Source organism: Mycobacterium persicum, assembly GCF_002086915.1.
Classification (GTDB): domain Bacteria; phylum Actinomycetota; class Actinomycetes; order Mycobacteriales; family Mycobacteriaceae; genus Mycobacterium; species Mycobacterium persicum.
Genome location: NZ_MWQA01000001.1, coordinates 3508003 through 3565673, shown reverse-complemented (window position 1 = coordinate 3565673; position 57671 = coordinate 3508003). Strand labels below are relative to the sequence as shown.

At 67.6% G+C, this 57671-nt stretch carries 45 protein-coding genes and 3 pseudogenes (2 of these 48 only partly in view); 20 read left to right on the top strand and 28 right to left on the bottom strand.

Translation table 11 applies throughout. From position 1 onward, the window contains the following. Window positions 1–972, bottom strand: partial view of a glycoside hydrolase family 3 N-terminal domain-containing protein gene (locus B4U45_RS16280; protein ID WP_099223678.1) — the 5' portion only. Its footprint begins 204 nt before the window's first position; 972 of the gene's 1176 nt are visible here — the first part of the coding sequence; its start codon is at window positions 970–972; its stop codon lies off the left edge, out of view. 210 nt (window positions 973–1182) lie between these two features. Between B4U45_RS16280 and B4U45_RS16275 the strand changes: the two genes are divergently transcribed. The 5 genes from B4U45_RS16275 (at window position 1183) to B4U45_RS16255 (ending at window position 8619) form a co-directional block, all read left to right on the top strand. Then, on the top strand, window positions 1183–1356 hold the full coding sequence (locus tag B4U45_RS16275; protein ID WP_023369784.1) for a DUF2613 domain-containing protein: 174 nt from the start codon (window positions 1183–1185) through the stop codon (window positions 1354–1356). A gap of 55 nt (window positions 1357–1411) precedes the next feature. Next, complete coding sequence (locus B4U45_RS16270) at window positions 1412–5623, top strand: alpha-(1->3)-arabinofuranosyltransferase (protein WP_219859453.1); 4212 nt, start codon at window positions 1412–1414, stop codon at window positions 5621–5623. Window position 5624: 1 nt separating this feature from the next. After that, window positions 5625–6386, top strand: coding sequence for a glycerophosphodiester phosphodiesterase family protein (locus B4U45_RS16265; protein WP_183154952.1), 762 nt, complete (start codon window positions 5625–5627; stop codon window positions 6384–6386). A 75-nt stretch (window positions 6387–6461) separates the two neighbouring features. Beyond that, window positions 6462–7907 carry a lipase maturation factor family protein gene (locus B4U45_RS16260; protein WP_075546667.1) on the top strand — a complete coding sequence of 482 codons (1446 nt, stop codon included), beginning with the start codon at window positions 6462–6464 and terminating at the stop codon, window positions 7905–7907. A gap of 379 nt (window positions 7908–8286) precedes the next feature. Next, window positions 8287–8619: a GNAT family N-acetyltransferase gene (locus B4U45_RS16255; protein WP_075546665.1), complete on the top strand. Its 333-nt coding sequence runs from the start codon at window positions 8287–8289 to the stop codon at window positions 8617–8619. Between the two features lie 27 nt (window positions 8620–8646). Here B4U45_RS16255 and B4U45_RS16250 read toward each other — a convergent pair whose 3' ends face one another. The 3 genes from B4U45_RS16250 to B4U45_RS16240 all read right to left on the bottom strand — a co-directional run bounded on the left by B4U45_RS16250 (window position 8647) and on the right by B4U45_RS16240 (window position 14767). Beyond that, entirely contained in the window at window positions 8647–11982 is a 3336-nt protein-coding gene (locus tag B4U45_RS16250) for a serine/threonine-protein kinase (RefSeq protein WP_075546664.1), read from the bottom strand. A 332-nt stretch (window positions 11983–12314) separates the two neighbouring features. Further along, window positions 12315–12878 (bottom strand): OsmC family protein, encoded by a 564-nt coding sequence (locus B4U45_RS16245; RefSeq protein ID WP_075546663.1) that lies wholly within the window; start codon window positions 12876–12878, stop codon window positions 12315–12317. A gap of 227 nt (window positions 12879–13105) precedes the next feature. Further along, window positions 13106–14767: an acetolactate synthase large subunit gene (locus tag B4U45_RS16240; protein ID WP_259641719.1), complete on the bottom strand. Its 1662-nt coding sequence runs from the start codon at window positions 14765–14767 to the stop codon at window positions 13106–13108. Between the two features lie 54 nt (window positions 14768–14821). Between B4U45_RS16240 and B4U45_RS16235 the strand changes: the two genes are divergently transcribed. Continuing rightward, on the top strand, window positions 14822–16195 hold the full coding sequence (locus B4U45_RS16235; protein WP_075546662.1) for an NADP-dependent succinic semialdehyde dehydrogenase: 1374 nt from the start codon (window positions 14822–14824) through the stop codon (window positions 16193–16195). Window positions 16196–16304: 109 nt separating this feature from the next. Here B4U45_RS16235 and B4U45_RS16230 read toward each other — a convergent pair. The 3 genes and pseudogenes from B4U45_RS16230 to B4U45_RS16220 form a co-directional block, all read right to left on the bottom strand. Next, window positions 16305–17249 (bottom strand): annotated as a pseudogene (locus tag B4U45_RS16230) (R2-like ligand-binding oxidase). Continuing rightward, window positions 17246–17929, bottom strand: a complete 684-nt coding sequence (locus tag B4U45_RS16225; protein WP_075546661.1) for a TetR/AcrR family transcriptional regulator — start codon at window positions 17927–17929, stop codon at window positions 17246–17248. Before B4U45_RS16225 ends, B4U45_RS16230 begins: the two are co-directional and overlap by 4 nt. A 139-nt stretch (window positions 17930–18068) precedes the next feature. Next, the gene (locus B4U45_RS16220; protein ID WP_075546660.1) at window positions 18069–19778 is read right to left on the bottom strand and encodes an acyl-CoA dehydrogenase family protein; all 1710 of its coding nucleotides are present in this window, start codon (window positions 19776–19778) and stop codon (window positions 18069–18071) included. Window positions 19779–19915: 137 nt separating this feature from the next. On the opposite strand from B4U45_RS16220, the gene B4U45_RS16215 reads away from it, so the two are divergent. Beyond that, the gene (locus B4U45_RS16215) at window positions 19916–20896 is read left to right on the top strand and encodes a phosphotriesterase family protein (RefSeq protein ID WP_075546659.1); all 981 of its coding nucleotides are present in this window, start codon (window positions 19916–19918) and stop codon (window positions 20894–20896) included. 26 nt (window positions 20897–20922) lie between these two features. On the opposite strand, the gene B4U45_RS16210 is transcribed toward B4U45_RS16215, so the two are convergent. Next, window positions 20923–22092, bottom strand: coding sequence for an acyltransferase family protein (locus B4U45_RS16210; protein WP_075546697.1), 1170 nt, complete (start codon window positions 22090–22092; stop codon window positions 20923–20925). A 184-nt stretch (window positions 22093–22276) separates the two neighbouring features. On the opposite strand from B4U45_RS16210, the gene pgfA reads away from it, so the two are divergent. Continuing rightward, window positions 22277–23569 carry a cell envelope lipid trafficking protein PgfA gene (pgfA, locus tag B4U45_RS16205; protein WP_176357824.1) on the top strand — a complete coding sequence of 431 codons (1293 nt, stop codon included), beginning with the start codon at window positions 22277–22279 and terminating at the stop codon, window positions 23567–23569. A 10-nt stretch (window positions 23570–23579) separates the two neighbouring features. After that, window positions 23580–25268 (top strand): MmpA family trehalose lipid delivery protein, encoded by a 1689-nt coding sequence (locus tag B4U45_RS16200; protein WP_083154340.1) that lies wholly within the window; start codon window positions 23580–23582, stop codon window positions 25266–25268. A gap of 48 nt (window positions 25269–25316) precedes the next feature. Here B4U45_RS16200 and B4U45_RS16195 read toward each other — a convergent pair whose 3' ends face one another. Continuing rightward, window positions 25317–26480 carry a glycosyltransferase family 4 protein gene (locus B4U45_RS16195; RefSeq protein ID WP_075546656.1) on the bottom strand — a complete coding sequence of 388 codons (1164 nt, stop codon included), beginning with the start codon at window positions 26478–26480 and terminating at the stop codon, window positions 25317–25319. A gap of 189 nt (window positions 26481–26669) precedes the next feature. On the opposite strand from B4U45_RS16195, the gene B4U45_RS16190 reads away from it, so the two are divergent. Both B4U45_RS16190 and B4U45_RS16185 read left to right on the top strand, forming a co-directional pair. Then, a complete protein-coding gene (locus tag B4U45_RS16190) occupies window positions 26670–27467 on the top strand; it encodes a class I SAM-dependent methyltransferase (protein WP_075546655.1) in 798 nt (265 codons plus the stop codon). 44 nt (window positions 27468–27511) lie between these two features. Continuing rightward, window positions 27512–28981, top strand: a complete 1470-nt coding sequence (locus tag B4U45_RS16185) for an aldehyde dehydrogenase (protein WP_075546654.1) — start codon at window positions 27512–27514, stop codon at window positions 28979–28981. A 46-nt stretch (window positions 28982–29027) separates the two neighbouring features. On the opposite strand, the gene B4U45_RS16180 is transcribed toward B4U45_RS16185, so the two are convergent. After that, window positions 29028–29849 (bottom strand): crotonase/enoyl-CoA hydratase family protein, encoded by an 822-nt coding sequence (locus tag B4U45_RS16180; RefSeq protein WP_075546696.1) that lies wholly within the window; start codon window positions 29847–29849, stop codon window positions 29028–29030. Window positions 29850–30151: 302 nt separating this feature from the next. On the opposite strand from B4U45_RS16180, the gene B4U45_RS16175 reads away from it, so the two are divergent. Next, window positions 30152–30790 (top strand): TetR/AcrR family transcriptional regulator, encoded by a 639-nt coding sequence (locus B4U45_RS16175; RefSeq protein WP_075546653.1) that lies wholly within the window; start codon window positions 30152–30154, stop codon window positions 30788–30790. Between the two features lie 27 nt (window positions 30791–30817). On the opposite strand, the gene B4U45_RS16170 is transcribed toward B4U45_RS16175, so the two are convergent. The 3 genes from B4U45_RS16170 to B4U45_RS16160 form a co-directional block, all read right to left on the bottom strand. After that, window positions 30818–31114, bottom strand: a complete 297-nt coding sequence (locus B4U45_RS16170) for a hypothetical protein (RefSeq protein ID WP_075546652.1) — start codon at window positions 31112–31114, stop codon at window positions 30818–30820. Continuing rightward, a complete protein-coding gene (locus B4U45_RS16165) occupies window positions 31111–32598 on the bottom strand; it encodes a class I adenylate-forming enzyme family protein (RefSeq protein WP_219859451.1) in 1488 nt (495 codons plus the stop codon). The genes B4U45_RS16170 and B4U45_RS16165 overlap by 4 nt, the downstream gene beginning before the upstream one ends. A gap of 121 nt (window positions 32599–32719) precedes the next feature. Next, window positions 32720–33247, bottom strand: a complete 528-nt coding sequence (locus tag B4U45_RS16160; RefSeq protein WP_075546650.1) for a methyltransferase family protein — start codon at window positions 33245–33247, stop codon at window positions 32720–32722. Between the two features lie 79 nt (window positions 33248–33326). Between B4U45_RS16160 and B4U45_RS16155 the strand changes: the two genes are divergently transcribed. Further along, complete coding sequence (locus B4U45_RS16155; protein ID WP_075546649.1) at window positions 33327–33926, top strand: TetR/AcrR family transcriptional regulator; 600 nt, start codon at window positions 33327–33329, stop codon at window positions 33924–33926. Window positions 33927–33996: 70 nt separating this feature from the next. Here B4U45_RS16155 and B4U45_RS16150 read toward each other — a convergent pair whose 3' ends face one another. From B4U45_RS16150 to B4U45_RS16125, 6 genes are read right to left on the bottom strand one after another with little or no spacing between them, the layout of a single operon-like run. Continuing rightward, window positions 33997–34779 (bottom strand): crotonase/enoyl-CoA hydratase family protein, encoded by a 783-nt coding sequence (locus B4U45_RS16150; protein WP_075546695.1) that lies wholly within the window; start codon window positions 34777–34779, stop codon window positions 33997–33999. Window positions 34780–34822: 43 nt separating this feature from the next. Beyond that, window positions 34823–36232, bottom strand: coding sequence for a WS/DGAT/MGAT family O-acyltransferase (locus B4U45_RS16145; protein ID WP_075546648.1), 1410 nt, complete (start codon window positions 36230–36232; stop codon window positions 34823–34825). 52 nt (window positions 36233–36284) lie between these two features. After that, window positions 36285–37487 (bottom strand): alpha/beta hydrolase, encoded by a 1203-nt coding sequence (locus tag B4U45_RS16140; RefSeq protein ID WP_075546647.1) that lies wholly within the window; start codon window positions 37485–37487, stop codon window positions 36285–36287. A gap of 38 nt (window positions 37488–37525) precedes the next feature. Further along, entirely contained in the window at window positions 37526–38065 is a 540-nt protein-coding gene (locus B4U45_RS16135; RefSeq protein ID WP_075546646.1) for a hypothetical protein, read from the bottom strand. Window position 38066: 1 nt separating this feature from the next. Then, window positions 38067–39329 carry a molybdopterin-dependent oxidoreductase gene (locus tag B4U45_RS16130; RefSeq protein ID WP_075546693.1) on the bottom strand — a complete coding sequence of 421 codons (1263 nt, stop codon included), beginning with the start codon at window positions 39327–39329 and terminating at the stop codon, window positions 38067–38069. 26 nt (window positions 39330–39355) lie between these two features. Then, window positions 39356–40003 carry a class I SAM-dependent methyltransferase gene (locus B4U45_RS16125; protein WP_075546694.1) on the bottom strand — a complete coding sequence of 216 codons (648 nt, stop codon included), beginning with the start codon at window positions 40001–40003 and terminating at the stop codon, window positions 39356–39358. A gap of 230 nt (window positions 40004–40233) precedes the next feature. Here B4U45_RS16125 and B4U45_RS16120 point away from each other — a divergent pair. Then, a pseudogene (locus B4U45_RS16120) lies at window positions 40234–40820 on the top strand (alpha/beta hydrolase); the annotation flags it as partial. Between the two features lie 20 nt (window positions 40821–40840). Here the strand turns inward: B4U45_RS16120 and B4U45_RS16115 are convergent. Genes B4U45_RS16115 through B4U45_RS16105 form a run of 3 tightly spaced genes read right to left on the bottom strand, consistent with a single transcriptional unit; the run spans window position 40841 to window position 44348 of the window. Then, the gene (locus B4U45_RS16115; protein WP_075546645.1) at window positions 40841–42163 is read right to left on the bottom strand and encodes an amidohydrolase family protein; all 1323 of its coding nucleotides are present in this window, start codon (window positions 42161–42163) and stop codon (window positions 40841–40843) included. Next, the gene (locus B4U45_RS16110) at window positions 42157–43314 is read right to left on the bottom strand and encodes a CoA transferase (protein ID WP_089025104.1); all 1158 of its coding nucleotides are present in this window, start codon (window positions 43312–43314) and stop codon (window positions 42157–42159) included. The genes B4U45_RS16115 and B4U45_RS16110 overlap by 7 nt, the downstream gene beginning before the upstream one ends. A 29-nt stretch (window positions 43315–43343) precedes the next feature. Beyond that, complete coding sequence (locus B4U45_RS16105) at window positions 43344–44348, bottom strand: MaoC family dehydratase (protein WP_075546643.1); 1005 nt, start codon at window positions 44346–44348, stop codon at window positions 43344–43346. A gap of 60 nt (window positions 44349–44408) precedes the next feature. Here B4U45_RS16105 and B4U45_RS16100 point away from each other — a divergent pair, with 60 nt between their 5' ends. Together B4U45_RS16100 and B4U45_RS16095 are read left to right on the top strand one after the other, a co-directional pair. After that, the gene (locus tag B4U45_RS16100) at window positions 44409–45575 is read left to right on the top strand and encodes an acyl-CoA dehydrogenase family protein (protein ID WP_240316730.1); all 1167 of its coding nucleotides are present in this window, start codon (window positions 44409–44411) and stop codon (window positions 45573–45575) included. 81 nt (window positions 45576–45656) lie between these two features. After that, window positions 45657–46064 carry a CD225/dispanin family protein gene (locus B4U45_RS16095; protein WP_083154336.1) on the top strand — a complete coding sequence of 136 codons (408 nt, stop codon included), beginning with the start codon at window positions 45657–45659 and terminating at the stop codon, window positions 46062–46064. A 38-nt stretch (window positions 46065–46102) separates the two neighbouring features. Here B4U45_RS16095 and B4U45_RS16090 read toward each other — a convergent pair whose 3' ends face one another. The 5 genes from B4U45_RS16090 to B4U45_RS16070 form a co-directional block, all read right to left on the bottom strand. Then, window positions 46103–47056 carry an enoyl-CoA hydratase/isomerase family protein gene (locus tag B4U45_RS16090; protein WP_075546640.1) on the bottom strand — a complete coding sequence of 318 codons (954 nt, stop codon included), beginning with the start codon at window positions 47054–47056 and terminating at the stop codon, window positions 46103–46105. Window positions 47057–47059: 3 nt separating this feature from the next. After that, window positions 47060–48589 (bottom strand): fatty-acid--CoA ligase FadD4, encoded by a 1530-nt coding sequence (fadD4, locus tag B4U45_RS16085; RefSeq protein ID WP_075546639.1) that lies wholly within the window; start codon window positions 48587–48589, stop codon window positions 47060–47062. A 751-nt stretch (window positions 48590–49340) separates the two neighbouring features. Then, window positions 49341–51035: a PE domain-containing protein gene (locus B4U45_RS16080; RefSeq protein WP_075545656.1), complete on the bottom strand. Its 1695-nt coding sequence runs from the start codon at window positions 51033–51035 to the stop codon at window positions 49341–49343. 158 nt (window positions 51036–51193) lie between these two features. Then, the gene (locus tag B4U45_RS16075; RefSeq protein WP_075545655.1) at window positions 51194–52342 is read right to left on the bottom strand and encodes a PE family protein; all 1149 of its coding nucleotides are present in this window, start codon (window positions 52340–52342) and stop codon (window positions 51194–51196) included. A gap of 246 nt (window positions 52343–52588) precedes the next feature. Then, window positions 52589–53494, bottom strand: coding sequence for a LysR family transcriptional regulator (locus B4U45_RS16070; protein WP_075545703.1), 906 nt, complete (start codon window positions 53492–53494; stop codon window positions 52589–52591). 131 nt (window positions 53495–53625) lie between these two features. Here B4U45_RS16070 and B4U45_RS16065 point away from each other — a divergent pair, with 131 nt between their 5' ends. The 4 genes and pseudogenes from B4U45_RS16065 (at window position 53626) to B4U45_RS30440 (ending at window position 56577) form a co-directional block, all read left to right on the top strand. Further along, window positions 53626–54735 (top strand): tartrate dehydrogenase, encoded by a 1110-nt coding sequence (locus B4U45_RS16065; RefSeq protein ID WP_075545654.1) that lies wholly within the window; start codon window positions 53626–53628, stop codon window positions 54733–54735. An 8-nt stretch (window positions 54736–54743) separates the two neighbouring features. After that, window positions 54744–56084, top strand: coding sequence for a cation:dicarboxylate symporter family transporter (locus B4U45_RS16060; protein ID WP_082275246.1), 1341 nt, complete (start codon window positions 54744–54746; stop codon window positions 56082–56084). Continuing rightward, window positions 56081–56248, top strand: a pseudogene (locus B4U45_RS30445) (glycerate kinase); the annotation flags it as partial. The gene B4U45_RS16060 and the pseudogene B4U45_RS30445, both read left to right, overlap by 4 nt. Continuing rightward, window positions 56227–56577, top strand: coding sequence for a glycerate kinase (locus tag B4U45_RS30440; protein ID WP_082275250.1), 351 nt, complete (start codon window positions 56227–56229; stop codon window positions 56575–56577). The pseudogene B4U45_RS30445 and the gene B4U45_RS30440, both read left to right, overlap by 22 nt. Before the next feature lie 49 nt (window positions 56578–56626). Here the strand turns inward: B4U45_RS30440 and B4U45_RS16050 are convergent, their stop codons facing one another. Continuing rightward, window positions 56627–57671, bottom strand: partial view of a WS/DGAT/MGAT family O-acyltransferase gene (locus B4U45_RS16050; RefSeq protein ID WP_219859449.1) — the 3' portion only. It continues 350 nt past the right edge of the window; the window shows 1045 of its 1395 coding nt (coding positions 351–1395); the start codon falls outside the window, past its right edge; it ends in the stop codon at window positions 56627–56629.

The window sequence follows — 57671 nt, the reverse complement described above, 5'->3', positions numbered from 1 at the left end:
ATCCGAGATGGCGGCCATGCTGGACAGGTCGTCGCTGAACACCGGGCCTCCGAACGCAGGCCCGCCATATCCGGTGCCGGTGCGCAGCAGGTCCACCGCGGCCTTGCTCAGGCTGGCCGGTTCGCTGCCGGTCAACCCGGGAACTTGCAGATGCCCCACCATCACTGCGACCGGGGTCCGGGTCAGCAGGGTGCGGTAGGGCACCAGGTCGCTGGCCACCAGCTCGCTCAACGGCGGCGTCGTCACCCCGCCGGTGTGCGAATCGCCCGAGCCGCGCCCGTGGCCCGGGAAGTGCTTGAGCACCGGCAGCAGCTCGGCATCGCGCAGCCCCTGCGCGTAGGCGCCGGCGTAGGCGGTGACCTTATCCGGATCCGAGCCGAACGAGCGGTCCCCGATCACCGTGTCGTCGGGCGCGTCGGTGACGTCGACCACCGGCGCGAAGTCGACGGTGATACCGAGCTTCTTCATCTGCCGGCCCCGCTCCAGCGCCACGTCGTGGACCTGGGCGACGGTTTGGGTCTGGGCCAGTTCCCGGGCCGACGGACCCCGGCCGCCGAGCAGCGAATGCAACCGCGACACCCGGCCGCCTTCCTCGTCGACGCCAACGGCCAGCGGCAGCGGGCCGGCGCCGGCGGCGAGATCGGCCAGCGGGCCGTTCAACATGGACAGGTCGGTGTCGCTGCCGATCAGGATGCCGCCGACGTGATAGGTGCTCACCACGGCCTTGGCGTCGGCGGCGTCGCGCACCCCCACCATCAGCAGCTGGGCCAGCTTGTCGCGGGTGGACAACGAGGCCGGCACCGCCGTCGGGTCGGCACACACCCGCGGTGCCGGAGCGGCGACCGGGGGCGGTCCGGGCGGCGTGCTCGACGCCGTCGTCGACGACGATCCGGTCCGGGTGCCGCCGTGGCTGCAGGCGGCCACCAGCACCGATACGGCCGCAAGCACCGTCAGTGTGCGCGGAAAAGCCATCCGGACATGCTGTCACGGTGGTGTTTCGGCGCCGGGTTCGGGGGCAACCACTGTTACGTTGTCGACCGACCTGGGGCGAGACGTCGCGCCCCGCCCCGATGATCGCTGCCGACAGCCATGAGATCGCGTTCTGCTAGGTTGGCGCTAAGTTTCTTTCAGCGTTTCTTTCAGCCACCTTTCACCACGACGTCACGCCTCAAGGAGCTCACGATGAACCGGATCGTCGCGCCCGCCGCCGCGAGCGTGGTGGTTGGTCTGTTGCTGGGCGCGGCCGCAATCTTCGGTATCACCCTGATGGTGCAGCAGGACACGAAGCCGCCATTACCCGGGGGCGATCCGTCGTCATCGGTGCTCAACCGGGTCGAGTACGGCAACCGTAGCTAGCCCGGCGGCGTCGGCTTCGAAGGTCAGCGCGGCGGCGCTTGCAGCAAACCCGCTGGTGACGCCCCTCTCCCGGCGGTGGCTGCTGTTGGTCGCGGCGGTGTCGCTGACGCTGACGTTCGCCCAATCCCCCGGGCGGGTCTCCCCCGACACCAAACTCGATCTCATCGCCAACCCGCTGCGGTTCCTGGCGCGCGCGACGAACCTGTGGAACAGCGAGCTGCCGTTCGGCCAATCTCAGAACCAGGCCTATGGCTACCTGTTTCCGCACGGGACGTTCTTCCTCGTCGGCCATCTGCTGGGAGTCCCGGGGTGGCTCACCCAGCGGCTGTGGTGGGCGGTGCTGCTGACGGTCGGCTTCTGGGGATTGCTGCGGGTCGCCGAGGCGCTGGGCATCGGTAGCCCGGCATCGCGGGTGATCGGGGCGGCCGCGTTTGCGCTGTCGCCGCGGGTGCTGACCACGCTGGGGTCGATCTCGTCGGAAACGCTGCCGATGATGCTGGCGCCATGGGTGCTGCTGCCGACGATTTTGGCCCTGCGGGGCACGTCGGGCCGATCGGTACGGGCGCTGGCGGCCCAGGCCGGTGTGGCGGTGGCGCTGATGGGCGCGGGGGACGCCATCGCGACGCTGGCCGGTTGTCTGCCCGCGGGGATCTGGTTGGCTTGTCACCGGCCCAACCGTTTGTGGTGGCGCTATACCGCATGGTGGCTGCTGGCGCTGGTGTTGGCGACGCTGTGGTGGGTGGTGTCGCTGACTCAGCTGCGCGGGGTCAGTCCGCCGTTTCTGGACTTCATCGAATCCTCCGGCGTGACGACCCAATGGTCCTCGCTGGTGGAGGTGTTGCGCGGCACCGACAGCTGGACGCCGTTCGTGGCGCCCGACGCAACCGCGGGGGCGCCGCTGGTGACCGGGTCGGTCGCGATCCTGGGCACCTGTCTGGTGGCGGCGGCCGGGCTGGCCGGGCTGGCCAGTCCGGCGATGCCGGCTCGCGGCCGGCTGGTGGCGATGCTGCTGGTCGGCGTGGTGTTGCTGGCCGTCGGGTACGGCGGCGGGCTGGGCTCGCCGCTGGCCCATCAGGTGCAGGCGTTCTTGGACGCCGGCGGCACGCCGCTGCGCAATGTGCACAAGGTGGGGCCGGTGATCCGGCTGCCGCTGGTCTTGGGCATCGCGGGGTTGCTGGGTCGGATACCGCTGCCCGGCAGCGTGCCCAGGTCGCAGTGGCTTCGCGCGGTTGCGCACCCCGAGCGCGACAAGCGGGTGGCCGTCGGAATCGTCGTGCTCACCGCGATGGCGGTCAGCACCTCGCTCGCCTGGACCGCTCGGCTCACCCCGCCTGGCACCTTCACTGCGATACCCCGGTACTGGCAGGAGGCCGCCGACTGGCTCAGCGCGCACAACACCGGGACACCGACGCCGGGGCGGGTGCTGGTGGTGCCCGGGGCGCCGTTCGCCACCCAGGTCTGGGGCACCAGCCACGACGAGCCGCTGCAGGTGCTGGGCAGCAGCCCGTGGGGGGTACGCGACTCCATTCCCCTGACCCCGCCGCAGACCATCCGGGCGCTGGACTCGGTGCAGCGCTTGTTCGCCGCCGGACGCCCCTCCGCCGGCCTGGCGGATACTCTTGCCCGCCAAGGCATTTCGTATCTGGTGCTGCGTAACGATCTGGACCCCGAGACGTCGCGCTCGGCACGCCCGATCCTGGTGCACCGCGCCATCGCCGGCTCACCCGGGCTGGCGAAGGTGGCGGAGTTCGGCGCGCCGGTGGGTCCCGGCTCGCTGGCCGGGTTCGTCAGCGACAGCGGACTGCGGCCGCGCTATCCCGCGGTAGAGATCTACCAGGTGGGTGGCGCGGGTGCGCCCTACTTGGTCGACACCGACCGGCTGCCCCGCGTCGACGGCGGGCCCGAGGTGCTGCTGCGTCTCGACGAACGGCGGCGGCTGTCTGGCCAACCGGCGCTGGGTCCGGTGCTGCTGACGGCCGATGCCGTCGCCGCCGGTCTGACGGCTCCGCTGGTGACGGTCACCGACACCCCGGTGGCCCGCGAAACCGATTACGGCCGGGTGGATCAGCACTCCTCGGCGATCCGGGCGCCCGGGGACGCCCGACACACCTACAACCGGGTGCCCGACTATCCGGTACCCGGCGCCGACGTGGTGTACGGCGGGTGGACCGGCGGCCGCGTCACGGTGTCCAGCTCGTCGGCGGATTCCACCGCCATGCCCGACGTGGCCCCGGCCACCTCGGCGGCGGCCGCGATCGACGGTGACTCGGCGACCGCCTGGGTGTCCAACGCACTGCAGGCCGCCGTCGGGCAGTGGCTGCAGGTGGACTTCGATCATCCGGTGGCCAACGCCGTCATCACCCTGACACCGAGTGCGACCGCCGTCGGCGCGCAGATCCGGCGCATCCTGGTCGAGACCGCCACCGGCAGCACCACCCTGCGGTTCGACGAGGCAGGCAAGCCGCTCACCGCGGCGCTGCCCTACGGCGAAACGCCGTGGGTGCGGGTCACCGCGGCCGCCACCGACGACGGGTCTGCCGGGGTGCAGTTCGGTATCACCGATCTGGCGATCACCCAGTACGACGCGTCCGGGTTCGCCCACCCGGTGCAGTTGCACCACACCGTGTCGGTACCCGGGCCGCCGGCGGATTCGACGATCGCGCGCTGGGACCTGGGGTCCGAATTGTTGGGCCGGCCGGGTTGCGCGCTCGCCTCCGACAGCGTGCGCTGCGCCGCGTCGATGGCCCTGGCGCCCGAGGAGCCCGTCAACTTCAGCCGCACGCTCACCGTGCCGCGCCCGACGACGGTGACCCCGACGGTGTGGGTGCGGCCCAGGCAGGGGCCCAAACTTGCCGATCTGATCGCTGAGCCGGACACCACCCGCGCGCACGGCGACTCCGATGTGCTCGACGTCGCGGGCTCGGCCTACGCCGCCACCGACGGCGACCCCGCCACCGCATGGACCGCACCGCAGCGGGTGGTGCAGTACAAGTCGCCGCCGACCCTGACCGTGAGCCTGCCGCGACCCACCGAGGTGGCCGGACTGCGGCTGCTGCCCAGCCGGTCGGCGTTGCCCGCCCATCCGACGATGGTGGCCGTCGACCTGGGCGACGGGCCCCAGGTGCGTGCGGTCAATCGCGACGGCGAGCCTCAGACGCTGTCGTTACACCCCCGCATCACCGACACGGTCACCATCAGCCTGCTCGACTGGGAAGACATCATCGACCGCAATGCGCTGGGCTTCGACCAACTCAAGCCTCCCGGGCTGGCCGAGGTGACCGCGCTCGGAACCGACGGCAGCCCGATCGCGGCCGCGGATGCCGTGCGGAACCGATCCCGAGAGATCACCGTCGACTGTGCGCACGGCCCGGTCATCGCGGTGGCCGGCCGCTTCGTACACACCTCGATTCGGACCACGGTGGGCGCGCTGCTGGACGGCGAACCGGCTACGGCGCTGCCCTGCGAACGCGAGCCCATCTCGCTGCCGGCCGGCCAACAGGAGCTGCTGATCGGTCCGGGAGCGGAATTCGTTGTCGACGGCGCCCAGCTGACGGCTCCGGAGGCAGCCGAATTACCCTCCACCACAACGGTTCCCGCCGCAACCGGGGTGTGGGGCCCGGGCCGTCGGGAAGTGCGGGCGCCCGCCTCGGCGACCTCGCGAGTGCTGGTCATTCCGGAAAGCATCACCCCCGGTTGGGTGGCGCATACCAGTAGCGGCGCCAGGCTGACTGCGGTTGCGGTCAATGGCTGGCAGCAGGGCTGGGTGGTGCCCGCCGGTGATCCCGGCACCATCACCCTCACCTTCGCGCCCAACTCGGTGTATCGATCGGGCCTGGCTTTCGGGCTTACGTTGCTGCCGGTGCTGGCCCTGCTCGCGCTCTGGCGGCGACGAGGCCAGGACCATGGCCATGCGGCCGTACGCCCTTGGGCACCCGGGCCGTTGGCGGCGGTCGCGGTGCTGACGGCCGGGGGTGCGATTGCCGGGGTGGCGGGAGTTGCCGTGGTAGGCGCAGCGTTCGGGCTGCGGTATGTATTGCGCGACCGGGAGCGGGTGCTCGACCGGATCACCGTCGGATTGAGCGCGGGTGGTCTGATTCTCGCGGGGGCAGTATTGTCCCGTCATCCGTGGCGCTCGGTGGACGGCTACGCCGGCCACTCGGCCAGTGTCCAACTGCTGGCGCTGATTTCGCTCGCGGTGTTGGCCGCATCGGTGTCGATGCCGGCTTGGGATAGCAGTCCCGGACGGGACCCCGAACAGGAGACTTGACGTGGAGTTCTTTCGAAGCCCCGGGCCAATTGCCATGGCGCACCGGGGTTTTACCTCGTTCAGGCTGCCCAAGAACAGCATGGCGGCGTTTCACGAGGCGGTGAAGCTTGGGTTTCGCTACCTCGAGACAGACGTTCGCGCCACCCGCGACGGCGTCGCGGTGATCCTGCATGACCGCCGCCTCCCGCTCGCATCCGGAACCCCGGGTGCGATCGACCAATTATCCTGGCGGCAGGCCAGCGCGGCGGATCTGGGCTCCGGAGAACCGATTCCGACACTCGAAGAACTACTTGTCACATTCCCGGACGCGCGGGTCAATATCGACATCAAGGCAGAGTCGGCCATCGAACCGACCGTCGAGGTCATCGAGCGGTTGAAGGTGCACGACCGGGTGCTGATCGCGTCGTTTTCCGACCGGCGTCGCCAGCGGGCCGTGCGTCTGCTCACCCGGCGGGTCGCCAGTGCGGCGGGTACGGGTGCTTTCATGGCGTTCATGGCGGCCCGGTCGGCGGGCCGGCGGGCGTATGCGCAGCGGCTGCTGCGCGACAGCGACTGCGTGCAGTTGCCGCCGCGGTTAGGTGGCGTGCCGGTGATCACGCCGGCGTTGCTGCGGGCCATGCATGCTTCCGGACGCCAGGTGCACGCCTGGACGATCGACGACCCCGCGGCCATGCATGCGCTGCTCGACATCGGTGTGGACGGCATCATCACCGATCGTGCGGACCTGCTCCGTGAGGTGCTTACCTCACGGGGACAGTGGTAGCGGCGCGGCAGCTGTTGGCTACCGGTTTGCCGACTGGTTAACTGGATACGCGGTCACCGTCCGAGGAGTACTGCCATGGGATGGTTTTCGGCACCCGACTACTGGCTGGGCAGAATGGTGCTCGAGCGGGGCACCGCGGTCATCTACCTGACGGCGTTCGTCGCCGCCGCGCTGCAGTTCCGGGCGCTCATCGGAGAGCAGGGAATGCTGCCGGTGCCGCGATATGTGGCCGAAAGGTCCTTCTGGCAAACACCGAGCCTCTTTCACCTTCGTTATTCCGACCGATTGTTCGCCGCCGCGTGCTGGTTCGGCGCCCTGCTGTCGGCAGCGGTCGTCACCGGTTTGGCCGACTTGGTCCCGTTGTGGGCCGCCATGCTGATGTGGCTCACACTGTGGCTGCTGTATCTGTCGATCGTCAACGTGGGCCAGGTGTGGTACGGATTCGGTTGGGAGTCATTGCTACTCGAAACCGGATTCCTGATGATCTTCCTGGGCAACGCTCGGGTGGCACCGCCGATTCTGACGTTGTGGCTGCTGCGTTGGCTGCTGTTTCGGGTCGAGTTCGGCGCGGGACTGATCAAGATGCGCGGTGACCCGTGCTGGCGCAACCTCACATGCCTGTACTACCACCATGAGACGCAGCCCATGCCGGGGCCGCTGAGCTGGTTCTTCCATCACCTGCCCAAGCCGCTGCACCGGATCGAGGTGGCGGGCAACCACTTTGCGCAACTCGTGGTGCCGTTCGGATTGTTCGCCCCGCAACCGGTCGCCAGCATCGCCGCAGCCGTCATCATCGTCACCCAGCTGTGGTTGGTGTTGTCGGGAAACTTCTCCTGGCTCAACTGGCTGACGATCCTGCTGGCATGCAGCGCCGTCGACCAGGCGTCGCTGGCGGCCGTGCTGCCGGTCCCTGCTCAACCCGCGCTGGCCGGGCCGCCGCTGTGGTTCACCGTCCTGGTGTTCGTGCTCGCCGCGGCGGTGTTGATTCTGAGCTACTGGCCGGCACGCAACATGCTGTCCACCCGGCAGCGGATGAACATGTCCTTCAACCCCTTTCATTTGATCAACACCTACGGCGCATTCGGCAGCATCAGCCGCACCCGCCACGAGGTGGTGATCGAAGGAACCGCCGAAGACGAGATCACCGGCGACACGGTGTGGCAAGAGTACGAATTCAAGGGTAAGCCCGGCTCGGTGCGCAGATTGCCGCGGCAATGGGCGCCCTACCACCTTCGTTTGGACTGGCTGATGTGGTTTGCCGCGATATCTCCGGGCTACGCGCTGCCCTGGATGACACCGTTGCTGACGCGGCTGTTGCGCAACGATCGGCCGACGCTGAAGCTGTTGCGGTGCAACCCGTTTCCGGATGTGCCACCGCGATACGTGCGTGCCCAGATTTATCAGTATCGCTTCACCACTTTTCAGGAGCTGCGGCGCGACCACGCCTGGTGGCATCGCACGCTGGTGGGTAGCTATGTGCGGCCGATGTCGCTCGGGAGAGCCAAATCACCGCCCGGGTGAGGCGCCGAATGACATCATGGCGAATGTGACCATCTGGTTAGTCCCTGCGCCACACCTGTTCCTCCGTCGGTGGACATCCATTGTGCCCATCTATCCGCGACAACGAGGCATCGCGCTGCTCCCCGGCTTGCGACGTCGTCACGGGATTATCGATCCGGTCGACCGATGACATTCGTTGTGTCGCTGCACATCCGGCCACGTCTACGTTGTCGGCGACGTCCCGAACCGCCGATCCAGCGAGGTCCGTTTCCTCCTTGGCGGACAACTGCATATCGGTTGCCCGGCCGTCGCGGGGCAGCTCCGCGGTAGCGTCGGTACTACCAGCCCTGGAGTTTGCGCCATCGGAAATTCCCGCACCAACCGACCGGATAGAGGGGTTATGACCGAACCGACCGTCACCAACGTCACCGAAAACAAGCGTTACGAGATCAGCGCCGACGGCGTGCGGGCCGGGCTGACCGCCTACGTCGACACCGCCGACACCGGCGGTCAGCGCATCTTCTACCACACCGAAGTCGACGACAGGTTCGCCGGTCGGGGCCTGGCAAACAGACTCATCGCCGCGGCGCTGGCAGACACCCGCGCCGCGGGAAAGCGCATCGTGGCGATCTGCCCGTTCGTCGCGGCCTACGTCGACAAACATGACGACTACGACGATATCCTCGACCCGATCACTCCGCAGGCCCATGCGGCGGTGCGCGCTCGGACTTGAGTTCGGCCTTGAGCTCGGCGTAGTTCGTCAGCCGAGCCCGGCGTCGGCAAGCAGCCCCGACAGTCCGTGTTCGCGGCAGCGCGCGACGACCGCGGGTGCCAGGGCCTCGGCGTCGTCGATTTTCCCTGTCGCCCTGAGGGTTTCAACTAGCAGCAGCTGCGCACCCAATGCCGCCCAGGGCCGTCGCGCACCGTCGATTCCGGCCAGCAGCTCGGCGGCACGCCGGCATGCCTGCTCCTGATCGTCTGCCGAGCCGCTCGCCGACAACAGCCGAATAGCGGAGTCCTCGTCGAGTTCGGCGATGATCGTGGCGATGCCGTCGCCCCGGGGCGGCTGATGAATGGTGCGGGGCGCTCGCAACCGGGCCGCGACCTCCTGTGGGATCGGGATACCCAGCCGGATTCGCTCGTTGTTGACAGCCGCCGCCAGCCGCGGCAGCCGCAGCCGCTCCGCCGCCGCCATCCCATCGGTGAGGCGATCGACCGCGGCCCCCCGATCCCGTTGCAGTGCCTTGACTCTTGCACCGGTCACGTATCTGGCGATCATGATGTCGACTCCGGCACCCTCGGACTCCAGCTGGTAGCCCTCGTCCAGCAGACGGGCGGCCTCGGCTAATTCGCCGGTCTGGTAGAGCAATTCGCCGAGAAGGGCGCTGGCGAGCCGTGCCGCGTAGGAGTGCGGTCCCGCCGTCGCGCCCAGCTCGTAGGCCTCCCGGAAATTCCTCAGGGCGCCTTGAATGTCGAGGGTGTACCTGGCCGCGATGCCGCCGAAGCACTGTGCGTACACACCCGCGAAGGGGCCCATCATCTCCTGGTAGGGCTGCGCCCACGCGAGCAGCCGATTAGCGGCGTCGAACTCGAAACGGTGGACCGCGGCGAACGCTGCCAGGCTTCCCGCCACGCCGCCCACCCGCGGATGGAAGCTGTCCGGCCGTGCCAGTGCCTCGGCAACCAGATGATCGATGGCGTCCACCCTATCGGCGAAGACCTCGCCGACTGCGCGCAGCACGTCGGCCTCCACCCGCAGATCTGCCCGCGCCACATCGGTGAGGTCTGCGCGCTCCAGGGCCGTCTCGAATGACTTCAGCGCCGCGGCGGCGGGCGCCAACCGTTGCAGCAGAACGTTGGTCCACGCCAGGGTCAGCTGTAGCCGCGCTCTCGAAACCACTAGTCGCGGCGGCAGTTTCTTGACGATTTCCAGCAGCGTCGTCATCTTCGATTGCTCGAGCAGGTTCGTCTCGTCCTGCTCGACCAGGTCGACCGCCCGCGCGGTGTCGCCGGAGGCCAGCGCGTGGTCGACGGCTTCGTTGAGGTGGTCGTGTTCGGCGAACCAGTCCGCAGCCACGCGATGAAGTTGGTCTACCCGGTCGGGGTGATCACATTCGAGCCGGTGGCGCAGGAATTCGGCGAACAAGTGATGGTAGCGAAACCAGTTCGGGTCCTTGTCGATTCGCTGCAGGAACAGGCCGCGCTGCTCGATGTCCTCCAGCATGGCCTGCCCGCGCGGCACCTCCGCGAGCGCGGACGCCAGCCCACCACAGATGCGCCCGGTGATCGATGTCGCCAGCAAGAAGTCGAGCAGCTCCGGTTCCAGGCTGTCCAGCACGTTCTCGGCGAGGAAATCGCCAATCATCTCGCTCGCACCGGACATCCGGCTCACCAGGCTGCCGGCGTCGGCGCCGCCGCGCAGCGACAACGCCGCCAATTGCAGCGCGGCGACCCATCCGTCGGTCGAGGCGGTCAGTGCCCGCACGTCGCCATCCGGCAGCCGCAGGCCATCGACATCGTTGAGCAGCGATCGCGCCTCCTCGACGTCGAAACGCAAAGCATCACAGTCGATTTCGACGAGTTCGTCGCGTATCCGCATTTTGCTCACCGGCAGCCCGGCACGTGACCAGCCGGTGACGATGACTTGCAGATGATGGCAGCCGCGCTCGAGCAGAAAACCGAGCGCGCCGATCGTCTGGGTATCCGACACCCGGTGCCAGTCGTCGATGACCACCACCAGCCGGTCGTCATTCCGGTGCATCTCGTCGATGAGCGCGGTCAGCACATATCGGGCGGCGTCGTCGCCGTGATCGTCGAGCACCTGCCCCAGCGACGCGGCAAGCGCCGGGCGAACCTGCCGGATCGACTCGAGCAGGTGCGCCAGAAACCACACCACGTTGTTGTCGTCGTCGTCGATGGTCAGCCAGCCCACGCCGACCGGGTCCCGCGAAAGCTCCTGGCGCCACTGGGCCGCCAGCGTGCTCTTGCCGAAACCGGAGGGCGCGTGGATGAGGACCAGCCGTCGCCGACCGCCCGCCCGCAACACGTCGAGCAGCCGGTTACGGACAACCAGCGATCGGGTCGGAACCGGCGGTCGGTACTTCGTCGTCGGCGTCGGCGGTGTCGGCGTGGCTCCGGTGTCCCGCCGCACCGCCGAGGGAGCCACCAGCGACGTCCGGCGCTCCACGCCCAGGTCGACCGGCAGGGCCATCTCGTCGACGGCGACGCCGCTGGCGCGCTGAACTTCGCGCAGCTCGTCGCCGAACGCCGCCGCACCCGGCGGGCGCGCCGCGGGATCGCGCGCCATCGCCCGTTCGATGACCGCGGCCACGTCAGCCGGCAGTCCGCGCTCCCGCAGATCCGGTACCGGCTGCGACGTGATGCGCAGGAACTGAGCGACGACCTTCTCACCGCTGCGGCGCTCGAACGCGGCGTGCCCGGTCAGCGCGCAAAACAGAGTAGCGCCAAGGGAATACAAATCCGATGCCGGTGTGGGCGCCTTGCCTTCGAGCACTTCGGGCGCGGTGAACGCCGGCGAGCCGGTGATGATCCCGGTGGCGGTCTGGAAGCCGCCGGACATCCTGGCGATGCCGAAGTCGGTCAGCTCCGGTTCGCCGTACTCGGTCAGCAGGATGTTCGCCGGCTTGACGTCACGGTGCAGGATGCCGGCACGATGGGCGGCCTCGAGCGCACCCGCGAGCTTCACGCCGATGCGCAGCGTCTCAACCCAATCCAGCGGCCCGTGTTTACGGATCAGCGATTCCAGCGAATTCTTGGCGTGGTAGGGCATCACGATGAACGGCCGGCCGCTCACCGTGGTGCCGACCTGCAGGATGGTCACGATGTTCGGATGGCCGGACAGCTTGCCCATGGCATGCTGCTCACGCAGGAAGCGCTCGAGGTTCTCCGGGTCCAGGTCGGTGGTCAGCACCTTGACCGCGACCGTGCGGTCCAGCAGCGGCTGAGCGCACCGGTATACGACGCCGAAACCTCCGCGCCCGATCTCGCCGACCTCGTCGAATCCCGCCTCGCGAAGTTCCGCGGGGATGTCGGGAACCAGACCCCGCTGCGTCGGGTGCGAATCGACGTCGACCATCGCCGGTCACTATCCTCCCCAGGGAGCTGTTGAGCTCCGCTGACATTGACACCCTAGCGCCGATTGCGGTCAGCGAAAACGCGCTGCGGGGCCCGCCACGTACTTGATACGGCAATCCGTGCGCCAGTGCCTGCCGGGGCCGGGCCCGACTGGCTCGGCCGAGTGATGCCGTTTACTGGCAACCGCTCCCCGGTCGCGCTGCCCGAAGTCGAGGCAGACGCCCCACGCGACCGCGGCGGCTGCGGACCGATGATCAGTGCAGCGCGGCCGCCGTGGCCGTAACCACTGCATAAGAGGTAAGCGGTGAACACGATCTCGAGACTTTCGGAATTTCAGGTGACGACGTCGACGACGACGTCAGTTGGGTTGGTGACGATGTCGTACACGGCGGATCGCTTCTGTGACTGGGCGACCAGCGCCCTGATCTCGTCGGCGGTGGCGTCAGCGTCGATCCGGTAGGTCACCTTGATACCGCTGAAACCATTGCGGACGGTGGGATCGGCCCCGAGGATACCGAGAATGTCTTCCCCGGCCTCGACGGTCGCGCGCACCGAGCGTAACTGAATCCCACGCCGCTGGGCGATCGATGCGATGCCGGCGGTCAGGCAGCCGGCGAGCGCTACCAGTACGTATTCGACTGGGGCGGCGCCGTTGTCATGGCCAGCAAACGCCACCGGATGATCGATGTCGTAGGTGAACGGCGTCTTGTGGTGCTGTACCTCCCCCAAGCCATACAACGTGTCGATGGTGGCTCGACTGTGGGTTCCGTTGACCCAGTGGTGATTTGCGCGCCACTCGAATTGGGCCAATTCCGGTTCCGCGACCAATGTGGTGCGGGCGCCGAGCAGGGCATCGACGTTGACGCCGTTGTCGACGGAAGTGTTCGTGGTGGTCATGGCTTTCCTTTCTGTGCTCCAACCGGTTTGATCTTGAGGTTGGCCTTTTCTCATGATTTGCAACGACTCCCGCCTGCAATTCCGCCGCGGATGAGAGTCGGTGCCGCTCGGTCATGCATATGATGGTGCTGGCGCCGATAATGTGCGCGCATGAGGGATCTGCCCCAAGTTCTGCAGAGCTGCAAGGTGTTTGGAAGACTGCCTAGCCAGGAAAGCGCCGACCGACGCTACAGTGTGCCGTCCAACTGTCCAAGCCGGTCCGTCAGGCGCAGGTTCTCGGAGTAGTCGACGGGGCAGGAGATCAGCGAGACACCGTCGTCGGCGAGCGCGGCCTTGAGTGTCGGCAGCAATTCCTCGGCGCTGGTGACGCGATACCCCTTGGCGCCAAAGCTTTGCGCGTAGCTCACCACATCAGGGTTTCCGAACTTGACGTAATAGTGTTCGCCGAGTTCGAGGTCCATCTTCCACTCGATGAGCCCGTAACCGCCGTCCTCCCAGATCAGCACCACCAGCGGTATCCGCTCCCGGACGGCGGTCTCGATTTCCTGCGAGTTCATCAGAAACGCGCCGTCGCCGACGACGGCCAGCACCTTGGCCTCCGGCCGGGCCAGCCGGACACCGATGGCTCCCGGAAGGGCAAAACCCATGGTGGACAGGCCATTTGATATCAGGCAGGTGTTGCGCCGGTAGGTCGGGTACAGCCGGGCCATCCACATCTTGGTGGCCCCGGTGTCGACCAGTACCACGTCGTTGCGCCCGAGCGCCGCTCGGGTGTCGGCAACCACCCGTTGCGGCGCCAGGGGAAAACGCGAATCCTGTTGTCCCCGAGCGAATTCCTCTTCGAGCAAGCCCGAACCGGGTACGTCGGTGCCGCAGTCGAAGCGGTGCCCGGACAGCGCGTCCGTCAACGCATCCAGGGACGCGCTGATGTCGCCGATGATCCCGACGTCGACCGGATAGTGCGCGTCGACTTCGGCCGGGAAGCGGTGGATGTGAATGATCTTCTTGTCGGCGCCCGGATTGATCTGAACGGGGTCGAATTCCTGCAGCTCGTAACCGACGGCGATCACCACGTCGGCGTCGTCGAACCCGAAGTTGACGTAGTCGTGCCGCATGAACCCCATGGTGCCGATGCTGTTGGGGTGGTCGTCGGGCATCACGCCCTTGCCGTGGAAGGTGTTGGCCACCGGCACGCCGAGCCCGTCAGAGAAGCGGACCAGCGCCGCGGTCGCGTCGCCCCGGGCGGCGCCGTGCCCGGCCAGCACGACGGGCCGGCGCGCCGCGCGCAGGATCTCGACGGCGCGGGCCACCTGACCGGCCGCCGGCGCTTCGGCGCGCACCACATTGCGCGGTAGCGGGGCCAGGCCGCAATAGTCGGCTGCGTCGGTATCCAGATGCTCGGGCACCGCTAGGTACACCGCCGCCGGGCGTTCGGTCTCGGCGACCTTGAACGCCTTGCGGAACATCTCCGGTATGGCGCGCGCGGTGGGGACGCCGGCGGCCCAGCGGGTGATCGGGGCGAACATCGACACCAGGTCGACGTACTGGTGCGACTCCTTGAACTGCCGGTCGTGGCCCACCTGCGCGGAGATCGCGACCATCGGGGTGCTGTTGGTGGTCGCGTCGGCGACACCGAGTTGCATGTTGATCGCGCCCGGGCCCAGCGTCGTCGACACCACCGCCGCCCGGCCCGTGACCCGGCCGTACATCTCGGCCATGAACGCCGCCGCCTGCTCGTGCCGGGTCAGCACATAGCGGATGTCCGATGCGGCCAACGCCTGTACGAAACGGATGTTCTCCTCGCCCGGTATCCCGAAGACGACGGAAACCCCCTCGCTTTCCAGGCACTTCACCATGAGCTGGGCAGCGGTAGTCACACTGGCCACCATAGTGGCAGGCTGGGCGGGGAACCTTCCGCTAGACCACCAGCAGAGGATGTCACCGTGCCCATCGCCACGATCAACCCCGCCACCGGAGAGACCGTCAAGACCTTCACACCGGCGACCCGCGAAGAAGTCGACGCCGCGATCGCGCGCGCCTATGAGCGGTTCACCGACTACCGCCACACCAGCTACGCGCAGCGCGCCCAATGGGCCAACGCCACCGCCGACCTGCTCGAGGCCGAGGCCGACCAGACCGCGGCGGTGATGACGCTCGAGATGGGCAAGACACTGGCCTCGGCGAAGGCCGAGGTGCTTAAGTGCGCCAAGGGATTTCGCTACTACGCGGAGAACACCGAAGCACTGCTCGCCGACGAGCCGATCGACGCGGCGAAGGTCGGGGCCGCCAGGGCCTACACCCGCTACCAGCCGCTGGGGGTGGTGCTGGCCGTGATGCCGTGGAACTTCCCGCTGTGGCAGGCGGTCCGGTTCGCCGCGCCCGCCCTGATGGCCGGCAACGTGGGTCTGTTGAAGCACGCGTCGAACGTGCCGCAGTGCGCGTTGTATCTCGCCGACGTCATCGCCCGGGGCGGATTCCCCGACGGCTGCTTCCAGACGTTGCTGGTCCCGTCCAGCGCGGTGGAACACATCCTGCGGGATTCGCGGGTGGCCGCGGCCACGTTGACCGGCAGCGAACCCGCGGGCCAGTCGGTGGGCGCGATCGCCGGCGACGAGATCAAACCGACCGTGCTCGAGCTCGGCGGCAGCGACCCGTTCATCGTGATGCCGTCGGCCGACCTGGACGAGGCGGTCAAGACGGCCGTCACCGCCCGGGTGCAGAACAACGGCCAATCCTGCATCGCCGCAAAGCGGTTCATCGCGCACGCCGACATCTACGACGCCTTCGTCGACAAGTTCGTCGAGCGGATGTCCGCTTTGCGGGTCGGTGACCCGACCGACCCGGACACCGACGTGGGTCCGCTGGCCACCGAGTCGGGCCGCGACGAGATCGCCAAACAGGTCGACGACGCCGCGGCGGCCGGCGCGGTGATCCGCTGCGGCGGTAAGTCCCCGGACCGACCGGGCTGGTTCTATCCCCCGACGGTGATCACCGACATCACCAAGGACATGGCGCTCTACACCGAGGAGGTCTTCGGGCCCGTCGCCTCGGTGTACCGGGCCACCGACATCGACGAGGCGATCGAGATCGCCAACGCCACGACGTTCGGGCTGGGGTCCAACGCCTGGACCCGAGACGAGGCCGAGCAACAGCGCTTCGTCGACGAGATCGAGGCCGGGCAGGTCTTCATCAACGGCATGACGGTGTCCTACCCGGAATTGCCGTTCGGCGGGATCAAGCGGTCCGGCTACGGTCGGGAACTTTCCGGCCACGGGATCCGCGAGTTCTGCAACGCCAAAGCCGTCTGGGTCGGCTGACCTTCCGCTGGGCGAGCAGCCGCAGAATCGCATCAGCACCGCGATATTTGTGCGATTCTGCGGCTGCTCGCGGGCGGCTCGCGGGCTGCTCGCGGGCGGCTCGCGGGGGCTAGGCCGAAGCTGCGGCCAGGGCCCGCTGGTCCTCCTCGGCGAAGGTGTCCTCGAGCTGCACCGGCGTGTAGTCGAGGTCGATTTCGCCGACCGGGCGGCCGCGGGCGCTGCTGATCGTCCCGAAGCGCCGCATGCCCTTGTCGCTGGAGTAGGTCATGAACTCCTCCACCGACAGGTTGAAGGGCATCGGGTCGCCATAGAGGGCGAAGCCGTCTTGGGTGAGTTGCAATGCCAACGGGATGAGCTCGTTCATCCGCTCCTCGAACACCGTCCAGTTGGCATCGTTCGCGGCGACGTGGCGACGGCAGGTGAAGGTGCCCCACGCCATGTGGCGGCGCTCGTCGTCGCTGATGTGCCGTACCAGCCGCTGCATGCCGGGAAGGATGCCGCGCTCCACACAGATCTTGTGTCAGGCGTAGTAACCGGTGAGCGCGAGCATGCCCTCGACGATGTGGTTATAGGTCACCGATGCCCGGACCTGGGCGGCCGGCGACGGATCGGTGGACAACGCGCTCAGGCATTCCGGCAGCTCGTCGTAGAAGATCTGGCGGTAGGACGGCAGGTCCTCGAGATAGCCATGCAGGTCCCCGGTGACGCCGACGGAGTCCAGCCACATGCGAAACACCTGGGTGTGCTTGGCCTCCTCGAACGCGAACTGGGTCAGATACATCTCGTCGGCGAGGCGCCCGTCGGCCCGCATAGCGGCCATGAACGGCTGAATGTCCTCGGTCACCGCTTCCTCACCGGCGACGAACTGGGCGCACAGCCGGATGGCATAGTCACGTTCGGTGGCGGTCAGCCGATCCCAGTCCTCGCGCTCGCGGGAGAAGTCGATATCGGCCGGATCCCAGAATTTGGCGTTGCCGCCGGCGAACAACTTCAACGGCAGGCTGTTCCAGTTGAGGCCGCCGGCGGCCAGCGAGCCTGATCCTGTCCGTGTCATGTGACCTCCTGAATGTCCGAGGCGTGTTCCGGGCAGAGTTTTGGGGAGAAGGCCGCCGCCAGCACGGCGACCAGCCGGCGCACGGCCAGCGCCGGCTGCTCGGGCGTGGGTTCGTCGAGCCCCAGCACCGGGTCCAGGCCGCGCATGTAGGGCGCCAGCGCCAAGTGCGGAAAAATCAGCAGCAGCAGGGACAACAACACGTCGATGTCGGCATCGGCGCGCAGGTCACCACGGTTGTGCGCATCGCGCACCAACGGCCGCAGCACTTCCAGGTAATGACGATGGATGACGCTGCGCACGCTGATGCGGGCGTCGGTGTCGACCTCCAGCGTCGCCGCGGCATGAAGGGCACGTTCGTGGGGATGCTCGGCGTAGTAGGCGACCCAGCCGTCGAGCAGGTCGGTGAGAAATTCGAAGAACGGCCGGCTGGGATCGAGCTCGCGGATGAGGTTCTCCATGTGGGTGCGCACCCGCTGGCTGCCGATGTCGGCGATGAACGCGTAGAGGTCCCGCTTGTCGGCAAAGTACTGGAACAGGCTTCCCTTGGCGACCCGCGCGCGCCGTGCGATGACGTTCAGGCTGCCGTTGGAAAATCCGTGCGCCCCGAACTCGTCCTCGGCGGCCTCGACGATGGCCGCCCGGCGAGCCGGGTCGACGCGCGCCCATGTCACCGTCGGCATACGCCTCCTCGCATCGATGACCACTGGTCATTCTAGTGTGAGGTGCGTCATAGTCAAGCGCGCCGAGTCCGGCTCAGCACGACCCGCCGTCTCAGCGGGATGTGGGCAAGCGCCTGGCCCCCAGCGACGCGTCCGCTACTCAGGGGCGCATCTCGTACGCGCCGTTGAGCGGTAGCACGTGTTCCTTCCAAATCCGGTCGTAGCGCGCCGGGTCATGGACGGGACGGCGGATCATCCGCATGGCGAACCGCGCCTGCTCGTCCGTGGTGGCCGCTTTGTCGTTGAGCTCAACGGCATAGCTGTTGAAGTCGCGGACCAGCAAGCCGAAGATCTCGTCGATCAGCGCCTCGTCCACACCCGATAGCGGGGCCTCCTCCAGGATGAGCTGGCCGTAGGGCACCGTCGCAAAAAGCTGTCCCACCCCGAATGCGAAGTCGATGTCCTTTTGCTGGACGGCATCCGGGGTGGCCGACGCCAGCATCTCGGCGAGCACGTCGACCTGCTCGCGCAGCAGCGCGACATTGGGTAGATGGGCATAGCTGTCGAAGGACGCCCGCCAATTGTGGAAGCGCACCTTGCCCAGGCCGCCGGTCGGGCCCTGGTTGAACAGGAAGGTGTCGTCGGCGGCGTCATCGCGGCGCGAGATCAGCGGCAGCGCGGCGTCGGGAGCGAACAGGTAGTTGGGCATGAACTTGGCGAGCAGCCCGATGTTGATGTGGACGGTGCCCTCCAGCCGCGGCAGCAACCCGATTTCGCGGGCCACGGTCTCGAAGAACGTGTCCTTCTCCACGCCCTTGGCCGCGATGACGTCCCACAGGGCGATGATGACGCGCTCGCCTTCGCTGGTGACTTTGGCCTTGGTCAGCGGGCTGTACAGCAGGTAGCGACGATCGTCCGCCGAGGCGCTGCGCATGTAATCGCTGGCCCGGGTGGCCACCAGGCGCATCGCGACCAGCCGCGCGTAGGCGTCGGTCAGCAGCCGGCGCACGTGACTGAAGTCGGTGACGACGGTGCCGTACAGGTGGCGGTTGGCGGCATGGGTGATCGCCTCGTACATGGCGTGGGTGCACATGCCGACGGCACCCCAGCCCAGGTTGTACTTGCACACGTTGACGGTGTTGAGCGCGGCGTGGAAGGCGCCCATCCCGCGGTGCAGCAGGTCGGCCTCGGTGACCGGATAATCACGCAGCGCGTAGTTCGCCACGTAGTTCTGCGAGTTGACCACATTCTTCTTGCACTCGTACCGGTCGTGCTGCGAGTCGGCGGCGAAGAAGACGTATTCGTCCGGGTTACCCGAGGACCCCGCGATCTTGCCGAAGGTGGAGACCATCCGGGCGACGTTGGCGTTGCCGATGTAGTACTTCTCGCCGTTGGCGACCCAGCCGTGTTCTGACGGCGTCAGGATCATGTCGGTCTGGTAGACGTCGGCGCCGTGGGACTGCTCCGACAACCCGAAGGCGAACACCTCGCCCTGTTCCAGCTGGGCGGCGGCCTTGCGCTTGGCGTCCTCGTTGTCGCTCATCCAGATCGGGCCCAGGCCCAGCGCCGTCACCTGGAACGGGTACCAGTAGCTCAGCCCGTAGAAACCGACGATCTCGGCGAACTCGCTGATCCGGTAGGTGTCCCAGCGACAGTCCTCAGCGCCGTATTCGGACGGGGTCAGCAGCGAAGCGAAGATCCGTTCCCGCCCGATGTGGTCCAGAAAGTCGGAGTACCACACCCGCTCGCGCTCGTCGTGCTTGAGGCGCGCCTTCCCCCGGGACTCGAAGAAGTCCACGGTGGCCTGCATGATCTCCGCCGAACGCTGGTCGGGATATTTGCGTTGCAGGCGGTTGGGGTTGAGCAGCATGAGGGTGGCTCCCGGGCGATTCGAATGTGTTCGGAAATGGACGGGGGTAGACGGTACTGCAATACCAACGTCGTTGGTGCAGGTGCCGGCAAATAGGCACTGTCGGCTGACCGGCGCGGCGACTTAGCATCAGCTACGTGTCAGAACTCAATACCGCCCGCGGGCCGATCGATACCGCTGATCTCGGCGTCACGCTCATGCACGAGCACGTGTTCATCATGACCACCGAAGTCGCCCAGAACTATCCCGAAGCCTGGGGCGACGAGGACCGGCGGGTGGCAGATGCGGTCGCCCGGCTCAACGAGTTGAAGTCGCGCGGGGTGGACACCATCGTCGACCTGACGGTGATCGGCCTGGGCCGCTATGTTCCGCGCATCGCCCGGGTGGCCGCGCAGACCGAGCTGAACATCGTCGTCGCCACCGGCCTGTACACCTACAACGACGTGCCGTTCTGTTTCCACTATCTCGGGCCGGGCACGCAGCTCGACGGCCCGGAGACCATGACCGACCTGTTCGTCCGCGACATCGAGCAGGGTATCGCCGACACCGGTATCAAGGCCGGCATTCTCAAATGCGCCACCGATGAACCCGGCATCACCCCCGGAGTCGAGCGGGTGTTGCGCGCCGTCGCGCAGGCGCACAAGCGCACCGGGGTGCCGATTTCCACCCACACCCACGCCGGGTTGCGCCGCGGGCTGGAGCAGCAGCGCATCTTCGAAGAGGAGGGCGTCGACCTGAGCCGGGTGGTCATCGGACACTCCGGCGACAGCACCGACGTCGGCTACCTGGAAGAGCTCATCGCCGCCGGCTCCTACCTGGGGATGGACCGGTTCGGCCTCGACGTCATCCTGCCGTTCGAGGAGCGGGTGGCCATCGTGGCGCAGATGTGCGAGCGCGGGCACGCCGACAAGATGGTGCTCTCGCATGACGCGACCTGCTACTTCGACGCGCTGCCGGAAGCGCTGCTGCCGGTCGCCGCGCCCAACTGGCATTACCTGCACATCCACAACGACGTGATCCCCGCGCTGAAGCAGCGCGGCGTCACCGACGAGCAGCTGCACACCATGCTCGTCGACAATCCGCGCCGCATTTTCGAGCGGCAGGGCGGCTACGACTAGCGCTACGACTAGCCCTACGACTGGCCCTACGGCGCGATCGCGTCCGCTTCCCGGTCGACGTCCTGCGGCCCGATGTGCTTGGCACGTTTCTCCCAGCGGCGCAACGCTTCCCGACACGGCGACTCGACCAGCGCGTAGCTCACCGCCGCGATGGCGAAACCGAAGACCAGCGTCAACACCAGCACCGCCGGCAGCTGGCCGGTGAACGGAAAGATGCCGAGCACCGGAAAAACCATGTCCAGGGCGGCCAGGTGCCAGATGAACAAGCCATAGGACCAGCGCCCCAGCGTGACCATGGCAGTACTGCCGAGCAGCCGGTGCGACGTGTCGGGCCGGTCCAGCACCAGGGGCGCGACCAACGTCAACGCCACCAGCGCGCCCATTGCGGTCTTGACCGCGAATTGGGTCGACGTGCCCTGGACCAAGCCCGCCGGACCCGCCAGTGGTGACGCCGCCACCAGATAGGACAGCACCGCCACCACGGCCATGGATATTCGGCGGCGCGCCAGCCAGTGCGGCAACCCGACCGGGCTGTGGACCCACTCGGCCAGCAGCATTCCCGCGGCGAACCACGAGAAGAACGCCGGTGGCCAGTTCAGCGGGTTGAGCCCGGAATCAGTGTGCACCGGCAGCCACGCCCAGGACCAACTGACCACCCCGAGCGCGCCGATCGCCGGCACCCGCGCGCCGACCGGTATCCGGCGGGCCAACAAGGCGAGCACGGGTAGCGCCAGGTAGAAGGCGACCTCGACGGACAAGCTCCACATTTGCGTCAGGCCGCCGGTCAGGGTGAGCGGCACATAGATCTGGGTGAGCGTCAGGTTGGCCAGCCACACCGTCGGGCTGGCGTGATCGGCGTCGGGCAGCAGGGACAGGATCACGACCACGGCCACCACGTAGGCCGGCATGATGCGGACCGCCCGCGATCGCAGATAGTGACCCGTACGCGGGCGTGGTCCGGCGTCTCGCGCCGCGGCCGCGTGGCCGCGCCACAGCAGGAATCCCGACAGCCCGAAAAACACCGCCACGGCCAGATCGAACCGGCCGAACAGCCGGCCGGCGACACCACTCGAATGCCCGGTCTGGAACGCGGCATGGGTGACGACCACGCCCATGGCCGCGCACGCGCGCATACCCTCGACGGCGGGCAGGAAGCTGCGCGACCCGCCCACCTGCTGGCTATCGGTCACCACCACAGTGTGCCCGTGTGCCGAGGCGGGAATGGGGTACACCGGGTACACCGGCGAAGTGGGGACAGGCACGCAGTCCGGGGCAATGCGTTCTGCTGTTAGGGTCAAACGGGTTTTGCCTCGCTGCATGGTCAGGTCGGAGCGGATCGCAACTGACGAGTCCATGGTCTGAGAAGGAGGTCACGGCAACGTGAACCGAGCAGTCATGTTGCGGATGGCCGCATTAGGGACGATCGGGCTCGGAGCCGCTCTGTTGATGGCCGCGCTGCTGCTGTCCACCTACACCAGCAGCAGGATCGCCAAGATCCCGCTGGATATCGATGCCACGCTGATCAGGCAGGGCACCGGATCGGCGCTCGACTCGGCATCTTTGTCCGGTGATCACGTCGTGGTCAACCAGAACGTGCCACTGGTGTCCCAACAGCAGGTCACCGTCGAATCGCCGGCCAACGCCGACGTTGTCACCCTGCAGGTCGGCACCTCGGTGCGGCGTACCGACAAGCAGAAGGACACCGGTCTGCTGCTGGCGATCGTCGACACCGTCACCCTCAACCGCAAGACGGCGATGGCCGTCTCCGACGACACCCACACCGGCGGCGCGGTCCAGAAGCCGCGCGGTCTCAACGACGAAAGCCCGCCGACCGCCATCCCGCTGCGCCACGAAGGGCTGGCCTACCGTTTCCCGTTTCACACCGAGAAGAAGTCCTACCCCTACTTCGATCCGATCGCGCAGAAGGCGTTCGACGCCAACTACGACAGCCAAGAGGACGTCAACGGCTTAACCACCTACCGCTTCACGCAGAACGTTGGCTACGGCTCCGACGGGAAGTTGGTGGCACCGATCAAGTACCCGTCGCTGTATGCCGGCGACGAGGACGGCAAGATCACCACCACCGCGGCGATGTGGGGTGTCCCCGGCGAACCGGGCGAGCAGATCACGATGAACCGCTACTACGCCGCGCAGCGAACCTTCTGGGTGGACCCGGTGACCGGCACCATCGTCAAGGAAACCGAACGCGCCTATCACTACTACGCCCGCGAGGCGATGAAGCCCGAGGTGACGCTGGCCGATTACAAGGTCACCTCCACCGAAGAGACCGTCGAATCCCAGGTCAACACCGCACGCGACGAGCGCGACCGGCTGGCGCTGTGGTCGCGGGTGTTGCCGATCACCTTCACTGCCGTCGGCTTGATCGCGCTGGTCGGTGGTGGCCTGCTCGCGTCCTTCAGCCTGCGCACCGAAAGCGCCCTGACCGAGCCCGGCCTCGACCGCGACGACACCGACTACTTCCGGCGCGCCGGGCTGGAGGAACCAGTGCCCGGAGCCGAAGCCGAGACCGAGAAACTGCCTACCCAGCGGCCCGAATTACCGGCTGATCCGGCCGCATCCACGTCGGAATCGCCCCCGCCCCCGCCGGTGTCCTCGACCGAACCGCCACCCGATCCCGGGCCGTCTGAACCTCCGCCCGCGGAACGGACTTAAACGCGCCGACGTGCGCTGGTTGCGACCGGGCTATGCGTTGGCTCTGGCGCTGCTGGTGCTGCTGCCGCTACTGCGACCCGGATATCTGCTCTTGCGCGACGCGGTGTCCACCCCGCGGTCGTACCTGTCCGACACCGCTCTCGGGTTGACCGCGGCGCCCCGGGCGACGCCGCAGGATTTTGCGGTGGCGCTGGCGTCGCAACTGGTCGACGGCGGCATCGTGGTGAAGGCATTGTTGGTCCTGGGTCTCTGGTTCGCGGGCTGGGGTGCGGCCCACCTGGTGGCGACGGTGCTGCCGACGGCCGGAGCCGGTGGCCAATTCGTCGCGATCACGATCGCTATTTGGAATCCCTATGTCGCTGAACGACTCTTGCAGGGGCATTGGAGCCTGCTACTCGGCTATGGCTGCCTGCCGTGGGTTGCCACGGCAATGCTGGGGTTGCGCTTGGACGGGTCCGGTCTTTTCGCCCTGGCGTTCTGGATCGCGCTGGCCGGGCTGACCCCGACCGGGCTGCTGCTCGCCGCGACGGTCGCCCTGACCTGTGTAGCTGCGCCCGGTGCCGGCCGGCCCCGTTGGCTTTGCGCCGCAACGGGATTGGGGTTTTCGGTGGTCGGCGCGCTGCCGTGGCTGACGGCGTCGGCCCTGGGTTCGTCGTTGGCCAGCCACACCGCGGCGATCGAGCTGGGCGTCGGCGCGTTCGCGGCGCGTGCCGAACCGGGCCTGGGCACGCTCGCCAGCCTGGCCAGCCTCGGCGGAATGTGGAATGGTGAGGCCGTACCTGGTTCGCGCACAACGCTTTTCGCGGTGGCGTCGGCCGCGGTGCTGCTCACCGTGGTAGCGGTCGGACTTCCCGTGGCGCTGCGCCGGGCGACAGCGGCGCCGCTGCTGGTGCTGGCGGCGGTATCGGTGCTGGTGCCGGCGGGATTGGCCACCGGCCCGGGGCTGCAGGTGCTGACCGCGGTGGTTGACGCGGTACCCGGGCTGGGTGTGCTGCGGGACGGGCAGAAGTGGGTGGCGCTGGCGGTGCCGGGGTACGCGGTGTGCGGCGCTGGGGCGGTGGTGACGCTGGCACGTTGGTGGCGGCCTGCCGTGGCGGGGTCGGTCTGCTGTGTGGCACTGGTCTTGGCGTTGCCGGACCTGGCGTGGGGCATGTGGGGCAGGGTCACACCCGTGCACTACCCGTCGGGGTGGGCGGCCGTCGCGGCGGCGATCAACCGTGAGCCGGCGCCCGTGGTGGTCTTGCCCGCCGGCACCATGCGGCGCTTTTCCTGGTCGGGTCCGGCTCCGGTGCTCGATCCGCTGCCGCGCTGGGTTTGCGCCGATGTGCTGACGACGGGTGATCTGGTCATTTCCGGGTTGACGGTTCCCGGGGACGGCGCTCACGCCCGGGCGGTGCAGGAGTTGCTCCTGGCCGGGCCCGACCCCTCGGCGTTGGCCCGGGCCGGGGTCGGGTGGGTGGTCGTCGAATCTGACAGCGCCGGCGACATGGGTGCGGCCGCGCGCACTCTCGACCGGCTGACACAGACGTATCGTGACGGCGAATTGGCTCTTTACCGGGTTGGCGGCCAGGCAGACGGTGTCACTGCTGCGCGCCTGCGAGCGACAATGGTCGCGCATTGGGTATGGGTCTGTCTGCTGCTGGTGGGCGGGGCGGGCATGGCCGGCTGCTGGGTGCGCCGCCAGTTGACCAGAGGCTAACCAGAGGCGAAGAGAGGCCGCTGATCGCAACGGATTAGGTTTCGCGGTTTACACCACGCCGCTGAGGCGGTCTCCCACCAGCACCGTTTCGAGCACCGTGCGCATGGCTTCGGCGCTTTGTTGCCAAGAGAATTCGCCGCTACGCACTTGCGCCTTGGCGCCGAGTTGGTCGCGCAATATCGGCTCGGAGAGCAGTTGTTCGAGTCGGTCCACCAGTTCGCGGTGGCTGTCGACCAGGATGCCGGTCACCCCGTCGATGATCGAGTCGGACAGACCGCCGGAGGATCGATACCCAACCGTGGGCACGCTGTGCTGGGCCGCCTCGACCACCGCCAGACCCCACCCCTCCTTGCGCGACGGCAGCAGGTGTACCCAAGAGCTCTGCAGCACATGGTGTTTGGTGAGGTCGTCGACGTGACCATGGAAGGTCACCGCGTCGGAAATGCCGAGCCGATTCACGTGGTCGACGAGTCGCTGGCGCCACCAGCCGCCACCGACCACGTCGAGGTGCAGACCCGGTATTCCCGGGTTTCGTCGCCGTAGCTCCGCCACGGCTTCCAGCGCATCCTCGATCCGCTTGTGCGGTACCAGCCGCGACAGCACCACCACCCGCGGGGTGGCCGCGCGCGGAACGGACAACGTCTGCGCCGGCGCCTCGTCGAGTCCGTTGCGGACCACCGCGATCCGCCCGTTATCCACACCCAGGGCGACCAGATCACGCGCCGACGGCAACGACACCGTCACGTACTGGTTGTGCCGGTTGAGCCGTGGCGACACCGTCGACTCGACGAACCAGCCCAGCCGACCGAGCACCGGACCTGCCACCGGCCACTGCTCGCGATGGCAGTGGTGGACCAGCACCACCGTGCGACGCCCATACAAGAGCCGGGCAAGAAATGGCAGACCGTTCTGGGTGTCGATGACCACGTCCGGCCGCACCCGGCGCAGCGGCCCCAACCGCAACCGCGCCAGTGCCAGCGCTACCAGCGCCCACACGTAGACGGAATAGCGGCCACCGGCGCGGCTGATCCGCACTCCGTCGATGACGTCGTGTCGTGGGGCCCCCGGATAGCGGGCGGTGCGTAAGGTGACCTCGATACCGGATGCGACCAGCTGCGCGCCGATGCGCTGCAAATAGGTCTCGCTGCCACCACCCTGGGGATGCCCGGTATCGCGCCAGCACAGCAGCAACACCGAGCGCAGTCCAGACATCAATCGCCAGCCTAACCTGGCGACGATGCGCGCCGCCGCGCGGCGCCCAGTGTGCGCTGGCGGCTTTGGATGTGCGCTTAGGGCGACTCCACGGCCTGCCGGTCGCCGGGTGCACACACCGAAAGCCACAGATGCACACTCGTGCGGACTTGACTAGCCCCTGGCGCATCATGCAGCACCGGGGCGCGAATGCGTAGGGTGTGGCCGGTGGCCGTCGCCTCCCCTGTCACCGATGTCGTAGCGCGCCGGGCGACGCTGGCCCGCTCACTGCGGTTACTGTCACAGTTCCGTTATGAGCAGTCCGACCCGGCACGCTTCTACGACGCCCTGGCAGCCGACACCGCGACGATGGTCGGTGATCTCTGGCTGGCCGGCCACGGGGAGCCGCCGACCGATCGCACACTGCTCGATGTGGGCGGTGGTCCCGGATACTTCGCCGCGGCGTTCGCCGATGCCGGAGTCCGTTACATCGGGGTCGAACCGGACCCTGGCGAAATGCACGCCGCGGGCCCCGCAAAGGTCGACGGGCCGGGCGTTTTCGTGCGGGCCTCGGGCATGGCTCTGCCATTCGCCGACGACTCGGTGGACATCTGCCTGTCTTCCAATGTCGCCGAACATGTGCCGCGGCCATGGCAGCTCGGCGCCGAGATGCTGCGGGTGACCAGGCCGGGCGGGTTGGTCGTGCTCTCTTATACCGTCTGGCTCGGCCCGTTCGGCGGACACGAGATGGGTCTGACCCATTACCTCGGCGGTGCCCGCGCCGCCGCGCGCTATGCCCGAAAACACGGCCATCCGGCGAAAAACAACTACGGGTCGTCGTTGTTTGCGGTCTCGGTGGCCGATGGTCTGAAGTGGGCCGCCAGCACCGGTGCCGCGGTTGCCGCATTTCCCCGCTACCACCCGCGATGGGCGTGGTGGCTGACCTCGGTGCCGCTGCTCCGGGAGTTCTTGGTGAGCAACCTGGTGCTGGTCCTGCAGCCGCGATAATGGAACGTGTTCTCGTTTCGGGTCGGCTTGGGTAGGGTGGCGCCATGAGCGACAGCCACACGACCGAATACGACAAACTCTTCATCGGCGGCAAGTGGACGCAACCGTCGACCTCCGAAGTCATTGAAGTGCACTGCCCGGCCACCGGCGAGTACGTCGGCAAGGTGCCGCTGGCGGCCGGCGCCGACGTCGACGCCGCGGTTGCCGCGGCGCGAGCGGCATTCGACAACGGACCGTGGCCCGCGACCCCACCAAAGGAGCGGGCGGCGGTGCTGGCCGCCGCGGCCAAGCTGCTGGAAGAACGCAAAGGCCTATTCACCAAACTGCTCGCCGACGAGACCGGTCAGCCGCCGACGATCATCGAGACGATGCACTGGATGGGTTCGATGGGGGCGCTGAATTTTTTCGCCACTCAGGCCGTCGACCAGGTCAAGTGGCGGGAGATCCGCAGCGGCTCCTACGGCCAGACCATCGTCCATCGCGAGCCCGTCGGTGTGGTGGGCGCGATCGTCGCGTGGAATGTGCCGCTGTTCCTGGCCATCAACAAGCTGGGCCCCGCGCTGCTCGCCGGCTGCACCGTAGTGCTCAAGCCGGCCGCCGAAACCCCTTTGACGGCAAATGCTTTGGCCGAGTTGCTGGCCGAGGCCGGTCTGCCTGAAGGGGTGCTGTCGGTGGTGCCCGGCGGTATCGAGACCGGCCAGGCGCTGACCTCCAACCCCGACGTCGATATGTTCACCTTCACCGGCAGCTCGGCGGTCGGCAAGGAGGTGGGCAAGCGCGCCGCCGAACTGCTCAAGCCATGCACGCTGGAGCTGGGCGGCAAGTCGGCGGCCATCATGCTCGAAGACGTCGATCTGGCCAGCGCCGTCCCGATGATGGTGTTCTCCGGCGTGATGAACGCCGGGCAGGGCTGTGTGAACCAGACGCGGATTCTGGCGCCGCGTTCCCGGTATGACGAAATCGTGGATGCGGTAAGCACTTTCGTGCAGGCACTGCCGGTGGGGCCGCCGTCGAACCCGGCGGTGCAAGTGGGGCCGCTGATCTCGGAGAAACAGCGCGCCCGGGTGGAGGGATACATCACCAAGGGCATCGAGGAGGGCGCGCGGCTGGTGTGCGGCGGTGGCCGCCCCGAAGGCCTGGACAACGGATTCTTCGTGCAGCCAACAGTTTTCGCCGACGTCGACAACAAAATGACGATCGCTCAGGAGGAGATCTTCGGGCCGGTGCTGTCGATCATCCCCTACGACACCGAAGAGGAGGCGATCAAGATCGCCAACGACTCGGTGTACGGGCTGGCCGGCAGCGTCTGGACCTCCAATATCCCGCACGGCATTGAGATCTCCGAAAGGATCCGCACCGGCACCTACGGAATCAACTGGTACGCCTTCGATCCCTGCTGCCCCTTCGGCGGCTACAAGAACTCCGGAATCGGCCGCGAAAACGGGCCGGAAGGTGTCGAGCACTTCACCCAGCAGAAGAGCGTGCTGATGCCGATGGGCTACACCGTCGAGTAACCAGGGCGAGCACCCGCAACCGCCCCGAAATTCGCGACTCGGCCGACTACCGTCCCTGAAAGCGGGCCTGCCGTCGTTCGATGAACGACTGGACGCCCTCGGCGGCGTCGGCGGTGGCGAATAGGGCCGCGACGTCGGGGCGCAGCCGTTCGATGGCCGCCGCCTCGCCGTGCCGGCGGGCCAGGTGCGCCGACGCCAGCGTGGTCCGCACCCCCAGCGGCGCGGCGCGGTCGGCGATGGTGTGCGCGATCTCTCTCGCCCTGGCCAATGCCGCCGCGGCGTCCTCGGCCACCTCCTGGACCAGCCCGATTCGGTGCGCCTCGGCCGCGTCGAATTCCTCGCCGGTGAGCAGCCAGCGCATGGCATTGCCCCACCCGGCCTCGCGCGGCAGCCGGATAGTCGCTCCGCCGAAGGGGTAGATCCCGCGCTGCACCTCGAGCTGGGTGAACCGGGTCCCGGCGGCGGCAACGCGGATGTCGGCAGCCAGCAGCAGTTCGATGCCCAACGTCATGCACCAGCCGTGTACGACGGCGACCAGCGGTGTGGTCCAGTCGCCGTCCAGCCGCCAGGGATCGCGTCCCCCCTCGGGGAACTCCAGTTCCCCGCTCGCGATGCCGGGACCGACGTCGACCAGATCAAGACCGGCGGTGAAGTGGTCGCCGTGGGCGAACAACACCCCGGCCCGTAGCGAGTCATCGGATTCCAGCAGCCCGTATGCCCGGGACAGGTCGGCGAGCATCGCCCGGTCGAAGGCATTGCGTTTGTGCGGCCGGTTCAGGCCGATCAGCAGGACATGGCCGTCGCAGCCGTCCCGCTCGAGGGACACGGTGGCGAGGTCGGGCAGGGATGGCTGGGATGCAGTGGTCATCGGCTCAGTGAACTCCACGAAACGGCATTATGCAATAGAGCATAATATGTTCGGCGTGATGCATAGCAGTTCGATGACGGCTCTTCCCCCACAGGCGCAGACGTATTATGCTTTGGTGCATAATCGTGGCCGGTGACCCGGTACATGAGGCAATACCTTCCACCGGGAGTAACCATGTGGATCATCGAGCTCAACATCGCCGGCTTCCGATTCACCCGCGAACTGCCCGATAGACGCCGACGAACGCTTCGGTTCAACCCACGCCAGCTGCACTGGCCGGCACACCGGCACTCACACGCCGCATGACACCGACCGGCACGGCCGCGAAGAAGCGCGGCGGCACCCGGGACAAGATGCTGGTCACCGCCGCGCAGGTGCTGCGCGAACGTGGCGCGGCCGGCGTAACCATCGACTCGGTGCTCGCCCGCAGCGGCGCCCCACGCGGCTCGGTCTACCACCACTTTCCCGACGGGCGAAACCAGATACTGACCGAGGCGCTTCGCTACGCCGGGGATTCGATCACCGCCGTGATCGACGATGCCGCCGACCGCGGCGCCCGGGTGCTGCTGCGCAAGTTCGTCGATTATTGGCAACATCTGCTCACCGAGGGCGACTTCACCGCGGGCTGTCCCGTGGCTGCGGCCGCGTTGGGCTCGGCCGACGATGGACTCGAGCTGTCCACGGAGGCCGGCGCGATCCTGAACGGCTGGTGTAGCGCATTGACTCGAGCGTTTATCACCGACGGTTTCGGCGAGTCGGACGCGGCGTCGCTGGCGGTGACGTCGGTGGCCGCGCTGGAGGGGGCCATCATGCTGTGCCGCTCGACGCGTACCACCGAGCCGTTGCGCACGGTTGGCGACCAGCTCCAATTCCTGGTTGCCTCAAGGGAATTCGTTCGTAGTAGTGGTACTGCCGTCAATCACGCCGGCCCGGGTGATTAACCGTGGCGCCGACGGCTGGACCGGCGGTCAGTCGCTGGCCGGCAGCGGCTTGACCTCTTTGAGTGCCAACTTGGTGTCGCCGATGCTCAGGCTTCCGGCGCCCGGCTTGGTCACCAGCACCTCGGCGCCGTTGTCGTCGACATAGCGTTTGCCCAGCACCGAGCCGTCGGCGAACGCCGGGTCGAGCTGGCCAGACCGCTCGGCGCCGATCGCCACCATCGGGACGCCTCCGCAGCGCAAATCGTCGAGGCTATCCGCGGTTCTGACGACAATGACCTGGGTGTCACACACCTGGCTGGCGAGACGGGTTCCGTTCTTGATCATGATGCCGTTCCTGCTAGTTCTTCGATGATCTGCCGGCGAAGTACCTTGCCGGTGGCGGTGGTTGGCAACTCGTCGCGAAACACTACCCGGTCCGGGGTGCGTGACCCGCGCAAACTGCTACGCACATGGTCGCGCAATTCCTGCGGGTCCGGGTCGGCGCCGGCGGACGGCACCACCACCGCGACGATGGCTTGGCCCCAGTGCGGGTCGTCGACACCGACCACCGCGACGTCACGCACCTGCGGGTGCTCGATCAGCACCTCCTCTAGTTCGGCGGGTGCGATGTTCTCACCGCCGCGGATAATGGTGTCGTCGCTGCGCCCGCCGATGAACAGGTAACCGTCGTCGTCGACCATGGCGATGTCCTTGGTCGGAAACCAGCCGTTGTCGTCGAGCACCGAACCGATTCCGGTGTAGCGTCCGGACACCTGCTCGCCGCGGACAAACAGCTCGCCGCTTTCGCCGGGCCCCACGACGGTGCCGTCCTCGCCGCGGATCTGCACCTCGATGCCGGGCACCGGCCGGCCGACCGATCCCAACCGCCGGGCGAGCGCGTCGTCCGATGCCGACAGCGCGGTGCGGTGGTCATCGGGGGTCAGGACCGCGATCGTCGAGCTGGTCTCGGTCAGGCCGTAGGCGTTGACGAAGCCGACATCCGGCAGCAGTTCCAGGGCACGGCGGACCAGCGGCAGGCCCACCCTCGAGCCGCCGTAGGCCAGGTTGCGCAGCGTGGGCAGCTTGTGGTCGCCGGTCGCCAGCACCGAGACGATACGGTCCAGCATGGTCGGCACCACAGTGGCGGTGGTGACCTGCTCCGCGTTGGCCAGCCGCACCCATTCGTGCGCGTCAAAGTCGGTCAGATACACCATCTTTCGGCCAGCGTACAGGTTTGACAGCGCCGCCCCGACCCCGGCGATGTGATAGGGCGGCACACAGATCAGCGCGGCGTCGCCGCTGTCGGCCGAGTCGAATTCGACCGTTCCGGTGACGTAGCTGGTGAGGTTGTTGTGGGTGAGTTCGACGGCTTTGGGCTGCGACGTGGTGCCCGAGGTGAACAGCACGATCGCCACCGCGTCGGGGTCCGGAAATTCCGAGACCGGATCGGCGCTGCCGGCCAGCGCCCGGAATTCGTCCGCACTCATCGACGGCGCATCGTCGAGCATCCCCCGATAGCGGTCGTCGGCGATCACCAGGGGTTCGGGCAGCCGGCGGATCAGCGCCTGGATGCCGTCGGCGGAAAGCCGATAGTTGATCGGGGTGAAGGGCAGCCCGGCGCGGGCCGCGGCGAAGATCAGCAGCGGCAGCACCGCCCCGCCGGTGCCGATGTACACCACATGCCGGGCGTTCGACGCCGCCAGTACCCCGGCGCCGCCGTCGGCGAGATCGCTGAGCTGCTGAGTCGTCAGCCGCAGGTCTCCCGAGACGACGGCCGTGCGGTCAGGGTTGCTCGACGCCGCCATCTCGAGAAGCAGCGAAACGCTCATCGGTGACCCTTCTCCGATCCCCCGACCTTTACACATCTAGCTTTCAGTGTAACCCATGAATGTCGGGGTTCCAGGACACCGGCAGCGACCACGCAAACCAGGTCGCGGGCTTGTGAAAGGCCTAGCGCCAGGCCGAGATTCGCGGAATCCAACCGGGAACGTTGCGGCGGTACTCGACGTATTCGGCGCCGTAGCGCTGTCGCAGATGCGGCTCTTCCCAGAATCGGATGGTGACCAGCTGGACCGCCCAGAAGGTGGCAAACCACAGCAGCAACCAGCCCGACGCGGTCAGCGCCGCCTCACCGAGCAGGATGCACAGCACGCCGCTGATCATCGGGTTGCGCACATGTCGATACGGGCCCCGCACCACCAGCTTTACCGGTTCCCCGAGCGTGCTGCCCACCCCGAGGGTGCCGTGGCCCACCCGGTCGAACAGCGCCACCGTCCAGATCAACAGTCCGATGCCGACGGCGATCAACAGGACACCGACCGTGGCCAGCCCCGCTGCCACCGGCGAATGGAGATCCGGCGCCCGTACCCCCGTTGTGACCATGATCAGCGCCGGTATCACCAGGGTCATGGTCACCGGAGCGATCAGGAACGAGATCAGGTGCCGCCACCAGAGTCTTCTGTCGCGCGTCGTCGTCATGATACTTCAACCTCCGTTCAAGAATGAGCGTACGCCGCGAGCTCACGATCATCAACGGGTGTTGAAGTATGCTTGCGGCATGACAGAAGCCCGGCGCAGCGGCCGGTGGCGCACCGGCCAACAGAACAAGCAGCGCATCATTGCTGCCGCCCGCGAACGTTTCATGCGCGACGGCTATGAGCGGGCCACCGTCCGGGCGATCGCCGGCGACGCCGGCGTGGACGTCGCGATGGTCTATTACTTCTTCGACAGCAAGGAGGGGCTGTTCACCGCGTCGGCGCTGACCGGTCCCGAGCACCCGCTGCATCAGCTGGCCACGCTGCTGGACGAGGGGATCGATGAGATTGGGCCGCGGCTGGTGCGCCGTTTCCTGGAGCACTGGGACGAAGGTGCGAAGTTCGAGCCGCTGCTGACGCTGTGGCGTTCGGCCGCGATCCAGCCGCAGGCGCGAAAGATCTTGCACGACAGCCTCGCCGGCCCGATCGCCGAACGGCTCACGGCCGAGTTCGGAGTCGCCGATGCGCAGTTACGGGCCGAACTGGTGGCCAGTCATCTGGCGGGGTTGGCGTTCGCGCGCTACCAGCTGAAGATCGAACCGATCGCGTCGAGCGGCATCGACGAACTGGTCGCCTGGCTGGGACCGACCGTGCAACGCTACCTGACCGCTGAGGCCCCGTAACTACCGCGAGCAGACGCAAAATCGCCCGACACGCCGAGCGTGTCGGGCGATTTTACGTCTGCTCGCGGCCTCACGTGCCGGTCCAGCGCGGCGGTCGCTTCTCGGCGAACGCGATCGCGCCTTCCCTGGCGTCGTTGGACATGAACACCGGACCGAAGATTTTCAGCTGCTCGGCGAACCGGTTTTCCAGGCTCCAGCCACGTGATTCGGTGATGATTCGCTTGGTGGCGGCCACCGCCAGCGGCCCGTTGGCGGTGATCTTTTCGGCCAGCGCAATAGCTGCCTCGAGCGCCTTGCCCGGCTCGGCCAGGATGTTGACCAGACCCAGCTCGTGGGCGCGTTCGGCGGGCAGGTTGTCACCGGTGAGCGCCAGCTCCATGGCGATCGCGTACGGAATGCGCTCTGGCAGCCGCAGCAGTCCCCCACCGCCGGCGACCAGGCCACGTTTGACCTCCGGAATGCCGAATGCCGAATCCCGGGCTGCCACAATCAGATCGGTGGCCAATGCCAACTCGGTGCCGCCGGCCAACGCGTAGCCTTCCACCGCCGCGATGAGCGGCTTGGCGGGTGGACGTTCGGTGAAGCCCAGGCCGCGGCCTTCGACGACCACGTTCTCGCCGCGAGCGAAGGCCTTGAGATCCATTCCGGCGCAGAACGAACCGCCCGCGCCGGTCAGGATGCCCACCGAAAGACCGGCATCGGAATCGAGGCGATCCATCGCGTCGGCCAGGCCCCGGCTGACCGCGGCGTTGACCGCGTTTTTGGCCTTGGGCCGGTTGATCGTGATGATCAGGATCCGATCGCGCTGTTCGACAAGGACTTCGGGTTCGGTGGTGCCGGCTTCTTCGCTCACAGTGGTTCGCAACTCCTTCTGATGTAGATCATGCGGTGGCCGATCACGCCTGCGCGAGCGCCAGCTCGACGACCGTCAACTGTTCGGAAAGGCCAGCGGCCCTTCGTATCTCGATGAAATCGGCGATCATGGCCTCGGTGACCTCGTGCGGATCTTTGAGCGTGGCGCCGTCGGTGAGCACCGAGATGTTGAGCTGGTCGACATAGCTCCACACGGTGATGTTCAGGCCGCTACCCGCGGTCAGCGGCCCCACCGAATAGATCTCGGTCACCTGTGCACCGCCCACCCGGCCGCGTTCCCGCGGCCCGGGAACGTTCGAGATGTTCAGGTTGAGGATCTTGTTCTGCCCGTCACGGCCGGACATCCACCGAAACATCGCCTCGGCCCCGGCCGGTGGAAAGTAGGCCGCCCAGCGGCTGATCAGTTCCGGTCCCAGCAGCTGGTGACTTTCCTTGGCGGACAACGCGTTCTCGCGACAGCCCTGCACCCGTTCCAGCGGGTCGTCGCAGTCGGTCGGCAGCGCCACCAGCATGCCGCTGAAGTGGTTGCCCGAGATCCGCTCCGGTGAGAAGTCATAGCTCACCGGTACGGAGGCCAGCAACGGTTCGGCCGTGCCGTCGTAGCGCAGCAGCAGGCTGCGCAGCGCTCCGGTGGACATGGCCAGCACCATGTCGTTGATGGTCGCCCCGAGCTTTTTCCCCGTCTCCTTCACGTCGACCAGCGCCAGGGTGGCGGTGGCAAACCTGCGCTCCGGGGTGATCTTGTGGTTCATGAAGGTCGGCGGCGGGGTGAACGGCCGGGTCAATTCGGGAGAGAGCTTGCGCGCGCTGCGCCGCACCCGGGCCAGACCCTGCGCGGTGTAGCGCATTGTCGCGGGGACCCGCCCCAGGTGGCGCAGGTGGTCGACGAACGCCGAAGTCATCAGTTCCGCCTTGCCGGGGGCCGGGTCCGACACGTACGGGTTGCCTTCCGGCCCCGGCAGCAGATCCATGCCGCGTGCCATCAGGTTGGCCGACGCGACGCCGTCGGCCAGCGCGTGGTGAATCTTGGCGACCACCGCCACCCGGTGATTGGCAAGGCCCTCAACGAAATACATCTCCCACAGCGGGTATTTGCGGTCCAGCGCGGTGCTGGCGATCTGGCCGATCGCCTCGTCCAGTTCGCGCCGGCCGCCCGGCGCCGGCAGCCTCCAGGGCCGGATGTGGTAGTTGAGATCAACCTCGCAGTGCTCACGCCACATCGGATGGTGGAACTTGAGCGGGACGTCGATAAGTTGATAGCCCAACGGCTCCAGCTTGCCCATGCGCCCGCCGATGACCTCGCGAAACGCGTCGATACCGAACTGGCGGCTGTCCGGGTCCAGCTCGATCACCGCGACCTTGATGGTGTGCATGTGCACATTCGGTGTCTCGCTGTAGAGCAGTACCGCGTCCCAGCCGCTGAGCCGTTTCACCGCAGCCCCCTGGTCATAGCGCGACTTTACAACCGGCGCAATCGGCCGGTGCCTAGATGACCTCTTTTGCGAACTGATTCCGGGTGCGGTGAACGTGGTTGAGGAACAGCGAGATCGCGTGGGTGGTCGGGCCGGTGCGAGCGCCGTCGAGCAGGTCGAAGCCGTGGCCGGCGCCGGGCAACTCCACGTAGGCCACCAGCGACCGCGACGCCGCACGTAGCCGCTCGACGAAGCTGCGTGCCTGCGCCACCGGGATGACCCCGTCGCGGCTGCCGTGAATGACCAGGAACGGCGGCGCATTGGTGTGCACCCGGGCTATCGGCGAGGCATCCCGGTATACGTGCGGGTGGCGGGCGATCCTGCGTTTGACCACGACCCGCTCCAAGAAGTCGACGAACCGCACCCGCTCCGGGGTGGAGCGGTCCTGCCAGTCGTAGCGACCGTAGATCCCGACCGCGGCGTCGACGGAGGTGTCGGAGCCCTCCGGTAACTCGCCCTGGTAGCCGGGGTCGTTGGCGGTGAGCCCGGCCAATGCGGACAGGTGGCCGCCGGCCGAGCAGCCGGCTATCGCGATGAAGTCCCGGTCGCCGCCGAATTTGTCGACGTTGGCCCGCGCCCAGGCGATGGCGGCCTTGACGTCTTGGATGTGGCGCGGCCAGCGGTGGTGCGGTGCGACCCGGTAGTCGATCGACAGGCACACCCAGCCCTGCTCGGCCATCCGCGACAGCAGCGCATACCCCTGAATGGTGCGGCTGCCGTGTATCCAGGCGCCGCCCGGGACGAACAGCAGCACCGGCGCGGGATGGGTGGGCAGCTCTTTGCGGCGCCACACGTCGAGCAACTGCGCCGGGCTGTCGCCGTAATGGACGCCACGGCGGTGCAGGTAGCGGCGGTGCCGCAGGACTTCGCAGACCGGCGGGGTGCGCTGCGGCGCCGGCCATTCGAGGTCCAGGTCGGCGGCCGCCACGATGCCGCGCAGCGCCGCGGCCGAAACCTCGTTCGTGCTGGCGCGGTCGCGACGGCGCAGGCCGCTGGTTCCCGGGGTGAGCCAGTCCTTGGCCCTGGTGGACACGAATTCCGGTGCATGCCGGGCACCCCAGACGCTCATTGCGGTGACACTGCCCAGCGGCTCGAGGTGCTTGCCGACCACCGGGAGCGAAGCTCCGGCGACGCTCAATGCCAGCAGATAGTCGCCCGGACGGGCCCGCAGCAACCACTTGACCTGGGACATCATTGTCGGGCCGCTCGCCGTCATGGAGGGAGCGTACCCCGCAGGGTTCGCGCTAACCACGATCACATTGCGGTGGTTCGCTGCGGCGCTGTGGGCTGCCGTCGTTTGCGCTGCCCAACGGCGCGCCGGGCAGCGTAAACGACGGCGCTGACGGCGAACATCGCCGCGGTCAGCAGCAGCCATCTGCCCAGAAACGGCTGCTGAGTCTGTCCGGTCGCCGCCAGGTAGGTCGGTGCGCCCTGTTCGATGATGCCGGGCAAAAAGATCAGCAGGGTCAGCCCGGCTCCCAGCGCCGGGATGCGAATGTGGTTGTGCGCGCTGATCTCTGGGATTTCTGGCTGAGAGCGGCTCGGCCGGCGCCCAGGGGCCGCCAGGACGCGGTCGGCCAGCGCGTAGAGCGGGAAGAGCAGCAGGTCGTGGGCGATCACGGCGGCGGCGAGCCAGACCGCGATCGACTGCCACCAGGTGCCGGGGTTCCACAGCGTGGTGGGCTTGAAGGTGGCCAGGAGGTAGCCGAGCAGCGCGAAGCCGGACAGCATCGTCAGCAGGTGTAGTGGATGAGCGCCGTAGTAGTGGGCAAACCGCTTTGTCGCTCTGAGCATTTCAGCTCGGCTCGAATTCGATGGCGGTGACCCATTTGGTGTTGTGCACCCCCGGTAGCGCGGGAACGATGATGCGCGCCGGGTAGCCGTGGTCAAGGGGTAGGGCGTCGCCGTTGACCCGCAGTGCAAGTAGCGCGTCGGGATCGTTGATCTGGTTGGCCTGCAGGCGCGCCGTGCCGAATGCGCCGCCGCGCTGCAGCGATACCACTCGCGCCGAGCGTGGTGCCGGGACCCCGGCCATTCGGGCCAGGTCGGCCAGCCGGACCCCCGTCCAGGTCTGCACGGTCGACCAGCCTTCCACGCAGGCGATCGGCAGCCTGGCGGTGCGCTGCGGCAGTCCGGCCAGGGCGGCGCGATCCAGTACCACCTCCGCCGGACCGCCGCGCAGCGCCAGGCGCCAGTTATCGCCGACGCTCTCGGGGGTGATCCCGGCAGCTACGGCGGTCTTGTTGACCGGGAAATCTCGACCTCGTCCCCGCGGCAAGAGCAGTGCCACGCTGCGCGCCGGCCCGCCGAGGGTCTGCCCGACGGTCAGCACCGCGATTAGCAGCACACCGGAGCCCACCAGGGCCAGGGCGCCGCGCCTGCTCACTGTCGGCTCCGCCGGGTCGGCGGCCACCAGCCCGTCGGGATCCGGTGGTTCGGGCCGGGTGTCGGTCACGTTGGTGCGCAGCACTTCTCGCATCGACAGCGACCGCAGCCCGGTGATCATGCGCGGAATCTTCAGCGCGATATGCATCAGGAAGCCGGCGATGAAAACCCACGCCCCGAAGTAGTGCCCGGTGTAGAAGCTGAATCCGAAGATGTAGTCGTACTGGATGTTGAGCACGCCGGTGACGATCTCGAACAGCACCCCGCCGACCAGCATCAGCAACGACAACCGCTCCAGCAGCTGGGCGATCGACCGCGCGGGCGGCCAGACGAACAGTTTCGGGATCACCGACCACAGCTTGGCCAACACCACCGGGATGATCAGCAGACCCAGCCCCACGTGGACACCCTGGGTCAGCCGGTACAGCCACGACGGATGGGTGGGCCAGGCGAAGGTGGGCAGCCGCAGCCACCCGACGTCGCGCGGGATCGCCTGACCGAACTGCGGCGCATAGGCGCTATAGGACAGCAGCCCGGTGATGACCACGATCGGCAACGTCACCAACAGCACCAGTCCGAACACCGAGGTCAGCCACGGGCCGCGCAGCGGGCTCCGAAAGCGGTTCAGCCGGTGAGCACCCGGTGGTGGATGACGCTGCAGGGCGCGCCACAGGCCGGCGGGAAAGCCGACGGCACCGCTTACCGGGCCGCCAGGGTGGCGATCACCCGCCCGCCGATCAGCCGCACGCCGGTGAGGGTGAGACCCACCCGCGCGGCCAGTGCGGCGGCGCTGTCCACGCCAACCGATGCCCATCGAAACCACGGCCCGACCTCCCGCGCTGACTCTAGGCGAACCCAGCGTGCGACGATACCGATGGCCTGCGCGTCAAACTCGGCCACGCAGCACCCGCCGTGGCACAACAATTCGGCGGCCCTTCCCAGGATCCGCAGCGGGTCCCCGCCGAGGCCGACATTTCCGTCGACCAGCAGGACCGTCTGCCAGCAGCCCATGCCGGGCAGCGGCTCGAACACATCGCCGAGAATGGCCGGGGCGCCGCCGCAGCCGGCTAATCGAATAGCGGTCGCGGATCGGTCGATGCCCAGCGCTGGGATACCCCGCTGCACGAGCCGGGCCACCAGGCGCCCGGGCCCACAGCCCAGCTCGATGGTCGGCCCGCTGCACATCTGCGCGACGGCCTCGTCGAAGGCCTCGTCGGAGCGGGGGCTCTGCTCGATTGACCGGCCACCCAACCAACGGTGGGTCGGTAGCAAACGCAACTCACCGTCGTCATGACGGATCCAGCATTGCTCGCCGCCGAGCGCCCGATCGTAGAGATGCCCCAGCATTCCACGCTCCTCGCATCCTGCCCGGCCATGGCCGGCTCCACCGACCGGTAAACGCGCCGGCAGGAACCGCATGCGCCAGCACCTCCACCAGTACCCGGTTCCCCGGTCGGCTACACCAAAGTTCGCCAAGAGCGACGGCTTGCCGTGTCCGAACGGTCAGCAAGGACTCAGCGTTTGGCAGAAACTCCGCCGCCACCTCGTGCGCCCGCGACCGGGCACATACTGGGTAGGTGCGCGCCAACGGTGACGTCGTCCATCCGGATCTGCGCCGAACCGCCCGCTTCGCACCACGACGACTGGTCGGTCCCCGGACATTGCCGGCAATCCGGGCGCTAATCGCGCTGACCGGCCGCGCGACGCCCGGCGATGTCGAGGTGATCACGCTGGGCTCGGGTGCCGGCGTCCGGCTTTACCGGGGCACGGTGTCACCGAGCCGACACCCGCCCTGCTGTGGATTCACGGTGGCGGATATGTGCTGGGCAAGGCCGCCCAGGATGACCGGCTGTGCCGCCGGTTCGCCCGGACGCTGGGCATCACCGTCGCCTCGGTGGAGTACCGGCTGGCACCCGAGCACCCCTACCCCGCGCCGTTGGAAGACTGCTACTCGGCGCTGCGCTGGCTGGCCGCGCTGCCCGCGGTGGACCCGCGCCGGATCGCTATCGGCGGCGCCAGCGCGGGCGGCGGTCTTGCCGCGGCGCTGGCCCTGCTGGCGCGCGACCGCGGCGAAATCGCGCCGGTATTTCAGCTGCTGACCTACCCGATGCTCGATGACCGCAGTTCCGCGGCCGCCGCCGACGCGCGCTATCGGTTGTGGGATCCTGGATTTTCGCCGCGACGTTACGCTCGCGGGTAATCCGGACCGCTGGTATAGGCGATCTCGCCGCCAATGATGGTTGCGGTCACCAGGCCGGCGTCCAGCTGAGCCAACGCCGTTGCGGGCGGCTGCGACAGCACGCACAGGTCTCCCGGTTGCCCCGCCGCAACCGTGCGCACCCGCCCGGGCTCATCCGGGTGACCCAGAAACATTGTCAAAGCTGTTCGCGCCGGAACGCATTCATCGGGATTGAGCACCGCCCCGCCGGATGTCGCGCGATGCACCGCGGCGCGCATGGCCGCCCACGGGTCGCCGAGACCGAACGGCATATCGGTCGACAATGCCACCGGCACTTGCGCTTTCAGGAACGACGCGACTCGCCAGAGCTGATGATGCTCGACGGCCGGGATCTCGGCAAGGTACTGATCACCGCGCTCGGCAACGAAATTGGGCTGAGTCACCACGGTCACCCCGAGATCGCGCAGGTCGGCCAGGTTGTCGTCGGGCACCACGGCGGCGTGCTCGATCCGATCGAGCGGATGGCTGCCGGCGCCGCGCAGCGCCGCGATGGTCACCACCAGCTGAGCCGCGGTCACGCAGTGCACGGCCACCGGGCGGCCGGCGTGGTGGCAGCCGGTGATCCAGGCAGTCAGGGCGTCCAGATCCAGCCGGTCGTCGTGCAGGATCTTCTTGCCTGGCGCCAAAAACCGCACCCGCGGCTGGAATTCGCCGCGGCGATGCGCGGTCAGCAGCGACTCCGTGTCGTCGGCGCCCAGATCCGGGGTGGCGTCGGTGACTCCGGTGACGCCCATCGAGGTGAGCCGGTCACTCAGTCGCACGAGGTCGGTTTCGCGCCGCGGCAACCCGTCCGGCCAATCGGAAGCGGCGCTGGGCAGCCGACCATCGGGGTGGCCGGCCAGGCCAATGCGGGCCAGTGCCGCGGAGTTGAGGATCCACAGGGCACCACTGCGATGCTGGATGCGCACCGGAATATCGGGCACCAGTGCATCGAGCACGTTGCGGTCCAACCGCCCGGCGACGGATTCGTGATAGCCGATCGCGCGGAGCCACCCGTCGGAGCTCGGCCTGGCCTCCGACAGTGCCTGTACCAGAACCGCTTTGGTGCAAACGGCGGGTGGCCCGACGAGTAGCGAATCCAGAGCCGCGGCCGCCGAGCGCAGGTGCACGTGGTGGTCGTGCAGGCCGGGCAGCACCGTCCCGCCGGCTGCGTCGAGAACCCGTTCACCCGGCGCCGCGACCAGGCCGTCGCCGACCTCGTCGATCAAGGCGTCCACCCGGACATCGGCTCTCGTCCCGTCCAGCAAGGTGGCCCGCCGAATCAGCATGGCAGCGCGCGTCTTTGATCGACCAGACGGCGCACGGCGTCGTTGTCGGCGCCGAGTTCGGCAGCGGCCCCGCACGGCGGCGGCGGCGACGGTGGCCGAATCGGGTAGGTCGATGCCGATGCCGTCAGTGGTAGTGCGGCGTAGCCGGCGGCGACGGCTGCCAGTGATACGTCGATGAGTTCGCCGCCGCCGCGCCCCAGCGATTCGGTGATCGCCCGGCTTGCCTCGATGCCGGCCAGCGGGTCGGCGATGGCGTCGCCACAGAACACCGGCCCGTCGGCAGCGGATCCGACGAGTCCACCGGCCACCGCGGCATCGTCACCGAAGGCCGGCCGTCCGGACTGTTCGCCATAGCCGCTGACGCGCAACCAGATTCGCCCGGGCCGCGGCGCAATGTGGTCGGGCCCGAGGCGTCGTCGCGCCAACGCAATGGGCCGTGAACCCTCGATCACGATGTCCGCGACGGTCAATAGCTGTCGCAGCTCGTCAGCCTGTTCGTCGAAATCGAGGCAGTACGAGAGCTTTTCACCGTTTATCCAGTCGAAGAAGGAGCGGTCGCCGGCTCGGGTGCCGTCACGGCGGCTCGGGCTTTCGATTTTCACGACAGTCGCGCCCGCTCGGGCCAGCAGCTGCCCGCAGAGCGGACCGGCCCACATCGACGACAGGTCGGCGACGAGCAGGCCGGCCGGTCCGCGCGCAGCGCCGCGCGGCCCGGCGCGACGAATCCGCGGCGGTGCGGCCGTTGCCTCACCGAGTCCCGCGGCGGGGATGTCGAGGAGCTGGGTCCGCTCGAGGATCGTGGACGCGCGCGACGTCGCGGCCCACCGCTGGATGGCGGGCCAGGGGTCTTCGGGCAGCCGATCGACCTGCAGCAGCGCCGGAACGGCGGCGACGTCGTCGGGGCGCGACAACGTGATCGCGAGGCAGCCGTCGGCGGCCGCGAGCAACCGGGTGGCTCCGCCGGCCGACACCCGGCCCCGGCGGGTCAGTCCCAGCAACCCGGCCCGCCCGGTCAGCAGTGTGGCCGCATTGGCGGCGAGCGCCTCGGCCCGGCGCAACACGTTGGCGCGGGAGAAGTCGGGCGGCCCGCCGGGCAGACCGGTCAGGTAGGCCAGCCCGCTACTCCCCCACCTGGCCAGGGTGCAGCTCACCCAGCCGAGCGTAATGCGCGCGCGGCGGTTCAGAACTGCAGCGCGGTGAACCGCCAGTCCAGCACCTGCCGGTCCGGCTCGTCCGCGTCGCCGGCGGCGTAGACCAGCGACCGCAGCCCCAGCACCCCGCCGTTCCCGGTGGGCCGGGCGGACTCGACGTGCAGTTCGCTGTAGAGGGTGTCGCCCTCGCGCACCGGCCCGGTGTGGTCGCAGTGTTCCCAGCCCAGCACCGTCACCAGGTTCGGCAGCAATCGGCAGGCCTGCGCGAACGCCAGCCCGATGGTGTGCCCGCCGTAGACCAGACGTTGCCCGCCGACCCGCGAATCATGGTGTGTTGCCGCGATATTGAGGGTAAGCCGAGCCAGCTCGGGGGCGCTGCTGACCAGGTCGGCGGTGCTGTGCAGGACCGAACCCGCAATGCCGTCGTCGAAGTGCGGAGCGGGCACCCTACTGCGGAACGCCTCGGCGTCCCAGCCGCTGGTGGGGTCGACGGGCGGTCCGGTCACCCCGGCGCCGATGGTGGACACGTCATCGTCGGGGGCGCCGTCAGGCCGCCAATCCGGGCCGGCCGGCAACATGGCGCACCGGTAGAAGTCGAGCACCAACCGATCGGCCTGGTCGACGGTCGTCATCCGCAGCGCCGCCAGTCCGGTTGGGGCACGACCCGGTTTGGCCGTATTGGCGCGCAACCCGACCACTTCGGTGCGGGTGTAGACGGTGTCGCCGATCACCGGGAATCGGTGAAACGTCAGGCCACGGTAAAACAGGTTGGCTTTGACCCGCTGCGTCACCAGGGTCGACTGCCCGATCGCCACGTCGCAGACCAGGCCCGGGTGCGCCAGGGGTGCGGATGCGCCGACCACCGCCGCGCACAGCTGTGCGTCCAGGGACAGCCGCAGCCGGTCACCCACGATCGCCTGATGGGCCGCGGCCAGCCCCGACGACAGCGTCATCGCCGGCGCCCAGTCGAATGTCTGGCCTAGCGAGAGGTCGTCGAAGTAGGGCCCGCCCGGGCGAGTGTCCGCGTATGTCACAACGCCACATGCTGGCAGCCGGTCAAAGCGAGGGTCAATATGGCACGGGTGAGCAATGAGCTGAATCACGAAGAAGCGATGCTGGTCGACACCGTTCGGGCCTTCATCGACCGCGACGTGAGACCGAGCGTCCGCGAGGTGGAACACGCCAACGCCTACCCCGAGGCGTGGATCGAGCAGATGAAGCGGATCGGTATCTTCGGCCTGGCCGTCCCCGAAGAGTACGGCGGGTCGCCGGTGTCGATGCCGTGCTATGTGCAGGTCACCCAGGAGCTGGCCCGGGGCTGGATGAGCCTGGCCGGGGCGATGGGCGGGCACACCGTCGTGGCCAAGCTGCTGACGCTGTTCGGCACCGAAGAGCAGAAGACGGCCTATCTGCCGCCGATGGCCACCGGCGAGCTGCGGGCCACCATGGCGCTCACCGAGCCCGGCGGCGGCTCCGACCTGCAGAACATGTCGACCACCGCGCTGCCGGATCCCGCGCAGGGCTCCGCGCAGGGCTCCGGCGGCTTGCGGATCAACGGCGCCAAGACCTGGATCACCAACGCGCGCCGCTCCGGGCTGATCGCGTTGCTGTGCAAGACCGATCCCACTGCCCTACCGCGCTATAAGGGGATCTCGATCGTGCTGGTCCAGCCCGGACCGGGCCTGACGGTGTCGCGGGACCTGCCCAAGCTGGGCTACAAGGGCGTCGAGTCCTGCGAGTTGTCCTTCGACGACTACCGGGTGCCGGTGTCGGCAGTGTTGGGAAGCCGTATGGGGGAAGGCTTTTCGCAGATGATGAAGGGCCTCGAAACGGGCCGCATCCAAGTGGCGGCCCGCGCCCTGGGGGTGGCGACCGCGGCACTGGAAGACGCGCTCGCCTATGCCCAGCAGCGGGAGAGCTTCGGTCAGCCGATTTGGAAGCATCAGGCCGTCGGCAACTATCTGGCCGATATGGCAACCAAACTCACCGCGGCACGCCAACTGACCCGCTACGCCGCCGAGCGCTACGACAGCGGCCAGCGCTGCGACATGGAGGCAGGGATGGCCAAGCTGTTCGCCTCCGAGGTGGCGATGGAGATCGCGTTGAACGCGGTGCGCATTCACGGCGGCTACGGCTACTCAACCGAATACGACGTCGAACGCTATTTTCGCGATGCGCCCCTGATGATCGTCGGCGAAGGCACCAACGAGATCCAGCGCAATGTGATCGCCGGACAACTGGTGGCCCGGGGCGGCATCTAGCCGATATGTCGGCGACCGGTGCTGTATATTTGCCTGACTTCGCCCAGGGAACCCAAGGGTAGGCACCAAAGGAGGGCAGCCATGAGTTATCCGCCAGGGCCGTACGGAGGTTCCCCCGAGTGGCAGGGCCAGCAGCCGGGCTGGCAGGGTCAACAACCGCAACCCGGTTGGCCGGCCCCGCAACCCGGTTACGCACCCGAGCCGGACAACTACCTCGTCTGGGCGATTCTGGCCACCATCTTGTGCTGCCTGCCGTTCGGCATCGTGTCGATCGTGTACTCCACCAAGGTCTCCGGGCTGTGGGCCCAAGGCCGCTACGCCGAGGCGCAGGCCGCGTCCGCCAACGCCAAGAAGTGGGCCATCATCAGCGCGATCGCCGGGGCGGTCATTGGTGTGATCGTCGGGGTGATTTACGTGATCCTGATTGCTGTGGCGGTGTCGGTCGATCACAACATGCCTTCCACCATCACCACCTATTCCGGCTACTGATCGAGGCGTTCCAACGTTGTGCGCCAACGGGTTTGCGCCTAACCGGTGGCTGCCGAGATGGCGTCCACCAGGCCCCAGGCCAGGGCGGTCGCGGCGTCGATGGTTCGGCCGGAGAGCACCAGATATGCCGTGCGCCAGCGTCCGATCCGTCGGGTAATGCTGACGGTGCCACCGGCGCCGGGGATCAGCCCGAGGCTCAGTTCGGGCAGCCCGAACACCGAATCGGGCCGGGCCACAACCCATCCGCAGAACGCCGCCATCTCCAGCCCGCTGCCCAGCACCCGCCCGTGGACCTCGGCCCGGCATGCCCGGCCAAGCCTGGCTCTGAGTTCGTCGAGCACCAGCGCTGGACTATGCCGGGTGCGGGCAAAGTGCGCGCTTACCGGATCGGCAAAGGCGCCGAACTCGGCGAGGTCGCCACCACTGCAAAACGATGGGCCGTTGCCGCTCAACACGATTCCGGTGACCGACGGGTCCAGCCGGGCTACGGTCAACGCCTCCAGCAGCGCGGCGCGCACATCGGTGGAGAACGCATTGTGTCGGCGTGGCCGGTTGAACCGGATCCGCAGGGTGTCCTTGTCGCGGTCCACGAGCACCGCGTCGGCCGTGCCCGGAACGGCGGCCGGGCCGCGATCGTCGAGCCAGCGTGCGAACTCCGGTCCGGCCTGCAGGGTCGAATACGCCAGTGATTCGGTGACCACGCCGGCCAGCGTCGCACCGGCGGGATCCAGGGCCCGCAGCACGTCGTTGCACATGGCGCTGGCCTGCGGCCAGTGCCGGCAGCGCCGCGTCACGTCCGCCAACGCCTCGGACACCGACGCCACGGTGACCACCCGGCGATCGCCACATGGCTGGTCAGTCAGCGTGAAAGTCGCTGTTTCCAGCCAGAATTCATCCGTAGGCGAGCCGTGGGCGACGATCACGCCGGGTGGCGACGCCACACCCACGTCCCGCTCATCCGCGGGGATCGACAGGTCAACTACACGGAGCATCGGTCAGGCCGAATACTTCTCGATCAGCCCGTCCTTGTAGAGCTTGCCGGTGTCGGTGCGTGGCAACTTCGCCTCGAAAGCGATGGATTTGGGGCATTTGAAGTGCGACAGGCGATCCCGCAACCACGCCAGCAGTTCAGCAGCGAATTCCTCGGTTGCGTCAGCCGGGTCGACGGTCTGCACCGCGGCCATCACCCGCTGTCCCATCTCGCCGTCGGGAACACCGAAAACCGCGGCGTCGAGCACTTTCGGGTGCGTCACCAACACGTTTTCGGTTTCCTGCGGGTAGATGTTGACGCCGCCGGAGATGATCATGTGATGGCGCCGGTCTGTCAGATACAGGTAGCCCTCGTCGTCGAGATAGCCGATGTCGCCCACCGTCACCCAGCCGTGCTTGTCGCGCGACGCAGCGGTTTTCGACGGATCGTTGAGGTATTCGAAGGAGAACCCACCCTCGAAATAGATCTCACCCGGCTGGCCCGGCGGGAGTTCGTTGCCGTCGGGGCCCAGGATATGAACCGCGCCCTGCATCGGCTTGCCGACCGAACCGGGGTGCGCCAGCCAATCCTCGGCGGTGATCAGCGTGGATCCGACGGCTTCGGAGGACGCGTAGTACTCGTCGACGATCGGTCCCCACCAGTCGATCATCTGCTTCTTGATCTCGACCGGGCACGGCGCCGCGGCGTGCATCACCCGCTTCAGGCTGGACACGTCGTACGAATTACGCACCGAATCAGGCAGTTTCAGCATTCTGGTGAACATCGCCGGTACGAACTGGCCGTGCGTCACCCGGTAGCGCTGAATGGCGTCGAGCGCCGACTCGGGATCGAACTTCTCCATCACCACGGTGGTGATACCGCCGGCCTGGGCGCTCATCGACCACACCGACGGGGCGGTATGGTAGAGCGGCGCCGGGCTCAGGTAGACCGAATCGCGGTCCATCCAGTAATCGATCAGCGCCGACATCATCCCCGGCGCCTGATCCGGTGGAACATGGGGTAATTCACGTTTGATTCCCTTGGGCCGGCCAGTGGTTCCCGACGAGTACTGCAGCAGGTCGCCCTCACGTTCGTCGTCGATCGGTGTGCCGGGTTGGCCGGCAACGCATTCCGGGTATCGCTCCCAGCCCGCCAGGTCGCCGTCGGCGATCATCAGCAGCTCCGGCAGGCCTGCGGGAAGATGGCCGGCCAGACCCGCGCAGGTGTCGCGAAGCGCCGCGGACCCGAGGATCGCCTTGGCGCCGCTGTTGTCGACGATGTAGGCCGCCTCGGCCGGGGCCAGGTGGGTGTTGACCGGCACGTAGTACAGGCCGCTGCGGCGTGCCGCCCACATGACCGCGTGGATGTGTTCGTTGTTCTCCATCAGAATGGCGACGACGTCGCCTTCCCGCAGCCCCGCCCGACGGAATCGGTGCGCTAGTCGATTGGCCCGGGCTTCCAGGTCTGCAAAGGTCACGATGGTCCCGGACGGATGCAGGATGACAGCCGGTTTGTTGGCGCTTTTCGCATCTCCCAGGTGCTGGCGGATCTGCATTGGCAGTCAGGGGCGCGGTGTCCGCAGAGCAGACCCGGTTCCCCTTCCCCCTTATCTGTGTTGGGGACCCCCGTAAAGGTGGATCCGGGTTGGTCGTTGTTGTTTGGCCCGTGCTCCCCGCTCCGTGTTGAGGGGCGGTGGACCGCAGTCGGGGTCGAGGTGGAGCGCCCGCAGCGCAGCGAGGACGAACGACCTCGAGGCCGACCAGGATCCGCCGCATACTGGGTCGGCGCGGAGCGAGGCAAAGACGTTGCGGTTCAAATCATGTGACGCCTCCGTGAGTGCTGAGGGGTCGAAGACAGCAAGCGTGGCGTGCCGGCGCCCAGCCTTATCTGGGTCCACGGACGTACGGTCCGGCGACATGATGATGGATGGGGTGCCCGGCGTGCGGGCTGGTGATGGGTGCGGCCGCTCATTGTTTCCAGGGCGTCCACCCAGATAGCCGCCCACCCCGTTCGTGAAGCCGGTCCCACCGGTGCCACCGTCACCGCCGGGGCCGCCGTTCCCGATGAAGTTGGCGTAGCCGCCGTTACCGCCGTCACCGCCCGGCCCACCGACGGCGGAGGCAGCGAATGCCGAGTTGTCGCCACACAGGCGACATCGGATGCCTTTCAGGACGTCGTCAATGAAGTCGTGCCGGCGACCATCGGCGGACCGAGGTGCGTCCGAGCAGCTAGCTGTTGATGACGGCCGCGCGCTGCGGACGCGCGCTGATGCCAGCAGGTGGCTCCAGCTATGAAGCAGGTCCGGATCAGCACACGGCGTCGATCAGGTCGGTGGCCACCGCGACGGGGAACTGCACCACCGCGGTGCCGACCTCGTCGATCCCGGTCCGGACCGCGTTCACGATCGTCGCCGGGTCGCCGGTGAACAGCGACCAGCCGATGTCGAAAGCGGCAATCTGCGGCGCGGTGATGAGGTTACGCACGTCGACGAACAGCTCGGTCGGTAACGACGCCGGCGCGACCGGCATCCCGTCCCAACTGACCATCGTCCAGCCCCCCGTGGGATTGCCCTGCACCACGACAACGCCGGTGTTGGGCAGTGGGTGGGTGAGGATGAGCAGCGGATTCGGATTGTCGACGCCCATCATCGTCCCGACGCCGATGGTGAAGGCGCTGGAGTAGGACACCACGGTGACCTTGCCGTCCGCCGCCGGCACCGGGTTCGCCAGCGCGGTGTCGTACATCGTTTGCACCGCGCCGTTGAAGGTGTGGCCGAAGACCACTCCGTTGAAGTCGATGGAGCCCGGGTTGAGCATCGGCACGATGGGGAATCCGAACGTCCATGCCATCGGGCCGACCAGATACAGCAGGCCCGCGGGACTTATCTGCGGAAAGTCTTCGAAAATGCCGGCATTGATCTCGTTGAGCCCCGGCAAATCCTGCGGGGTCATCCCGAGGATGGTGGCCAACGGCGCGGCGGTTTGCTGCGTGCGGACCAGTTGCGAGTCGAACAGTCCGGCGAAGGGGCCCTGCGGCGCAAGCACATTGGCGATGTCTATTGCCTGTTGCTGGCCCACCGCGGTGAGATTGGCTCCCGGTATTGCCGTGTCCATCAATCCCGCCGCGTTGGCCGTGGTCTGCCCGTGCCGCACGAAGTCGATGACGATCGACTGCTCGTTGCCGCTGCCGGGGTGCAGCCAATTCCCGACGTTGACGGGCTCGCCGATGAACAGCCCGCCGCGACCACTCGGCGCGCCGGGCCCGCCGAGGCCGCCGGTGCCGAACAATAACGCCTGGCCGCCCGCACCGCTGACACCGCCGGTACCGCCGATGCCGCCGTTGCCCATCAGCAGTCCGCCGGTGCCGCCCATGCCGCCCGGCCCGCCGCCAAAGCCGTCGCCGCCGGGGCCGCCGTTGCCGATGAATCCGGCATTCCCGCCTCGACCGCCGGCTACAGCTCCGGGACCGCCGGTCGGCGTATAGCCGGCCCCGCCGTCGCCGAACAGCACCCCGCCGGCGCCGCCGGTGGGATTTGCCGCGGTGCCGGCAGTTCCGTTGCCGATCAGGTCACGCCCCAACAGCAGGTGGGTGGGCGCATTGATGACCGGGTCGAGCACTTGGCCGAACGGGCTGGTGATCCACGCTTGGCCGGCGTTGCGGACGGGACCGTAGACCCCTGTCTGGAATCCGTCGGAAACCGCTGAAACCAGAGCGCCCGCGACGGTCGCCTCGGCACTGGCATACGATGCCGCCGCCGCGCTCAAGGTGGCTACGAACTGCTCGTGAAACGTCGCTGCCTGCGCCGCCGCCGCCTGATACTCCTGGGCGTGCGCGCCGAACAGCGCCGCAATGGCCGCCGACACCTCGTCGGCGGCCGCTGCCGCGACTTCGGTCGTCGGAATGACCGCCGCCAAATTGCCCACACTCACTGCCGAACCGATGCGCGCCACATCCGCGGCGGCCGTCGCCACCATGTCCGGCCCTACCAGCACAAACGACATCGCCTACCCCTCGTGCTATCGCGTACTAGTCATCATGGGGCCCGACACCGGAAAACACGCGGGTATCGAAAAAATGGAGCCGGCCTTGTGCTCGTTTACCGAGCGCACCGTGACAACTGCGGCATGACCATGCGCGCTGCCGGCGGATCCTCAGACGACTACGCCGGGGTGATCGCCAGCGCAAGTTGTTGCGGCACAACGTTCATCAGGGTGGGAAGAATGCCGCTGACGGGCGGACCGGAGATATCGTCCACAAGCGGCGGCAAGAACCACACCAGAGTCCCTGTCATGGCGTGTGGCGGAGCAAGAATCCCGTCGAAGGGGATATCAAGCACCACAAGTCCCAGGCCAAGCGGTAGGAACAAGGGTAGTGTCACTTCGCCGTTGAGGAAGCCATTGGCGACGAATGCGGGAGCATCGATCAACGCTCCTAATGCTCCCGCGACATCTCCGGTCTGCACCGCGCCGGTAAAGGCCGCCACGGCGGTCCCGAATCCCTCGAGGGTGCTCAGCGGGGGACCTAACGCCGCGAGGGCCACCGCCGGCGTCACCTTGGTGAGTGTGGTCCCGATATTGACGAGGTTTTGCTGGATCTGCGCGGGAATGGCAGCGATCGGGAATAGGTCCGTCACAACATGATTCAGCGCCGACGGGTCAGACAGCGCGGTACCGAGGTGTTGAGCCGCGTTCTGCAGCGACGTGGCGATCGTCTGACCGTATGCCATCTGGTTGGCCACGATCTGGCGCAAGAACGGTGCCGGGTTGGTAGCCCAGGTGCTGCCGAGGCTTTGCAGGTTGGCGGATGTATTCGCAATGAGGTCCTGGTACGGGCCCGCAATGCCCGGAGTCGCCTCCGCTGCCAACGCCGCGGTTGCCCCGGCAGCCGCATCGACCGCACCCCGTCCGGCGGCCATGATCGCACCGACGCCTTGTCCGACCGCCGAGGCGCCGCCGGTCGGGATCAACGGGTGTCCCAGCAAGGTCTGCGCGGGCGCATTAACCGCGCTGATCAACGCCTGCTCGGCGTTGGCGATCTCGGTGCCGAGATATGCTGCCGCGCCGCCATTCAACAAGCTCACCAGCCGCTCATGGAATGTCGCGGCCTGGGCGCTCAGGGCTTGAAATTCCCGGGCGTACGCGTTGAACAATCCGGAGATCGCCGCTGACACCTCGTCGGCGCCCGCAGCCAGCACCCCTGTCGTGGGCGCAGCCACCACCGCATTGGCCGAACCGATCGCGGAGCCGATGTTCGCGAGATCTGTTGCTGCCACCGTCATGGTCTCCGGGGCCGTGATCACAAACGACATCTGACACCTCCACGTGCGTGCGGCCAGCGACGTACAGTTTCGTTGGCGCGACACCCATCCCGATAGGGGATTTGTACCTTTGTTGAACAGGCCCTAGTGCTCATGAGTGCGCAGACCGATCGCCGGGCTTCAGCGATGCCTGCGGTGCGACCGCCGGTCATCCCGGCGGAGATCGACAATCACAGGGCACCAAGGTATTTGATGTTCGATCACCAGCCCAGCCGGCGCGTGCCAAGGTGCACCCCGCTAGAATTTCGTCGGCTCCGGTGCCAGCTCGCTGTAGCGGCGCGCCGTATCCATCAGCGCGGTGGCGCCGGCGGTCACGTGGCTGCGACGGCTGACGGCTGCCACGTACAGGTAGGCCTCCGGAACGATGCGCTGCACTCGTGCGCCGGCGCGCTGCGCCACCCGGGTCCACGACGACGGCATCACAGCCCGGCCGATCCCGTTGAGCACCATCGGCAGCATTGAGGTGCGGTGCGCAACCTCGGCGACGATGGTGGCCGGGATGCCTTCGGCCAGGACATCATCGACAAGCGCACGCATCAACGAGCCGCGCTGGGACACGATCAGCCGGCACCCGGCCAAGTCTTCGCGCCGCACCGTCGGGCCACCCGGCTCGTCATCATCGAGACGCGAAATCAGTACCAGCGCTTGACGTTCCAGCGCGACGACGTCGAGATCGGAAGTGCGCGTGGGTTCGGCCGCTCCCAGCACCCCGATCTCGGTTGCGCCGCTGCGCACGCTGTCCAGAATCTCTTGCGGAGTAAAGCCGGCCTCGACGTTGACGGCGACGTCCGGATGGTCGCCGGCAAAAGCGGCCAAAATCGTTGTCAGCGGCTCCATTCCCGGCGACGGCATGGTGATCAGATCGACCCGACCACCACGCAGTCCCTTCAGCTCCCGCATGACGGCTGTTGCCTCGTCGATATCGCGGAGTACCACCCGGGCCGGACCCACCAGCGCCTTACCGGCGTCGGAGAGCACCACCCCACGCCCGACCCGGTGAAACAGCGGCATGCCCAGCTCACGTTCGAAGCCGGCGATGGCCTGCGACAGCGACGGCTGGGCGATCATCAGCTGTTCGGCCGCCCTGCCAATGCCGCCGTAGTCGACGACCGCCAGGAAAAACTTGAGCTGCCTGACATCCATGGCCATTCCTCTGATCAGCTTCGATAGGCGAAGCCTATACCACCGATCGCAACTTGGTCTTGGACGCGCACCGGCCGGCGTCCCGCTAATGGACTGTGTAGCAACCACAGAGTCAGCAACGGAGGCTTCCCATGGCAGGGCAGACAGGGCAGACACGGCAGGTTTTCAAGATCGCCGCGATTCCCGGCGACGGCGTCGGCAAGGAAGTCGTCGCCGCGGGCCGACGGGTCCTGGACACCCTGGCGACACAGTCAGGCCTGTATACCTTCGAGTGGACCGAGTTCCCTTGGGGCTGTGAGTATTACGAGTGGACCGGGCGGATGATGGCCGCCGACGGGCTGGAAACCCTGCGGGCGTTCGACGCCATCTATTTCGGCGCGGTGGGCTGGCCCGACGTGCCCGACCACATCAGCCTGTGGGGACTGCGGCTGAACATCACCCAGAATTTCGACCAGTGGGCCAACGTCCGCCCGGTCAAGTTCCTGCCCGGCGTGGTTTCACCGCTGCGCAACGCCGACGACCACGACCTGGACTGGGTGGTCGTGCGGGAAAACAGCGAAGGCGAGTACGCGGGACTGGGCGGGCGCAACCTCAGCGGTCGCGGCCCGGGCAACGAGGTAGCCCTGCAAACCGCCATGTTCACCGACAAGGGCTGCGAACGCATCATCCGGTTCGCATTCGACCTGGCCCGCACCCGCCGAGTGAAGAAGGTCTCCAGCGTCACCAAGTCCAACGCCCAGCAATACGGAATGGTGTTGTGGGACAAGGTCTTTGCGCGGGTCGCCCGGGACTATCCCGACGTGGCGCACGAGAGCGTGCTGGTGGACGCGATGAGCGCCAAGTTCGTGCTGCATCCCGAAGATCTGTCGGTGGTCGTGGCGTCCAACCTCAACGCCGACATCCTCTCGGATCTGGGCTCGGCGCTGGCCGGCAGCCTGGGCGTGGCCGCCAGCGCCAACCTCAACCCGGAACGGCGCTTCCCCAGCATGTTCGAACCCGTGCACGGTTCGGCGCCCGACATCGCCGGTCGCGGGATCAGCAACCCCATCGGCGCGATCGCCAGTGCCGCAATGATGCTCGACCACTTCGGGCTGCATCACGAGGCTCGCCGCGTCGACTCGGCGATCGAAATCGCCACCGGCCGTGGCGTATTGACCCGCGACATCGGCGGCACGGCCAGCACCGACGAGATGGCCGACGCGGTGATCGCCGCGCTGGCACCGGTTCTCAGCGCGGCCTGACCACTGTCATGACGGCATACGGGACGACGCCGTGGTACCGACAGCTGTACTTCTGGGTGCTGGTCGCCATCGGTGCGGGCATCGTGCTGGGCTGGCTGGCGCCGGCCGCCGGTGTGGCGATGGAACCGATCGGCACCACATTCGTCGCCGCGATGAAAATGCTGATCGGGCCCATCGTGTTCCTCACCATCGTCGGGGGTATCGCCGGCGTCGCGGACCTGCGCAAGGTCGGACTGACCGGTGTCAAAGCGCTGGCCTACTTCCAGGCCGGGACGATCGTCGCGATGGTCACCGGGCTGATGGCGATCAACGTGTTCCGGCTCGGCGACGGCGTCAACGCCGACCCGGGCAAGATTCCCGCCGGCTACCCGGGGTCAAAACCGACCACCGCGGGCAAGCACGGGTGGGAGCTGCTCAGCCACCTCGTTCCCAGCAGCGTGGTGGGCCCGTTCGTCGACGGTGACGTCCTGCAAATCATCTTTCTCGCCGTGCTTTTCGGGGTGGCGCTCAACGCGGTCGGCCAGATCGGCGGCCCGGTGCTCGACGCCGTCAACCGACTGACCGCGGTCGTCTTCAAGGTGCTGTCCTACCTCATGAAGCTGGCGCCGCTCGGGGCTTTCGGGGCAATGGCCGTTGCGACCGGCGGATGCGGCGTCCACATGCTGACCAGCCTGGCCGGCCTGGTCGTGCTGTTCTACGTCACGTCCGCGCTGTTCGTGGTGGTCGTGCTCGGTTCGGTGATGGCGTGTTTGCGGCTCAACATCTTTCACCTGCTGAGCTACCTGCGTGCGGAGTTGTTGCTGGTCCTGGGCACCTCCAGCCCCGAGCCCGCACTGCCCGGATTGATGCGCAAGCTCGAACACGCCGGGGTCAGTGCGGCCACCGTGCGGCTGATCGTGCCGACCGGTTACGCGTTCAACCTCGACGGTGCGGCGATCTATCTCTCCCTGGCCGCGGTCTACATCGCCCAGGCGACCAACACCCGCCTGAGCATCGGTGCGCAAATCGGTTTGCTCGCAGTCATGTTGCTGACGTCCAAGGGCGCGGCCGGCACGGCCGGGGGCGGGTTCATCGCGCTGACCGCGACACTGAGCACCGTCGGCCACATCCCGGCCTCCGGCATCATGCTGATCTTCGGGATCGACAAATTCATGGCCGAGTGCCGAGCCCTGGTCAACTTCATCGGTAACGCGGTAGCCACCCTGTTCGTGGCCAAGTGGAACCGCGAGCTCGACGTTGATCAGGCTCGAAAAGTGCTCGCCGGCAGCCGTACTCGTCCGATACGCCGGGACACCGAACCGATACTCGTCGGACCCGGAATGCAGCATGCGGGCACTCGTCGCACCTGATAAGTTCAAGGGCAGCCTGCCGGCCACCGCAGGCCCACGCCCTCAACCGAATTCGTCGGGTGGACGCCTCGCGCGCCGTCGACCTGAGCGGGGTCGAGCTGGTCGTGGCCGGTGATGTCACCAGCCCGCTGACCGGGCCCGACTGTGCCGCTGTGCTTTTCGCTTTGCAGAAGGGGCGACCGTCGGTTTTCAGCGGCGCCTGGCCGACGTCGACGTCATCATCACCGGTGAGGGGTGCCTGGATCGCCAGACCCTGCAGGGGAAGCTACCTGCCGTCGTCGCGCGGCGCGCCGCTCCCACGCCGGTCATCGCCGGGGCGAGCCGAGCCGAAATAGATTTCAGCTCAACATTATTCACTGATATCTGCACTCTCGCCGACCACAGCGTCAGCGACGCCAGCCGCGACCCTCTACTCAGCGCCGGATTGCCCTACCGCATCGGCACCCACATCGGAGGGCGCATCCAGATGTCGACCGGCACGACGGTCTCATAAGATCGGCTGTGCCGCAGTGCTATTCGCCGCCCGCGTACCCGTCGCGGCGTCAGCCGGGCGGTGAAGCGGCGAGCAGTTCCTGCAGCGCGGCGGTGAAGTCGTCGGCGAGGTCCGCCAGATCGGGCAGCAGCTTCGGGCAGGAAATGATGCCGAGATCAAGTTTGTCGTTGAGCGACATGACGGTGATGTTGAGCCCGCAGCCGTGAAAAATCGGCCCAAGCGGATATATCGCCGTCAGCCGTGCGCCCAGGAAGTACAGCGTGCCCTGCGGGCCGGCCACATTGGAGACGATCAGGTTATGCACCGGTGAATGAGTCAGCGGGATCTTGGGGTAAAGCCGCATCGCGGTACCGAACACTGCCCGGTCGGCGAACTGCGCCCAGTCCTGCAGCAGCGTGGCTCCGATCGCCGAGCTGTGGTCCTTGGCGCGCGAGTTCGCTTGTGCGATGGCCTGCAACCGCCGGCCCGGGTCGGCGATGTGGGTCTCCAGCCGGGAGAACATGCCCGAGACCTGGTTATGACCGGGCCGCGATGAGGCCTGCCGCACCGACACCGGCACCATCGCCACCAGCGGCTTGCTGGGCAGTTCGCCGCGGTCGAACAGCCAGCGCCGCAACGCCCCCGCGCACACCGCCATCACCACGTCGTTGACCTTGACGCCGAACCGATTCTTGACCTGCTTGATGTCGGATAGCTCCAGCTGCGTAAACGCGATGTTGCGCTGGGCGGTGACGGCGGCATTGAACGCCGTCGGCGGCGCGGCGAACGGACGTGCCATGCTTCGCCCGCTACGGGCTCGCCGGGCCGTCTCGACGAGCGAAGCACCCGTCAGCGACAACACGTTGGCCAGCCGCCATGATCGGGAGGCAAAGCCCACCAGCCCGCTGGCGGCAATCTGCAGCCAGTTGGCACCACCGGGGCCGGGCACCGCATCCGGCGGTGGCGCGTCCGGCTCGGTGCTGCACAGCCGCGCCAGCAGGTCGGCGCCCATGACCCCGTCCCCCGCGGCGTGATGCCCCTTGGTCAGCACCGCCACTCGGCCACCCGCGGATGCGGGCGTGCCGGCGAGGCCCTCAATGACCCACATCTTCCAC

Excerpts from the sequence above, each read along its gene's own strand:
- B4U45_RS16275 (WP_023369784.1), top strand. The coding sequence starts at position 1,183 with ATGAACCGGATCGTCGCGCCCGCCGCCGCGAGCGTGGTGGTTGGTCTG.
- B4U45_RS16260 (WP_075546667.1), top strand. The coding sequence starts at position 6,462 with ATGGGATGGTTTTCGGCACCCGACTACTGGCTGGGCAGAATGGTGCTC.
- B4U45_RS16255 (WP_075546665.1), top strand. The coding sequence starts at position 8,287 with ATGACCGAACCGACCGTCACCAACGTCACCGAAAACAAGCGTTACGAG.
- B4U45_RS16250 (WP_075546664.1), bottom strand. The coding sequence starts at position 11,982 with ATGGTCGACGTCGATTCGCACCCGACGCAGCGGGGTCTGGTTCCCGAC.
- B4U45_RS16245 (WP_075546663.1), bottom strand. The coding sequence starts at position 12,878 with ATGACCACCACGAACACTTCCGTCGACAACGGCGTCAACGTCGATGCC.
- B4U45_RS16240 (WP_259641719.1), bottom strand. The coding sequence starts at position 14,767 with ATGGTGGCCAGTGTGACTACCGCTGCCCAGCTCATGGTGAAGTGCCTG.
- B4U45_RS16225 (WP_075546661.1), bottom strand. The coding sequence starts at position 17,929 with ATGCCGACGGTGACATGGGCGCGCGTCGACCCGGCTCGCCGGGCGGCC.
- B4U45_RS16220 (WP_075546660.1), bottom strand. The coding sequence starts at position 19,778 with ATGCTGCTCAACCCCAACCGCCTGCAACGCAAATATCCCGACCAGCGT.
- B4U45_RS16195 (WP_075546656.1), bottom strand. The coding sequence starts at position 26,480 with ATGTCTGGACTGCGCTCGGTGTTGCTGCTGTGCTGGCGCGATACCGGG.
- B4U45_RS16190 (WP_075546655.1), top strand. The coding sequence starts at position 26,670 with ATGCGTAGGGTGTGGCCGGTGGCCGTCGCCTCCCCTGTCACCGATGTC.
- B4U45_RS16185 (WP_075546654.1), top strand. The coding sequence starts at position 27,512 with ATGAGCGACAGCCACACGACCGAATACGACAAACTCTTCATCGGCGGC.
- B4U45_RS16180 (WP_075546696.1), bottom strand. The coding sequence starts at position 29,849 with ATGACCACTGCATCCCAGCCATCCCTGCCCGACCTCGCCACCGTGTCC.
- B4U45_RS16175 (WP_075546653.1), top strand. The coding sequence starts at position 30,152 with ATGACACCGACCGGCACGGCCGCGAAGAAGCGCGGCGGCACCCGGGAC.
- B4U45_RS16170 (WP_075546652.1), bottom strand. The coding sequence starts at position 31,114 with ATGATCAAGAACGGAACCCGTCTCGCCAGCCAGGTGTGTGACACCCAG.
- B4U45_RS16165 (WP_219859451.1), bottom strand. The coding sequence starts at position 32,598 with ATGAGCGTTTCGCTGCTTCTCGAGATGGCGGCGTCGAGCAACCCTGAC.
- B4U45_RS16160 (WP_075546650.1), bottom strand. The coding sequence starts at position 33,247 with ATGACGACGACGCGCGACAGAAGACTCTGGTGGCGGCACCTGATCTCG.
- B4U45_RS16155 (WP_075546649.1), top strand. The coding sequence starts at position 33,327 with ATGACAGAAGCCCGGCGCAGCGGCCGGTGGCGCACCGGCCAACAGAAC.
- B4U45_RS16140 (WP_075546647.1), bottom strand. The coding sequence starts at position 37,487 with ATGACGGCGAGCGGCCCGACAATGATGTCCCAGGTCAAGTGGTTGCTG.
- B4U45_RS16135 (WP_075546646.1), bottom strand. The coding sequence starts at position 38,065 with ATGCTCAGAGCGACAAAGCGGTTTGCCCACTACTACGGCGCTCATCCA.
- B4U45_RS16125 (WP_075546694.1), bottom strand. The coding sequence starts at position 40,003 with ATGCTGGGGCATCTCTACGATCGGGCGCTCGGCGGCGAGCAATGCTGG.
- B4U45_RS16115 (WP_075546645.1), bottom strand. The coding sequence starts at position 42,163 with ATGCTGATTCGGCGGGCCACCTTGCTGGACGGGACGAGAGCCGATGTC.
- B4U45_RS16095 (WP_083154336.1), top strand. The coding sequence starts at position 45,657 with ATGAGTTATCCGCCAGGGCCGTACGGAGGTTCCCCCGAGTGGCAGGGC.
- B4U45_RS16090 (WP_075546640.1), bottom strand. The coding sequence starts at position 47,056 with ATGCTCCGTGTAGTTGACCTGTCGATCCCCGCGGATGAGCGGGACGTG.
- fadD4 (WP_075546639.1), bottom strand. The coding sequence starts at position 48,589 with ATGCAGATCCGCCAGCACCTGGGAGATGCGAAAAGCGCCAACAAACCG.
- B4U45_RS16080 (WP_075545656.1), bottom strand. The coding sequence starts at position 51,035 with ATGTCGTTTGTGCTGGTAGGGCCGGACATGGTGGCGACGGCCGCCGCG.
- B4U45_RS16075 (WP_075545655.1), bottom strand. The coding sequence starts at position 52,342 with ATGTCGTTTGTGATCACGGCCCCGGAGACCATGACGGTGGCAGCAACA.
- B4U45_RS16070 (WP_075545703.1), bottom strand. The coding sequence starts at position 53,494 with ATGGATGTCAGGCAGCTCAAGTTTTTCCTGGCGGTCGTCGACTACGGC.
- B4U45_RS16065 (WP_075545654.1), top strand. The coding sequence starts at position 53,626 with ATGGCAGGGCAGACAGGGCAGACACGGCAGGTTTTCAAGATCGCCGCG.
- B4U45_RS16060 (WP_082275246.1), top strand. The coding sequence starts at position 54,744 with ATGACGGCATACGGGACGACGCCGTGGTACCGACAGCTGTACTTCTGG.